The 56,604-nt window shown below is 65.4% G+C and carries 57 protein-coding genes and 1 pseudogene (2 of these 58 running past the window's edge); 33 read left to right on the forward strand and 25 right to left on the reverse strand.

Features of this window, described 5'->3' with window-relative positions; all coding sequences use genetic code 11:
• Nucleotides 1–70, reverse strand: partial view of a hypothetical protein gene (locus SKC41_RS26775; RefSeq protein WP_330980723.1) — the beginning only. Its footprint begins 110 nt before the window's first position; the window shows 70 of its 180 coding nt (coding positions 1–70); the start codon lies at nt 68–70; its stop codon lies beyond the left edge, outside the window.
• Nucleotides 71–745: 675 nt separating this feature from the next.
• On the opposite strand from SKC41_RS26775, the gene SKC41_RS26780 reads away from it, so the two are divergent.
• Complete coding sequence (locus SKC41_RS26780) at nt 746–1,255, forward strand: homocitrate synthase (RefSeq protein ID WP_330980851.1); 510 nt, start codon at nt 746–748, stop codon at nt 1,253–1,255.
• Nucleotides 1,256–1,272: 17 nt separating this feature from the next.
• On the opposite strand, the gene SKC41_RS26785 is transcribed toward SKC41_RS26780, so the two are convergent.
• Nucleotides 1,273–2,754 (reverse strand): cytochrome P450, encoded by a 1,482-nt coding sequence (locus tag SKC41_RS26785; protein WP_330980724.1) that lies wholly within the window; start codon nt 2,752–2,754, stop codon nt 1,273–1,275.
• Nucleotides 2,755–2,868: 114 nt separating this feature from the next.
• Here SKC41_RS26785 and SKC41_RS26790 point away from each other — a divergent pair, with 114 nt between their 5' ends.
• Together SKC41_RS26790 and SKC41_RS26795 are read left to right on the forward strand one after the other, a co-directional pair.
• The gene (locus SKC41_RS26790; protein ID WP_330980725.1) at nt 2,869–3,501 is read left to right on the forward strand and encodes a TetR/AcrR family transcriptional regulator; all 633 of its coding nucleotides are present in this window, start codon (nt 2,869–2,871) and stop codon (nt 3,499–3,501) included.
• A gap of 37 nt (nt 3,502–3,538) precedes the next feature.
• The gene (locus SKC41_RS26795; protein ID WP_330980726.1) at nt 3,539–4,444 is read left to right on the forward strand and encodes an SDR family oxidoreductase; all 906 of its coding nucleotides are present in this window, start codon (nt 3,539–3,541) and stop codon (nt 4,442–4,444) included.
• Here SKC41_RS26795 and SKC41_RS26800 read toward each other — a convergent pair.
• Nucleotides 4,406–5,449, reverse strand: coding sequence for a DNA polymerase IV (locus SKC41_RS26800; RefSeq protein WP_330980727.1), 1,044 nt, complete (start codon nt 5,447–5,449; stop codon nt 4,406–4,408). The genes SKC41_RS26795 and SKC41_RS26800 overlap by 39 nt on opposite strands.
• A 10-nt stretch (nt 5,450–5,459) precedes the next feature.
• A complete protein-coding gene (locus SKC41_RS26805; RefSeq protein ID WP_330980728.1) occupies nt 5,460–6,074 on the reverse strand; it encodes a TetR/AcrR family transcriptional regulator in 615 nt (204 codons plus the stop codon).
• 81 nt (nt 6,075–6,155) lie between these two features.
• On the opposite strand from SKC41_RS26805, the gene SKC41_RS26810 reads away from it, so the two are divergent.
• The 7 genes from SKC41_RS26810 to SKC41_RS26840 all read left to right on the forward strand — a co-directional run bounded on the left by SKC41_RS26810 (nt 6,156) and on the right by SKC41_RS26840 (nt 13,186).
• Entirely contained in the window at nt 6,156–6,722 is a 567-nt protein-coding gene (locus SKC41_RS26810; RefSeq protein ID WP_330980852.1) for an NAD(P)H-dependent oxidoreductase, read from the forward strand.
• A gap of 506 nt (nt 6,723–7,228) precedes the next feature.
• A complete protein-coding gene (locus SKC41_RS26815; RefSeq protein ID WP_330980729.1) occupies nt 7,229–7,468 on the forward strand; it encodes a redoxin NrdH in 240 nt (79 codons plus the stop codon).
• Nucleotides 7,469–7,532: 64 nt separating this feature from the next.
• Nucleotides 7,533–8,012: a class Ib ribonucleoside-diphosphate reductase assembly flavoprotein NrdI gene (nrdI, locus tag SKC41_RS26820; RefSeq protein WP_330980853.1), complete on the forward strand. Its 480-nt coding sequence runs from the start codon at nt 7,533–7,535 to the stop codon at nt 8,010–8,012.
• Nucleotides 7,982–10,147, forward strand: coding sequence for a class 1b ribonucleoside-diphosphate reductase subunit alpha (nrdE, locus tag SKC41_RS26825; protein WP_330980730.1), 2,166 nt, complete (start codon nt 7,982–7,984; stop codon nt 10,145–10,147). Before nrdI ends, nrdE begins: the two co-directional genes overlap by 31 nt.
• 63 nt (nt 10,148–10,210) lie before the next feature.
• On the forward strand, nt 10,211–10,948 hold the full coding sequence (locus SKC41_RS26830) for a TetR/AcrR family transcriptional regulator (protein ID WP_442931814.1): 738 nt from the start codon (nt 10,211–10,213) through the stop codon (nt 10,946–10,948).
• A gap of 156 nt (nt 10,949–11,104) precedes the next feature.
• Nucleotides 11,105–12,655 carry a flavin-containing monooxygenase gene (locus SKC41_RS26835; protein ID WP_330980732.1) on the forward strand — a complete coding sequence of 517 codons (1,551 nt, stop codon included), beginning with the start codon at nt 11,105–11,107 and terminating at the stop codon, nt 12,653–12,655.
• A 72-nt stretch (nt 12,656–12,727) separates the two neighbouring features.
• Nucleotides 12,728–13,186, forward strand: a complete 459-nt coding sequence (locus SKC41_RS26840) for a universal stress protein (protein ID WP_330980733.1) — start codon at nt 12,728–12,730, stop codon at nt 13,184–13,186.
• Between the two features lie 14 nt (nt 13,187–13,200).
• Here the strand turns inward: SKC41_RS26840 and SKC41_RS26845 are convergent, their stop codons facing one another.
• The gene (locus tag SKC41_RS26845) at nt 13,201–14,130 is read right to left on the reverse strand and encodes an SDR family NAD(P)-dependent oxidoreductase (protein ID WP_330980734.1); all 930 of its coding nucleotides are present in this window, start codon (nt 14,128–14,130) and stop codon (nt 13,201–13,203) included.
• 100 nt (nt 14,131–14,230) lie between these two features.
• On the opposite strand from SKC41_RS26845, the gene SKC41_RS26850 reads away from it, so the two are divergent.
• A complete protein-coding gene (locus tag SKC41_RS26850; RefSeq protein ID WP_330980735.1) occupies nt 14,231–14,803 on the forward strand; it encodes a TetR/AcrR family transcriptional regulator in 573 nt (190 codons plus the stop codon).
• 7 nt (nt 14,804–14,810) lie between these two features.
• Here the strand turns inward: SKC41_RS26850 and SKC41_RS26855 are convergent, their stop codons facing one another.
• Nucleotides 14,811–15,350 (reverse strand): TetR/AcrR family transcriptional regulator, encoded by a 540-nt coding sequence (locus SKC41_RS26855; RefSeq protein ID WP_330980736.1) that lies wholly within the window; start codon nt 15,348–15,350, stop codon nt 14,811–14,813.
• Nucleotides 15,334–15,780, reverse strand: a complete 447-nt coding sequence (locus tag SKC41_RS26860) for an SRPBCC family protein (RefSeq protein WP_330980737.1) — start codon at nt 15,778–15,780, stop codon at nt 15,334–15,336. Before SKC41_RS26860 ends, SKC41_RS26855 begins: the two co-directional genes overlap by 17 nt.
• A gap of 231 nt (nt 15,781–16,011) precedes the next feature.
• Here SKC41_RS26860 and SKC41_RS26865 point away from each other — a divergent pair, with 231 nt between their 5' ends.
• Complete coding sequence (locus SKC41_RS26865; RefSeq protein WP_330980738.1) at nt 16,012–16,608, forward strand: hypothetical protein; 597 nt, start codon at nt 16,012–16,014, stop codon at nt 16,606–16,608.
• 79 nt (nt 16,609–16,687) lie between these two features.
• Here the strand turns inward: SKC41_RS26865 and SKC41_RS26870 are convergent, their stop codons facing one another.
• Nucleotides 16,688–18,274, reverse strand: a complete 1,587-nt coding sequence (locus tag SKC41_RS26870) for a phytoene desaturase family protein (RefSeq protein ID WP_330980739.1) — start codon at nt 18,272–18,274, stop codon at nt 16,688–16,690.
• Between the two features lie 93 nt (nt 18,275–18,367).
• Here SKC41_RS26870 and SKC41_RS26875 point away from each other — a divergent pair, with 93 nt between their 5' ends.
• From SKC41_RS26875 to SKC41_RS26900, 6 genes are all read left to right on the forward strand, one after another.
• The gene (locus SKC41_RS26875; protein WP_330980740.1) at nt 18,368–18,970 is read left to right on the forward strand and encodes a TetR/AcrR family transcriptional regulator; all 603 of its coding nucleotides are present in this window, start codon (nt 18,368–18,370) and stop codon (nt 18,968–18,970) included.
• 162 nt (nt 18,971–19,132) lie between these two features.
• On the forward strand, nt 19,133–20,140 hold the full coding sequence (locus tag SKC41_RS26880) for a YncE family protein (protein ID WP_330980741.1): 1,008 nt from the start codon (nt 19,133–19,135) through the stop codon (nt 20,138–20,140).
• 197 nt (nt 20,141–20,337) lie between these two features.
• On the forward strand, nt 20,338–21,312 hold the full coding sequence (gene nrdF / locus SKC41_RS26885) for a class 1b ribonucleoside-diphosphate reductase subunit beta (RefSeq protein ID WP_330980742.1): 975 nt from the start codon (nt 20,338–20,340) through the stop codon (nt 21,310–21,312).
• 78 nt (nt 21,313–21,390) lie between these two features.
• A complete protein-coding gene (locus tag SKC41_RS26890; protein ID WP_330980743.1) occupies nt 21,391–21,879 on the forward strand; it encodes a hypothetical protein in 489 nt (162 codons plus the stop codon).
• 63 nt (nt 21,880–21,942) lie between these two features.
• Nucleotides 21,943–22,725, forward strand: coding sequence for a pentapeptide repeat-containing protein (locus SKC41_RS26895; protein ID WP_330980744.1), 783 nt, complete (start codon nt 21,943–21,945; stop codon nt 22,723–22,725).
• Nucleotides 22,726–23,057: 332 nt separating this feature from the next.
• On the forward strand, nt 23,058–23,474 hold the full coding sequence (locus SKC41_RS26900; protein ID WP_330980745.1) for a DUF3349 domain-containing protein: 417 nt from the start codon (nt 23,058–23,060) through the stop codon (nt 23,472–23,474).
• Here SKC41_RS26900 and SKC41_RS26905 read toward each other — a convergent pair.
• Both SKC41_RS26905 and SKC41_RS26910 read right to left on the reverse strand, forming a co-directional pair.
• Nucleotides 23,463–24,503, reverse strand: coding sequence for an NAD(P)-dependent alcohol dehydrogenase (locus SKC41_RS26905; RefSeq protein WP_330980746.1), 1,041 nt, complete (start codon nt 24,501–24,503; stop codon nt 23,463–23,465). The two genes, SKC41_RS26900 and SKC41_RS26905, sit on opposite strands and share 12 nt — an antisense overlap.
• Nucleotides 24,504–24,625: 122 nt before the next feature.
• Nucleotides 24,626–25,669, reverse strand: a complete 1,044-nt coding sequence (locus SKC41_RS26910; protein WP_330980854.1) for an iron-siderophore ABC transporter substrate-binding protein — start codon at nt 25,667–25,669, stop codon at nt 24,626–24,628.
• Nucleotides 25,670–25,929: 260 nt separating this feature from the next.
• On the opposite strand from SKC41_RS26910, the gene ctaD reads away from it, so the two are divergent.
• From ctaD to SKC41_RS26940, 6 genes and pseudogenes are all read left to right on the forward strand, one after another.
• Nucleotides 25,930–27,672: an aa3-type cytochrome oxidase subunit I gene (gene ctaD, locus SKC41_RS26915; RefSeq protein WP_330980747.1), complete on the forward strand. Its 1,743-nt coding sequence runs from the start codon at nt 25,930–25,932 to the stop codon at nt 27,670–27,672.
• Nucleotides 27,673–27,685: 13 nt separating this feature from the next.
• On the forward strand, nt 27,686–28,921 hold the full coding sequence (serB, locus tag SKC41_RS26920) for a phosphoserine phosphatase SerB (protein ID WP_330980748.1): 1,236 nt from the start codon (nt 27,686–27,688) through the stop codon (nt 28,919–28,921).
• Between the two features lie 58 nt (nt 28,922–28,979).
• A complete protein-coding gene (locus tag SKC41_RS26925; protein WP_330980749.1) occupies nt 28,980–29,858 on the forward strand; it encodes an ABC transporter ATP-binding protein in 879 nt (292 codons plus the stop codon).
• Nucleotides 29,855–30,682, forward strand: coding sequence for an NUDIX hydrolase (locus tag SKC41_RS26930; protein WP_330980750.1), 828 nt, complete (start codon nt 29,855–29,857; stop codon nt 30,680–30,682). Before SKC41_RS26925 ends, SKC41_RS26930 begins: the two co-directional genes overlap by 4 nt.
• Nucleotides 30,679–31,356, forward strand: a pseudogene (locus SKC41_RS26935) (enoyl-CoA hydratase); the annotation flags it as partial. The gene SKC41_RS26930 and the pseudogene SKC41_RS26935, both read left to right, overlap by 4 nt.
• Before the next feature lie 254 nt (nt 31,357–31,610).
• The gene (locus SKC41_RS26940; protein WP_330980751.1) at nt 31,611–32,858 is read left to right on the forward strand and encodes an HNH endonuclease signature motif containing protein; all 1,248 of its coding nucleotides are present in this window, start codon (nt 31,611–31,613) and stop codon (nt 32,856–32,858) included.
• Nucleotides 32,859–33,141: 283 nt separating this feature from the next.
• On the opposite strand, the gene SKC41_RS26945 is transcribed toward SKC41_RS26940, so the two are convergent.
• The 5 genes from SKC41_RS26945 to SKC41_RS26965 all read right to left on the reverse strand — a co-directional run bounded on the left by SKC41_RS26945 (nt 33,142) and on the right by SKC41_RS26965 (nt 36,666).
• Nucleotides 33,142–33,444, reverse strand: a complete 303-nt coding sequence (locus tag SKC41_RS26945; protein WP_330980752.1) for a colicin immunity domain-containing protein — start codon at nt 33,442–33,444, stop codon at nt 33,142–33,144.
• A 509-nt stretch (nt 33,445–33,953) separates the two neighbouring features.
• Nucleotides 33,954–34,517, reverse strand: coding sequence for a hypothetical protein (locus tag SKC41_RS26950; protein ID WP_330980753.1), 564 nt, complete (start codon nt 34,515–34,517; stop codon nt 33,954–33,956).
• Nucleotides 34,518–34,704: 187 nt separating this feature from the next.
• The gene (locus SKC41_RS26955) at nt 34,705–35,274 is read right to left on the reverse strand and encodes a hypothetical protein (protein WP_442931816.1); all 570 of its coding nucleotides are present in this window, start codon (nt 35,272–35,274) and stop codon (nt 34,705–34,707) included.
• Nucleotides 35,275–36,363: a hypothetical protein gene (locus tag SKC41_RS26960; RefSeq protein ID WP_330980754.1), complete on the reverse strand. Its 1,089-nt coding sequence runs from the start codon at nt 36,361–36,363 to the stop codon at nt 35,275–35,277.
• Nucleotides 36,364–36,366: 3 nt separating this feature from the next.
• On the reverse strand, nt 36,367–36,666 hold the full coding sequence (locus SKC41_RS26965) for a hypothetical protein (protein ID WP_330980755.1): 300 nt from the start codon (nt 36,664–36,666) through the stop codon (nt 36,367–36,369).
• 91 nt (nt 36,667–36,757) lie between these two features.
• On the opposite strand from SKC41_RS26965, the gene SKC41_RS26970 reads away from it, so the two are divergent.
• From SKC41_RS26970 to SKC41_RS26980, 3 genes are all read left to right on the forward strand, one after another.
• Nucleotides 36,758–37,720 (forward strand): class I SAM-dependent methyltransferase, encoded by a 963-nt coding sequence (locus SKC41_RS26970; RefSeq protein ID WP_330980756.1) that lies wholly within the window; start codon nt 36,758–36,760, stop codon nt 37,718–37,720.
• Complete coding sequence (locus tag SKC41_RS26975) at nt 37,678–38,904, forward strand: THUMP-like domain-containing protein (RefSeq protein WP_330980856.1); 1,227 nt, start codon at nt 37,678–37,680, stop codon at nt 38,902–38,904. The genes SKC41_RS26970 and SKC41_RS26975 overlap by 43 nt, the downstream gene beginning before the upstream one ends.
• A 72-nt stretch (nt 38,905–38,976) precedes the next feature.
• The gene (locus SKC41_RS26980) at nt 38,977–39,660 is read left to right on the forward strand and encodes an esterase (protein WP_330980757.1); all 684 of its coding nucleotides are present in this window, start codon (nt 38,977–38,979) and stop codon (nt 39,658–39,660) included.
• 23 nt (nt 39,661–39,683) lie between these two features.
• Here SKC41_RS26980 and SKC41_RS26985 read toward each other — a convergent pair whose 3' ends face one another.
• The gene (locus SKC41_RS26985; RefSeq protein WP_330980758.1) at nt 39,684–40,958 is read right to left on the reverse strand and encodes a PQQ-binding-like beta-propeller repeat protein; all 1,275 of its coding nucleotides are present in this window, start codon (nt 40,956–40,958) and stop codon (nt 39,684–39,686) included.
• 151 nt (nt 40,959–41,109) lie between these two features.
• On the opposite strand from SKC41_RS26985, the gene SKC41_RS26990 reads away from it, so the two are divergent.
• Together SKC41_RS26990 and SKC41_RS26995 are read left to right on the forward strand one after the other, a co-directional pair.
• Nucleotides 41,110–41,847, forward strand: a complete 738-nt coding sequence (locus SKC41_RS26990) for an acyltransferase (RefSeq protein ID WP_096290960.1) — start codon at nt 41,110–41,112, stop codon at nt 41,845–41,847.
• Nucleotides 41,848–41,894: 47 nt separating this feature from the next.
• The gene (locus SKC41_RS26995) at nt 41,895–42,203 is read left to right on the forward strand and encodes a hypothetical protein (RefSeq protein ID WP_330980759.1); all 309 of its coding nucleotides are present in this window, start codon (nt 41,895–41,897) and stop codon (nt 42,201–42,203) included.
• 3 nt (nt 42,204–42,206) lie between these two features.
• Here SKC41_RS26995 and SKC41_RS27000 read toward each other — a convergent pair whose 3' ends face one another.
• The 4 genes from SKC41_RS27000 to SKC41_RS27015 all read right to left on the reverse strand — a co-directional run bounded on the left by SKC41_RS27000 (nt 42,207) and on the right by SKC41_RS27015 (nt 46,827).
• The gene (locus tag SKC41_RS27000) at nt 42,207–42,761 is read right to left on the reverse strand and encodes a DUF4333 domain-containing protein (RefSeq protein WP_330980760.1); all 555 of its coding nucleotides are present in this window, start codon (nt 42,759–42,761) and stop codon (nt 42,207–42,209) included.
• Nucleotides 42,762–42,898: 137 nt separating this feature from the next.
• Nucleotides 42,899–44,230, reverse strand: a complete 1,332-nt coding sequence (locus tag SKC41_RS27005) for a cryptochrome/photolyase family protein (RefSeq protein ID WP_330980761.1) — start codon at nt 44,228–44,230, stop codon at nt 42,899–42,901.
• The gene (locus tag SKC41_RS27010) at nt 44,231–44,710 is read right to left on the reverse strand and encodes a TspO/MBR family protein (protein ID WP_330980762.1); all 480 of its coding nucleotides are present in this window, start codon (nt 44,708–44,710) and stop codon (nt 44,231–44,233) included.
• Nucleotides 44,707–46,827, reverse strand: coding sequence for an MMPL family transporter (locus SKC41_RS27015; RefSeq protein WP_442931817.1), 2,121 nt, complete (start codon nt 46,825–46,827; stop codon nt 44,707–44,709). The genes SKC41_RS27010 and SKC41_RS27015 overlap by 4 nt, the downstream gene beginning before the upstream one ends.
• 54 nt (nt 46,828–46,881) lie before the next feature.
• On the opposite strand from SKC41_RS27015, the gene SKC41_RS27020 reads away from it, so the two are divergent.
• Entirely contained in the window at nt 46,882–47,376 is a 495-nt protein-coding gene (locus tag SKC41_RS27020) for a MarR family winged helix-turn-helix transcriptional regulator (RefSeq protein WP_442931818.1), read from the forward strand.
• On the opposite strand, the gene SKC41_RS27025 is transcribed toward SKC41_RS27020, so the two are convergent.
• Complete coding sequence (locus SKC41_RS27025) at nt 47,362–49,458, reverse strand: MMPL family transporter (RefSeq protein ID WP_330980765.1); 2,097 nt, start codon at nt 49,456–49,458, stop codon at nt 47,362–47,364. The genes SKC41_RS27020 and SKC41_RS27025 overlap by 15 nt on opposite strands.
• Nucleotides 49,459–49,855: 397 nt before the next feature.
• On the opposite strand from SKC41_RS27025, the gene SKC41_RS27030 reads away from it, so the two are divergent.
• Genes SKC41_RS27030 through SKC41_RS27040 form a run of 3 tightly spaced genes read left to right on the forward strand, consistent with a single transcriptional unit; the run spans nt 49,856 to nt 52,813 of the window.
• Nucleotides 49,856–50,494 carry an SOUL family heme-binding protein gene (locus tag SKC41_RS27030; RefSeq protein WP_442931819.1) on the forward strand — a complete coding sequence of 213 codons (639 nt, stop codon included), beginning with the start codon at nt 49,856–49,858 and terminating at the stop codon, nt 50,492–50,494.
• Nucleotides 50,495–50,496: 2 nt separating this feature from the next.
• The gene (gene fni / locus SKC41_RS27035; RefSeq protein ID WP_330980767.1) at nt 50,497–51,540 is read left to right on the forward strand and encodes a type 2 isopentenyl-diphosphate Delta-isomerase; all 1,044 of its coding nucleotides are present in this window, start codon (nt 50,497–50,499) and stop codon (nt 51,538–51,540) included.
• 10 nt (nt 51,541–51,550) lie between these two features.
• The gene (locus tag SKC41_RS27040) at nt 51,551–52,813 is read left to right on the forward strand and encodes a nucleotide disphospho-sugar-binding domain-containing protein (RefSeq protein ID WP_330980768.1); all 1,263 of its coding nucleotides are present in this window, start codon (nt 51,551–51,553) and stop codon (nt 52,811–52,813) included.
• Here SKC41_RS27040 and SKC41_RS27045 read toward each other — a convergent pair.
• From SKC41_RS27045 to SKC41_RS27060, 4 genes are all read right to left on the reverse strand, one after another.
• Nucleotides 52,766–53,341, reverse strand: coding sequence for a MarR family winged helix-turn-helix transcriptional regulator (locus SKC41_RS27045; RefSeq protein WP_330980769.1), 576 nt, complete (start codon nt 53,339–53,341; stop codon nt 52,766–52,768). The two genes, SKC41_RS27040 and SKC41_RS27045, sit on opposite strands and share 48 nt — an antisense overlap.
• A 124-nt stretch (nt 53,342–53,465) precedes the next feature.
• Complete coding sequence (locus tag SKC41_RS27050) at nt 53,466–54,461, reverse strand: DUF5914 domain-containing protein (protein WP_330980770.1); 996 nt, start codon at nt 54,459–54,461, stop codon at nt 53,466–53,468.
• Nucleotides 54,458–55,984, reverse strand: a complete 1,527-nt coding sequence (locus SKC41_RS27055; protein ID WP_330980771.1) for a hydroxysqualene dehydroxylase — start codon at nt 55,982–55,984, stop codon at nt 54,458–54,460. Before SKC41_RS27055 ends, SKC41_RS27050 begins: the two co-directional genes overlap by 4 nt.
• On the reverse strand, nt 55,981–56,604 hold the 3' portion of the coding sequence (locus SKC41_RS27060; RefSeq protein WP_330980772.1) for a class I SAM-dependent methyltransferase. 96 nt of this gene lie beyond the right edge of the window; the window shows 624 of its 720 coding nt (coding positions 97–720); the start codon falls outside the window, past its right edge; the stop codon is at nt 55,981–55,983. The genes SKC41_RS27055 and SKC41_RS27060 overlap by 4 nt, the downstream gene beginning before the upstream one ends.

A 56,604-nucleotide genomic window follows, 5' to 3' on the forward strand; every position in this document is an offset into this window, starting at 1 on the left:
CGGTGGGTAGCGTGACCGCGACGAGCGCCGCCGCGAATGATGCCAGTATCTTCTTGGTCCGCGCATTCATCGGAGGCGCCTTTCGTCCAGGAGGCTGTTGCACTGGTGTGCAATATTAGCTGTGGCTCGAATGAACCGCGGACGAACAATAATTGAATGCTTCTACGGACGTTGCTTAACATCGGTCATATTTGTAGCGAATGCTCACTGCGCCAACGCATTTAGCGAGATTGCCGCGCCAGCGCGTCGCTGGAACGACGCCAAGCCCGGCAGGTGAATCGGCGGCTGACGCGAGTAGCCGACAAGGAGCGTTCGGGACCAGGTTCGCTGCCCGGTCGCCACCTGGTCGACGGAGATCGGCTGCGACGCAGGGCGATTCGGGTCGGTGCAGCACGGCAACGGCCATCGAGTCGACCATCACTGGATCTCGGCGATCCTGGCGGTGCTCGCAATCGCGGTGTCAGTACTCAAATTGCACTAGCGCGCGGATCGCGTCGAGGTGTGCTCTCGCGGGATGCCAATCGCCACCGTCCGCCGGCGCAGGGTAAAGGCATTTGCAGTATCGACCTGCGGCGTCTAATGTCGCGCTCGTGCGTCTTCTGAAGAGTGCCGTAGTAGCCAGCACCCGCAGCGGGGTCTGATCCAGACCGACCCCCCGCTGTGGGTCGGAAGCTACTACCGTCGGTCGCTCCTTTGACCAGAGAAGACCGACACCGTGATTCTTACCCAGCCTCTTTCCAGGCCGATCTCCCTTGCGGAGCGCACTCCCACCCGCGTTCCTGCCCGCCGGCAGGACGCCAGCGCGTGGTTCGGCGATCGCTTCGGGGTTGCCTTGCCGCGCGGCTTGCGCGAACAGGCCGGCGCGATGACGTGGGAAAACTTCGTGTCGACCTACGGTCAGACCGCGGGCCCGCTGCGGCTGGGGCAGTGGGTGTGCGCCGACACCGAGCGACCGACCGGGCGGCTCGGTCCGCAAGCCCGCAATTTCCGGGCGACGATCGCCGTCGGTGACTGCCTGCGCACTTCGACCGCAGCCGCCAGTGGGCCGATCGCCGCCCTGACCGCGATGCTGCACGAGCGCGGGATCGCCATCGAGACGTTGAAGTTTCACCAGATGTCTTCGAACGGATGCACCGCCACGTTCATCTGCGGCAGCGACGGCATCCGCGCCGAATGGGCCGTGGGCCTATCCGAGGATCCGACTCAGTCGGCGTTGCGCGCGCTGATCGCGTGCGCCAATCGGCTCATGGCCTGAGCACGGGGCGCGCGAGTCTACAGCGGGCGCAACACAATTGGCATGCCGTCCTTGGGCACCGGCATACCGCCGTAGTCCCACTCGCACTTGTATCCCGGGCGGGGCGGTTCCAACCGGTAACGGCGCAGCAGCCGGTGCAGGATCGTCTTGATCTCCAACTGCCCGAACGTCATTCCGATGCACTTGTGGGCGCCCCCGCCGAAGGGTGTGAACGCATAGCGGTGCCGTTTGTGCTCGTTGCGCGGCTCGGTGAACCGCTCCGGGTCGAATTTCAGTGGGTCCGTCCACAATTCGGGCAAGCGGTGAATCATTCCGGGATAGGCGATGACGTTGGTGCCCTTGGGGATGTAGTAGCCCAGCAGTTCGGTGTCGCGCACGGTTTGCCGCATGGCCCACTGCACCGGGGTCACCAGGCGGATCGACTCGTTCATCACCAAGTCGAGTGACTCCAGCTTCTCCAGCGACTCGATGTCGACCGGGCCGTCGCCAAGCCGGTCCGACTCCTCGCGGCAGCGCTGTTGCCACTCCGGGTGCTGGGCCAGGTTGTAGGCCATCGTCGTCACCGTCGACGTAGACGTGTCGTGTGCGGCCATCATCAGGAAGATCATGTGGTTGACGATGTCTTCGTCGGAGAACTTGTTGCCGTCCTCGTCTTCGGTGCGGCACAACACCGACAGCAGGTCGTCGCCCTGGGTGGCCCGCTGTTCCTTGACCCGCTCGCGGAAGTAGTTCTCCAGCAGCTCGCGCGCCTTGAGTCCGCGCCACCAGGTGAACGGCGGCACGGGGGTGCGGATGATCGCATTGCCCGCGCGGGTGGTGATGGCGAACGCGTTGTTCACCTTGGTCACCAGCTCGTGGTCGGTGCCCGGCTCGTGGCCCATGAACACCATCGACGCGATGTCGAGCGTGAGCTCCTTCATTGCCGGGTAGAGCAGGAAGCGGGCATCGTTGGCCACCCAGTCGTGGGCGATCGTCTGCGAGACGACCTTGTCCATCTGCTCGACGTAGCTGACCAGCCGGGAGCGGATGAAGGCCTCCTGCATGATGCGCCGGTGGAACATGTGCTCTTCGAAGTCGAGCAGCATCAGGCCACGGTTGAAGAATGGGCCGATTACCGGCACCCATCCCTGCTGCGAGTAGTCCTTGTTCCGGTTGGAGTAGATGACCTGGGCGGCGTCCGGGCCTAGGGCGGCGATGCCCGGCAGCACGGGTGAATCCCCGAAGACCACCGGCCCCTTGGTGTTGTAGAGATGCATCAGATAGTCGGGTCCGCCCCGCAGCATCTCGATGATGTGCCCGATCACGGGCAGACCCGCGTCGCCGACGGCAGCCTTGAGACCGCTGCCCGGCGGCGGGTCGGCCAGTTTCCGCTCGGGGAACTGGGTGTTCAGCAGCTTGCGCTCGACCATCCCCATGCCGGGGAAATTGTTGAACGACGGCGTGAACCGGCGTTTTGCCTGGTCGAGCAGGTAGTGCGGCGTGCTGATGGTGGCGGGCATGGACGCTCCTTTGCGGACCCGGTGCGGGTGACATCGGTCACTGCAAATAACCTTCGACAAAAAGTTGACGGCTGTCAAGTTTGCTTTTGAAGCGGTGTGGTGCAAGGTCAGGGGATGAGCAGCCATGCGGAGCCGGCCACGCGGCGACGCGGCGACAAGCACCGGCAGGCGATCATGCAAGCGGTGCGGGAACTGCTGCAGGAGCGGCCGTTTGCGGAGCTGTCGGTCAGCACCATCAGCCTGCGAGCCGGGGTGGGTCGATCCGGGTTCTACTTCTACTTCGACTCCAAGTACGCGGTGCTCGCGCAGATCGTCGCCGAGGCCACCCAGGAGCTCGAAGAACTCACCCAGTTTTTCGCTCCCCGGCGGCCCGACGAGTCGCCCGAGCAGTTTGCCAAGCGGATGGTAGGCAGTGCCGCGGCCGTGTACGCGCACAACGACCCGGTCATGGCGGCCTGCAACGCCGCCCGGTACACCGACGTAGAGATACGGGGCATCCTCGAGCAACAGTTCGAGGTGGTCGTGGGTGAGATCGTCGCGATCGTCGACGCCGAGATGAAGGCGGGGACCGCCAATCCGATCAGCGACGACATCCCGACACTGGTGCGCACCCTGACCGGTACGACCGCGCTGATGCTCACCGGTGACCCGGCCTTTATCGGCCGAGCCGACGACGACATCGACCGCCGCGTCCGGCTGCTCGAGCAGCTGTGGCTGAACTCGTTGTGGGGCGGCCGCCGCGGATAACCGCGGACCAGCCGTTACCGACGGTATCGTCACCAGCATGGCGCAGAGGGGATCCGCGCGGTATTTCGCCGGGAAGCGCAGTCTGATCACCGGCGCGGCCAGCGGTATCGGCCGGGCGACCGCGTTGCGGCTGGCTGCCCAGGGTGCCGAGTTGTTTCTGACCGATCGCGACGCCGACGGGCTGGCCCAGACGGTGGCCGACGCCCGCGCCCTGGGCGCGCAAGTGTCGGCGCATCGGGCGCTCGATATCTCCGACTACGACGAGGTGGCCGCGTTCGCCACCGATGTCCACGCCGCGCATCCGAGCATGGACGTCGTGATGAACATCGCCGGAGTATCGGCCTGGGGGACCGTCGACCGGCTGAGCCACGAACAGTGGACCAAGATGGTCGCGATCAATCTGATGGGTCCGATCCACGTCATCGAGACGTTCGTGCCGTCGATGGTGGCCGCCCGCCGCGGTGGGCACGTCGTCAATGTGTCGTCGGCGGCCGGGCTGGTCGCGCTGCCGTGGCACGCCGCCTACAGCGCCAGCAAGTACGGATTACGCGGCCTGTCGGAGGTATTGCGCTTCGACCTGGCCCGGCATCGCATCGGGGTCTCCGTCGTGGTGCCCGGGGCGGTGAAGACGCCGCTGGTCGACACGGTCGAGATTGCCGGCGTCGACCGCGAAGACCCCAAGGTGAGCCGCTGGATCGACCGCTTCAGCGGTCATGCGGTGTCGCCGGAAAGGGCCGCCGAAAAGATCTTGGCCGGAGTGTCGAAGAACAGGTACCTGATCTACACATCGCAGGACATCCGCGCGCTGTACGCGTTCAAACGACTGGCGTGGTGGCCCTATAGCGTGGCGATGCGCCAGGTGAACGTCATCTTCACCCGGGCGCTGCGGCCGGCCCCGGCGCAATTAGGCCGGCATCTCCAATTCGAGCCGGACCCCGAGTAGCCGGACCGGGCGGTCGAGTTCGAACAGATCCAGGACGCGCAGTGCCGCTGCGACGATGACGTCGGCATCGGTGGTGGGCGCCGGCAGCTTGCGAATTTTGGTGCGGGTGTAGAACGTCGCGGTGCGCACGGTGACCGCCACCCGCGTGACGATGCGCCCCGCCGCGACGATTTCTTCCAGCGCGCGTCTCGCCAATTCTGTTACCGCCGAGCTCATTTCGGAGCGGTCGGTGAGGTCGCGCGGGAACGTGACTACGTGGCTGCGTGAGCGCGGGACCCACGGCTGCGCGCTGACCTCGGTGTCGCCACCGCCCTTGGCGAGCAGCAGCAACCACAGCCCGGTACGCGGTCCGAAGGTGGACGTCAAGAGCTCGGCATCACAATGGGCCAGCGCACGTACCGTCGTGATGTCCAGCGCCGCAAGCCGTTTCGCCGTCTTGGGTCCCACGCTCCACAGTGCGTCGACCGGACGATCGGCCATTACGTCCATCCAGTTCGCGTCGGTGAGGGTGAAGACGCCGCCGGGTTTCCCGAAGCCGGTGGCCACCTTGGCTCGTTGTTTGTTGTCGCTGATGCCGACCGAACAGGACAACCCGGTTTCCGAAAGGACAATGGTGCGAATCTGTTCCGCGACTTCGGCGGGATCGGCCGCGGTGACTGACACGTAGGCCTCGTCCCAGCCCCACACCTCGACCGGGTGCCCCAGATCGCGCAGCAGCCCCATCACCTCCTCGGAGGCCTCGTCATAGGCGGCCGGGTCCGACGGCAAGAAGGTGGCGTCCGGGCAGCGCCGAGCCGCGGTGCGCAACGGCATGCCCGCATGTACCCCGAACTCGCGGGCTTGATACGAGGCGCAGGTGACGACCTTGCGTGGTTCGGTGGGATCGCCGCTGCCGCCGACGATGACGGGCAACCCGTCGAGTTCGGGATGGCGGCGCAGCTCGACCGAGGCCAGAAATTGGTCGAGATCGACATGCAGGACCCAGCGCGTCGTCGGCGAGGCCATGTCGGTCAGGTCACCGCCCACACAGCTTGCGCGCCAGGCTTTCCCAGGCATCGCCCAGGCTTTCAAGCGTGTGGCCGCCGTAATTCAGTTGGTGCTCAACGTAATCCACGTCGAGCAGGGCCAATAATGCATCGGTCTGCACATCGAGATCGCCGCTGGTGTCGGCCGTCTGCAACAGCACTCGCACGTGCGTGCGCTGTACCGCGGCGGCGCCGGCGTGGCGGGTCAGCGGATCGCCCTTCGCCGCCGACAGCAGGGCATGGTGGGTGTGCACGAAGCACAGGCGCTCGCGGCCGAACGCCACCAGTCGATCCATCGGCGCGGCGTCCGGACCCAGCGGCGGCGGCCCGAACAGGAAGGCCTGCTGGCTGGCGCGTTCGTCCTCGTCGAGCAGCACCATCATCAGGCCGGCCCGGCTGCCGAACCGGCGGAACAGCGTGCCCTTGCCGACGCCGGCGGCCGCCGCGACGTCGTCCATCGTGATCGCGGCCGCGCCGCGTTTGGCGACCAGGCGGCGTGCTGCCTGCAGTAACAGCTCGCGGTTGCGTGCCGCGTCACCCCGCTCCTGTGGCAGCTCGCGCGGAGCCGACACGGGCAACTCGCCCAACCGCCCGACACCGCTCACCACTGCACTTTAACGCGATGGAATAAAACGGACTATAGTCCGATTAAACCGTGGCAGGATGTAGACCATCAACCGGAGGGAATCGAAACAGTGGCTGAGATCAAAGTCTTGGCGTTGGTAGGTAGCTTGCGGGCGGCGTCGATAAACCGCCAGATCGCCGAGTTGGCGGTTGACGTGGCTCCGGACGATGTCACGGTGACCGTGTTCGAGGGGCTGGGCGATCTGCCGTTCTACAACGAGGAAATCGACGACGCGATGAACGCCGAGGCGGCCGCGCTGGCCCCGGTGGCCGCGTTGCGTGCCGCGGCCGCGGCTGCGGATGCGGCGCTGATCGTCACTCCGGAGTACAACGGCAGCTACCCGGCAGTCGTCAAGAACACGATCGACTGGCTGTCGCGCCCGTTCGGCGACGGCGCGCTGAAGGACAAGCCGCTGGCGGTGATCGGCGGCGCGTTCGGCCGCTATGGCGGCGTGTGGGCGCACGACGACACCCGCAAGTCATTCGGTATCGCCGGCGCGCGGGTAGTCGAGGCGATCAAACTGTCGGTGCCGTTCGCAACTTTGGAGGGCAAAGCGCCCGCCGAACACGCCGATCTGGTGGCCAATGTGCGCGACGCGGTCGGCAAGCTCGCGGCCGAAGTCGGCTGAATTTGGCGGTATCCACCAAGCCGTTCACCCGGTGACCAGCAGCGTTCGCGGAAGTTAATAGCTAAAGCCGCCAGCCTTGTGCTGGCGGCTTTGCTAGCGGCGGGTGGGCACCCCGGTGGCGCCCTCGTTGTCGGTGGGCGCTGCTATACCTCTACCCATGGGCGTCCAAGGCGGGGTTTGTGATCTGCGACACGCCGGAGCGTGTCCGTGCGGCAGGGCTTACGACCAGGGAATTTCAGAATTGTTATTCAGAACATCTTGTATCTACAGATCTTGTCAGCCACTAGGTGTAGTGTTTGGCGAGCCGGCAGATCCCAGGTTTACCACGCCAGCCCGGCACGGTGAACCTCTCGGAATCGGCTTGGTCAGGTCATCAGAGCTGACCGCCGCAGACGGGAATCTTGGGGCTTGACGGATCGCTGAACATATCGGCGATGCAGTGCCCCAAGTAGTTGCCAGTCCGTAGCAAATTTTCCGACCTTCGTCCCCGCAGAGGAGCGGCTTCAATGAGCATCACCGTGTACACCAAGCCGGCATGTGTGCAGTGCAGCGCCACCTACAAGGCTCTCGACAAGCAGGGCCTCGCGTACGACAAGGTCGATATCAGCCTGGATGCCGAGGCGCGCGACTATGTGATGGCATTGGGCTATCTGCAGGCCCCCGTGGTGGTGGCAGGAAACGACCACTGGTCGGGTTTCCGGCCGGACCGCATCAAGGCACTTGCCGGAGCCGCGCTCAGCGCCTGATGAAGTAATGAGCAAGTAAGGAGGTTGCGGTGCCATGGATAGCACGCAGCGCAACCTGGACTGGATGATTGACGACCCGCAGCGCCCGGCGGCGCCGGGCTTGCGATCGTCACTGGTCTATTTTTCGTCGGTGTCGGAGAACACCCACCGCTTCGTGCAGAAGCTGGGTGTTCCCGCCACGCGAATCCCGCTGCATGGCCGCATCGAGGTCGACGATCCGTACGTATTGATACTGCCCACGTACGGCGGCGGGAAGGCCACGCCTGACATCAACAACGGGGGCTATGTCCCTAAGCAGGTCATCGCCTTTTTGAACAACGAGCACAACAGGTCGTTGATCCGCGGCGTCATCGCCGCCGGCAACAACAACTTCGGTGCCGAATTCGCCTATGCGGGCAACGTGGTTTCCCGCAAATGCGGCGTGCCCTACCTCTACCGCTTCGAACTGATGGGTACCCCGGACGACGTGGAAGCCGTTCGCGCGGGCTTGGAAGAATTCTGGAAGGACCAGACGTGCCACCAACCGTCACTGCAGAGCCTGTAACCACCGGCGCCCACGCGTTGCCGGGGGAGACCGACTACCACGCGCTCAACGCGATGCTGAATCTGTACGACAAAGACGGCAAGATTCAGTTCGACAAGGACCACGAGGCCGCGCATCAGTACTTCCTGCAGCACGTCAACCAGAACACGGTCTTCTTCCACAATCAGGACGAGAAGCTCGACTACCTGATCAAGGAGAACTACTACGAGCGCGAGGTGCTCGACCAGTACAGCCGCAACTTCGTCAAGACGCTGCTGGACCGGGCTTACGCGAAGAAGTTCCGGTTCCCGACCTTCCTCGGGGCTTTCAAGTACTACACCTCGTACACGCTGAAGACGTTCGACGGCAAGCGCTACCTCGAGCGCTTCGAGGACCGGGTCGTGATGGTCGCGCTCACGCTGGCCGCAGGTGACCACGCGCTGGCCGAGAAGCTCGTCGACGAGATCATCGACGGCCGGTTCCAGCCGGCGACCCCGACGTTTTTGAACTCGGGTAAGAAGCAGCGCGGCGAGCCGGTGAGCTGCTTTTTGCTGCGCATCGAGGACAACATGGAGTCGATCGGGCGCTCGATCAACTCCGCGCTGCAGCTGTCCAAGCGCGGCGGGGGAGTTGCGTTGTTGCTGAGCAACATTCGCGAACATGGCGCACCGATCAAGAACATCGAGAATCAATCCTCGGGTGTCATCCCGATCATGAAGCTGCTCGAGGACTCGTTCTCCTACGCCAATCAGCTGGGTGCGCGCCAAGGTGCGGGCGCGGTGTACCTGCACGCGCACCACCCGGACATCTACCGGTTCCTGGACACCAAGCGCGAGAACGCCGACGAGAAGATCCGGATCAAGACGCTGAGCCTCGGTGTGGTGATTCCCGACATCACCTTCGAGCTGGCCAAGAAGAACGAGGACATGTACCTGTTCTCGCCGTACGACGTCGAGCGGGTTTACGGCGTGCCGTTCGCCGACATCTCGGTGACCGAGAAGTACTACGAAATGGTCGATGACGCGCGCATCCGCAAGACCAAGATCAAGGCGCGCGAGTTCTTCCAGACGCTGGCCGAGCTGCAGTTCGAGTCCGGCTACCCGTACATCATGTACGAGGACACGGTGAACCGGGCCAACCCCATCGAGGGCAAGATCACGCACTCGAACCTGTGCTCGGAGATTCTGCAGGTGTCCACGCCGTCGTTGTTCAACGAAGACTTGTCGTATGCCAAAGTGGGCAAGGACATTTCGTGCAACCTGGGTTCGCTGAACATCGCGAAGGCCATGGACTCACCGGACTTCGCCCAGACCATCGAGGTGGCGATCCGGGCGCTGACCGCGGTCAGCGATCAGACACACATCTGGTCGGTGCCCTCAATCGAGCAGGGCAACAACGAATCCCACGCGATCGGGCTGGGGCAGATGAATCTGCACGGCTACCTGGCTCGCGAGCGCATCCTGTACGGCTCCGAAGAAGGTATCGACTTCACCAACATGTACTTCTACACCGTGCTCTACCACGCGCTGCGGGCGTCGAATCGCATTGCGATCGAACGCGGTAGCAAGTTCGGTGGTTTCGAGCGCTCGAAGTACGCCTCGGGCGAGTTCTTCGACAAGTACACCGAGCAGGTGTGGGAGCCGGCCACTGCCCGGGTTCGGGAGCTCTTCGCCGAGGCGGGCATCCGCATTCCGACGCAAGAGGATTGGCAGCGGCTCAAGGAGTCTGTGCAACAGCACGGCATCTACAACCAGAACCTGCAGGCCGTGCCGCCGACGGGGTCGATCTCCTACATCAACCACTCGACCAGCTCGATCCACCCGGTCGCGAGCAAGATCGAGATCCGCAAGGAAGGCAAGATTGGTCGCGTCTACTACCCGGCGCCGTACCTGACCAACGACAACCTGGAGTACTACCAGGACGCGTACGAGATCGGCTACGAAAAGATCATCGACACCTACGCGGCGGCCACCCAGCACGTGGACCAGGGGTTGAGTCTGACGCTGTTCTTCAAGGACACCGCTACTACCCGCGACGTCAACAAGGCGCAGATTTACGCCTGGCGCAAGGGAATCAAGACGCTGTACTACATCCGGCTGCGGCAGATGGCCTTGGAGGGCACCGAGGTCGAGGGCTGCGTGTCCTGCATGCTGTAGACACCGCGAGGAGTCTGCCCAGGTCAGCGGCCGCAGGGCGGTATGGTGCTTGATGTGGTGAGAATGCCTCGACCCGCAAGACCCCACCCGAGCGTGAAGCCGGGGGCGAAGGTCGACGCGCGCAGCGAGCGTTGGCGTGAACACCGCAAAAAGGTGCGCGGCGAAATCGTCGAGGCGGCGTTTCGCGCGATCGACCGGCTGGGACCCGAGCTGAGCGTGCGGGAGATCGCCGAAGAGGCCGGCACCGCCAAGCCGAAGATCTACCGTCACTTCCACGACAAGTCCGACCTGTTCCAGGCGATCGGCGAGCGGCTGCGCGACATGTTGTGGGCGGCGATCTTCCCGTCGATCAACCTGGCCACCGACTCGGCCCGCGAGATCGTCCGGCGCAGCGTCGACGAGTACGTCAACCTGGTCGACAAGCATCCCAACGTGCTGCGCGTGTTCATTTCGGCGCGCTCCGGAGCGACCACCGAGTCGACGGTGCGCACCCTCAACGAGGGCCGGCAGATCACGCTGACCATGGCCGACATGTTCGACAACGAGCTCAAGGACTTCAAGCTCGACCACGCCGCGTTCGAACTGGCCGCACACGCGGCCTTCGGATCGGCCGCGTCGTCCACCGAGTGGTGGTTGGGCGAACCCGACAGCCCGCGACGCATGCCGCGCGATCAGTTCGTCGCCCATCTGACCACGATCATGATGGGGGTCATCGTCGGCACTGCCGAGGCGCTGGGCATCGCGGTCGACCCCGATCAGCCGGTGCACAGCGCCGTGCGACGTAACCCCGCGGCCAGCTGAGGACCAAAGTCCCGTTGACATCACCCGGGCATTCGTCAAGACTCTGCTCTATCCGATACCGTTGGTACCGGGTATCTACGTTGGCCGGCCCGGGGTAGACATGAGGTGCGGCGGCTAACGCACGAGCTGATACGCCAATAGAAGGACCGATTCACTGTGACCGATGCATTGACACAAGCCGAACCGACATCGGCCGCGCAGCCGGTGCATACCCGCGCGCTGATCATCGGAACCGGGTTCTCCGGCCTGGGCATGGGGATCAAGCTGCAGCAGCAGGGCGTGGACTTCGTGATCCTGGAGAAAGCCGATGACGTCGGCGGCACCTGGCGCGACAACAGCTACCCCGGGTGCGCCTGCGACATCCCGTCGCACCTGTACTCGTTCTCTTTCGAACCCAAGCCGGACTGGAAAAACCCGTTCTCCTACCAGCCCGAGATCTGGGACTACCTCAAGGGCGTCACCGAGAAGTACGGGTTGCGCCGCTACATCGAATTCAATTCGCTGGTCGATCGCGGACACTGGGACGACGACGAACACCGGTGGCACGTGTTCACCACCGACGGCCGCGAATACATCGCGCAGTTCCTGATCTCGGGCGCCGGCGCGCTGCACATCCCGTCGATCCCCGAGATCGAGGGTCGCGACGAATTCCGCGGTCCCGCTTTCCATTCCGCGGAGTGGGACCACAGCGTCGATCTCACCGGCAAGCGGGTGGCAATGATCGGGACCGGCGCCAGCGCAATCCAGATCGTCCCGGAGATCGTCGGACAGGTCGGCGAGCTTCAGCTCTACCAACGCACCCCGCCGTGGGTGGTCCCGCGGTCGAACCCGGATCTGCCGGTTGCCGTGCGCCGGGCCATGGAGAACGTCCCCGGGCTGCGCGCGCTGGTGCGGCTGGTCATCTACTGGGGGCAGGAGGCGCTGGCATTCGGCATGACGAAGCGGCCGAACGCGCTGAAATTCATTGAGGCGTACTGCAAATACAACATCCGTCGCTCGGTCAAGGATCGCGAGCTGCGCCGCAAGCTGATCCCGAACTACCGGATCGGCTGCAAGCGAATCCTGAACTCGTCGACGTACTACCGTGCGGTCGCCGACCCTAAGACCGAACTGATCACCGACGCCATCACCCGGATCACGCCCGATGGGATCGTGACAGCCGACGGCACCGAACGCCCGGTCGACGTAATCGTCTATGGCACCGGTTTTCACGTCACCGACTCCTACACCTATGTCCAGATCAAGGGACGCCACGGTGAGGACCTGGTCGACCGCTGGAACCGGGAGGGGATCGGCGCGCACCGGGGGATCACCGTCGCCGACATGCCCAACCTGTTCTTCCTGTTGGGTCCCAACACCGGACTGGGGCACAACTCGGTGGTGTTCATGATCGAGTCCCAGATTCGCTACGTCGCCGACGCGATCAAGAAGTGCGACAAATTCGGCGCCCAGGCGTTGGCACCGACCCGCGCGGCGCAGGACAAGTTCAACGACGAGCTGCAGGAGCAACTCAAGGGGTCGGTGTGGAACAGCGGCGGTTGCAGCAGCTGGTATCTCGACGAGCACGGTAAGAACACCGTGCTGTGGGGCGGCTACACCTGGCAGTACTGGCGTTCCACCCACTCGGTCAAGCCCGACGAATATCAGTTCTTCGGCGTGCGCAGCGGGTCACGCGCCGAGCGCTCCGGGGTCACCGCTCAGGGCTGAGCCCTGCCGCTTAGACATAACCGCAGTTCAGGACTCCCAAAAGGAGTCGTCAGGCTTTAGACTCGGAGGTTTATGAGCGCGTATCAGACCGTCGTGGTCGGCACCGATGGCTCGGACTCGTCGTTGCGTGCGGTGGACCGCGCGGCCGCGATCGCCGCGGAGGATGGTTCGAAATTGATCATTGCGACGGCACATCCCCCGATTCCCGAGGAACGCGGTCGCTACGCCATCCCGCCGGGGAGCGACCACGGTCAGGACTACCGGACGGTGGGCGAGGCCCCCTACTACGCGATCCTGCACAACGCCAGGGAGCGGGCGCACCGAGCCGGGGCCAAGAACGTGGAGGAGAAGTCGATCGTCGGTGCCCCCATCACCGCCCTGGTGCAGCTCGCCGAGGACGCCCGTGCCGACCTGCTGGTCGTCGGCAACGTCGGGCTCGCCAGCGTCGCCGGCCGACTGCTGGGATCGGTGCCGTCCGAAGTCTCCCGCAAAGCCAAGATGGACGTCCTGATCGTCCATACCTCCGACTAGGGCGTCGTTAGGCCTTAAGCGCCGACCGAAGTCGTTGCAGTGCTTGACTTTTCACTTTGCTGCGCATCCTTGGCAAAGGATCGTAGGTTCAAGCGCACGATCCGGTCCAGGACCCGGTCCGAGACGACGCGGCTGACCCGCAGCAAGATCGCGGCGTCACGCCCGATCGTGTAGCGAGTCCGCGGGCGAGAAGCGGTGGCCGCCTTGGCGATGACCTTTGCGGCATGTTCGGCCGAAACACCGTCCTCGCCGAACGATCGGGCCTGTGCCGTGACGGCTGCGGCGAGATCGCCATACCGGGCGAGTTGGGCGTCGGTCATGTTCGCCTTCAACCCTTCGGCGGTGGCGATTCCACGCACGGCCATTTCGGTCTTGACGGCGCCGGGTTCGACGACGACCACTTTGATGCCCAGCTCGGCGACCTCACGCCGCAGTGCATCACTGACCGCCTCGAGGGCGAACTTCGAACCGGCGTAAGCGCCGTAAGTCGGCAAGACCACCTTCCCGCCCACGGAACTGATGTTCACGACGGTTCCGGAGCTGAGCAGTAGAGCCGGCAACAGCGCCTGGGTCATCGCGATGTGGCCGAACAGATTCACCTCGAACTGATGGCGCCACTGCTCCAGCGGCAGGGCTTCTACCGGCGCGTTGATCGCAATGCCGGCATTGTTGATCAACGCCCTTAGTGGGCGATGCCGTGGATCGTGGGCGACCCGGTCGGCGATCGCGGCCACGTCGGACTCAACGGTGATGTCGAGGATGTGCGGCTCCAGGCTTTGCAGGCCCTCGGCTTTCAGCGCGTCGGCGTCGGCCTCGCGTCGCACGCCGGCGAGAACATGAAAACCCTTGCGGGCCAATTCTTTAGCGGTCGCCGCGCCCATGCCTGTCGAGGCGCCGGTCACGACGATCAGCTCGTCCTGATGTGCGGGGTTCGAGGAATTCATGGTGTTCTCCTTTACAGGATGAGCCTTGAGTTGACGCTGTCATCTCAAACTAGCAGTTAAGTTGACAATGTCAACTCAAACGTCGGCTTATGCTCAGCACGTGACGACACGAGCGGAGAGCGCGGCGGCCACCCGCCGTTCGCTGATTGAGGCGGCGGGGGTGCTGCTCGACCTCGGTGGCGTCGAGGCGGTGACGCTGCGCGAGGTGGGCGCTCGCAGTGGTGTGTCGCGCTCGGCCGCGTATCGCCACTTCGCCGACAAGGAATCTCTGCTGGCGGTGGTGGCCATGAACGCGTTGAGCGAATTGGGTGACGCGCTAGAGGCATTGGTCAACAGCGACGATTCGCCCGAGCAGTCGTTGCGTACCGGGTTGCTCTCGTTGATCGATATCGGGCGCATCCGTCCCCATCTGTATCGGCTGATGTTCACCCCGCCGGCGGGTGACCCGACCGAAGTGATGCGGGTGGCCCAACGCGCGCAGGATTTGTTTCTGGACATCGTGGGTCGCATCACCGGTCCGCAGCAGGCGAGCCGTTATGCAGCCTTGTTGTTGACCAGCGCCCACGGGATCACCGGTTTGGACCTGAGCGGTCACATGGATTTGGACAAGTGGCACACCAACGCCGAGGAGCTTGTCGACACGCTTATCTCGGTGTTGCCCAAAGCGAAGTAGCTTCGCCTCAGCGGCGCAACAGGATTGCGAAAGCGTTCGCGGCCGCAGCCACGCCGGCGTCGTCGTTAGTGGCCACCAGATCCAGTAGCAGGCCCCGGGTGACGGCCAGACCGAGCCTGGCCATTGCCGGATCGAATGCATCGCCGGCCACTGCCCCGACCGCGGTCAGCCAACCGTCGACGGCGCCGGGAATCATTCGGGCGAAGGGCCTTTCACCCTGGGCCGCGCGCGCGTAGCACTCGAAGAACAGGCGCTCCAGCCGGCGCAGCTCGGGCCGCTGCAGGTCGGCCCACATCGCGGTAAAGCCGGTGGCGGCGTCCGCCGGTAACTCGGGGAGCAGGCCCATCTGGCGTTGCTCGACCTCCTCGACGACCGCCAGCAGCAGGTCCTCTCGAGACCCGAAGTGGTGCAGCAACATTCGATGGCTGGTGCCGACGGCGCCGGCTATCTCGCGCAGGGAGCGGTCGCCGATGCCGCCGTCGGCGAACTCGTCGATCAGTGCGTCGAGGAGCTGCCGGCGCCGCGCAAGGTCAGGGGTGCGGACCATTGGCCCGGCTGAGCTGCTCCGAGCGGGCCTTGAGTCCTTGGGCTTCCAGTTCCAGAAAGCGCCTGGTCTTCTTGGCCATCAGCCGCCCGACGAGCGCGCCGAGGACGCCGCCCTGATCGAGTTGTTGGCGCACCAGGGTGCGGCCGCCCGATTGGCCGATGACATCGTGGCGGGCGCTGACCCGCACGCCGGGGGAGCGTTGCACCCACGTCCAGGATGACCCCGGGTCGAACTCGGTAACCTGCCAGACCAGCTTCTGCATGCCGGGCTGCTTGATCGCGAACCGTTTGCCGATGGCGAGGCCGGGTCCATCCAGCCCGACAAGCGATGTCACGGACGCGGTCCAGTCGGGCCAGTGCTCGACATCGGTGAAGACATCCCATACCAATTGCGGCGCGGCATCGATCTCAATGCTGTCTTCATTAAACATGTACCAAATGGTACATGGTGCGCGATGCCGTGCAAAGAGGCCGTTGCGTGGACGACGGTGGCGGCCGGATGTGCGCGAGCAATGCGGCCCCGGCGCCCCATCGAGCGTCGCGCATCCCACCTCGGCCGCGATCGTTGCGAATGAAGTAGCGAACTACGCTATGGCGTCTTCCAACCGCGAGATAAATCTTTTCGAGACAAGGGATTACACGTCACGAGAGGAGCAAGGACAATGTCAGACCTTATTGCGGCGGCTTCATTGCCGCAGGCACTGGTTGCTCGCCTGCGAGAGCTGGAGGAGCAGCCTGGCATGCGGGTGAATCGCATTCCGGTGTTGACCACAACAATTGGTGAGCGCGAAATTCTCGACACCGTGGGCGACGCGGTGCCGGGATTGGATTTTGCCTCCCTCACGACACTTGCCGTGCTGAGTCCGCGCCGGCCTGAGGTCGACGGAGTCGCGTGGCTCGATTTCGAGACCGTCACCTACTACACGGCCGGCGCCAACGCATTCGCCTCGGTCGGGACGTTCTCGGGCAACGCGGAGTTTCAGCCGTATCTGCGGCTCACGCTGGCGAAGGCGCCGACGGGGGCCGGGGTCCTGGTGACCTGTCGGGCGACAAGCATCGCTGTAGGACCGCACTACCCGGGGTATTACCGCGTAGAAGGGCCGGGCGTGGCGGCAAGTTTCGAGGACAACGCCCGACCCACCACGTTCACTTTCTTCGTTCCGGCCGGCGGTAATGGTCCTGTCGAGATCAAGATCTACACCGACCCCGACAGAATTCAGTTGTGGGCGTTCCACGACTGCACGATCGCCAAGATCTGACCGCGCGGCCAGGGCGCCGGCCATCGATCTCGGCGGGCAGGACCGGCGGGAGTGGCGGCGGGAGGGGCGGCGGGAGGGACTATGCCTTGACGCGCGCGTTGAGGTGCTCGAGCGCCGCCTCGGCGCCGTTCCACCCGGGGATGCCGGTGACTCCCGGGCCCGGGTGGGTGCACTGCCCGCACAGGTAGAGCCCGTCGACCGGGGTGGCGAACTTGTCAGCTCCCTCCACGACGCGGCCGGTCCACAGCTGGTTGGGCTGCAACAACCCATGCGAGTAGTCACCGGCGTGTGCGCTGAAGGTGCTGCCGAAGTAGCGGTTGGAGAACACCACGCGGTTGGTCACCGAGTCGGCGAACCCGGGTGCGAACTTGTCGAAGATCCCGACGCAGGTGTCGGCGTATTGCTCTTTCCAGCTTCGGTTTTCGTCGGCATCCAGCCCGGTGGGGAAGTAGGGCGTGAAAATCGTTGCGCTGTGCTTGCCTTCGGGCGCCAGCGACGAGTCGACCATGCTCGGTATGTACAGGTAGGTGGGAGGTGCGTCGGGCAGCACGCCCTTGCGGTACTGCTCCCATGCGTCGCTGATGTATTCCGGTGACGGCGCGTAAGCGACTGTCGGACACCAGTTCCCGTTGTCCTGCATGTAGGGCTGCAGGCGCTCGATCCATTGGGGCGCTTGATCGATGGTGAGATGGGCCTGGATGTATCCCAGGTTGAAGTTGATCTCCTTGATCTTGCGGATGTAGTCGGGCGGAAAGTTCTGCGCGCCGGCCAGATTCACGAAGGTGGTGTACGGGTCCAGCGACGACAGCACCACATCGGCGGAAATAGCTGTGCCATCACGTAATTGGACCCCGGTGGCGCGTCCGTTCTCGACCAGGATTTCCTTCACGTGCTGTTTCATCTGTACTTCGGCGCCCAGCGACTCCGCGCGCCGGCACAGTGCGGCGCTCAGTGCGCCGATGCCGCCGCGCGGCATGATGTATTCGACGTTGCCGCCGCCGATCAGGTAGTGGTACAGCGTCGACGCATTCGAGCCCGGGGTCCAGGGTCCGCCGTCGAACGCGTCGATCGACATCGCGGCCAGCGAGCCCTGGATGCAGCGGCCCTGGTCGGGCGCAAGGAAGCGCCGGACCGTGTCCATCGTGCTGCCGTACCACATTTGGGCGAAGTCATGCCGGTCCGCAGGCGTGGGCTGCGAGGCGATCACCTCGATGATGTCCAGCGGCGGACCGAACGCCGAGTCGACGAAGTAGGGCGCGAATCTTCCTATGTGCGCGAACAATCCGCCGAGCGCGGCCGCGACGTCGGCGCCGTGATCTTCGAGGAGATGGCGTCCCATCCGCTCCAGGTCGTTGTACATCACGAACGGGGTGTCCGCGGCCTGAGTGCCGTCGCCGAACGTGCACGTCGACGTCCACTGATCCATCAGTTCGAAGCCCCACTTCGTGAGCTCCAGCCGGTCGGTCATCTCCTGGCGCCAGATCAGCACGGCCCAGGCGCCGACGCTGTGCTTGTACCCGTCGAAGAGTTCGCGGGTCGCGGCCATGCCGCCGAGGAAGTGAGCGCGTTCGAGGACAAGCACCTTCGCGCCGTTCTTGGCCAGCACATTCGCGGCAACTAATCCGTTGTGACCTGCTCCGATGATGATCGCGTCATAGTCGGCCATGCTGACTCCTCCGGTGCTGATCCGTCGACTTCAGGCACAATGTCATATCTGACATACTTGCGTCAATGATGACATTTGGTGTCTGCTTAGACCGTGGAATCTCGTAGTCAGCGGACGCGTCAGGCGCTGGTGCAGGCCGCGATGAAGCGGTTTGTCGCCGACGGCGTGCACCAGACCAGCGTGTCCGACATCGTTGCCGACGTCGGGGTGACCGAGCGGACGTTCTATCGGCACTTCCCGTCGAAGCACGCGGTGATCTTCGCCGACTACGACATCGGCTTCGAGTGGTTCGCTCGCGCGCTGGCATTGCGGCCTCATGGTGAACCCATCACCGCGTCGGTGCGAAAAGCCGTGGACGCCTTCCCTTTTGACTTCGCGATGGTCCGCGAGGCCGCCACCATCAGGTCGCGCGACCTCGACCAGGACATCATCACGACGCACATCGGTCGGATGCGCGATCAGGTCGCCGGCGAGATCAGCCGATTCATCCACGCGCGATCAAAGCCCACCGCTGACGGGGCGATGATCGCCGACATCGCGGCACACAGCCTGGCGACGGCCGTGTTTGCCTCGCTGGAGGCGTGGATGAGCAAAGGTGGCGAGGACATCGACGAGTTGAGCCGCCTGACCGACATCGCGCTGAGCGCGCTGGAAGACGGGCTCACGCACACCCTGCGCGAAGCCGGATTGGATTAACCAACGAAATCGCTTCCCGCCCAACAGCCATCGCAACACCGTCGGATTGATGCGGTCCGCTCGGGGTATCCGAAAACCGTGCAGGTAATCCGCAAGCTCCCATCGCAGGCCGTTGTTTGCCTCGCGACTGCAGTGATGGCAGCCTGCGGCCACGATGCCGTCGTGGCGACGTCCGCCGGACCCACGACCACCGGCATGCTGCCGCCGGGGGTAGCGACCGAAGGCATCCGCCCGCCCGCGACTGGGCTACCGCCGGCGGCCGAACCGCTCAAGGGGCCACCCATTCCCCCCGACGGGCTCGTTGGGCGGACCATCCCGGTGGGGCACGAGCCCGAAGGTGTGGTCGTGGACGCGTCAACGCGAACCGTCGCGGTCGCGACGCGCGATCCCAATGAACTGGTGCTGATCGATGCGGACTCGGGCGACATCACCGGCCGGGTTTCGCTGCCGGGGACGGTCCGGCATCTGCAGCTCGCCGCGCCCGGCGGTCCGGTGCTGGTTCCGGTCGAGACCGCCAATGCACTGGTGCAAGTCGGCTTGCCGCAAGGGAAGCCATCGCCGCCCATCGTCACCGGCACCGCGCCTCATGATGCGGCCGCGGCGACCAACGGCACTGTCTTCGTCGCCAACGAACTCGGTGGCACGGTGGCGGTGTTGCGCCGTGGCCAGATCGTGAAGGTCTTCACCGACAGTGTGCAGCCGGCCGGCACGGCGGCAGCTGGGACCTCGGTGGGCGTGCTCGACGTGCGGAAGAACGACCTGACCGTGTACGACGCCGAGCGGTTGACCATTGTGGGATCCACGCCGGCCGGCGCGGGTCCGACTCATCTGGTCGTTGACCAGCACGGACGGATGATCGCGACCGATACCCGCGGCAACAAGGTGCGGGTGTTCACTGCGCTGCCCGCACCGCGTGAGGTAGCGAGCATTCCTCAGCCGGGCGGACCGTATGGCATTACCTACGACGCTGTGCGCGACCGGCTCTGGGTTGCCTCTTCGGGCACCAACGAAGTGATCGGCTACGACATGAACGGACCCACTCCCGTTGAGCGACAACGAATCCGGACGGTACGGGACCCCTACACCGTGGGTGTCGACCCGAAAAGCGGTCGTCTGTTTGTGGCCGGAGTTTCCGGTGGCGTACTGCAGGTCATCGACACCGCGCCTTAACCACGGCGGTGTGGGTTTGGAGGCACCACCCGGTCAGACGGCACAATGGACCTCGGAGGCGACGCGAGCACTCCAACGTGACCCGGGTCGCGACACGCAAACACAACTTCTTGTGTTCCGGCGGGATGTCCGACCCCAGGGGTAGTGTCTGGAGCCTGACGTCCCTCAGGAAAAACAGTGTGTGAAGTGGGGTTCTGGTGACCGAAAACATGAAGCTGATCGACCGTGCTTCGGCGATCAACTGGAACCGGGTGCAAGACGAGAAAGACGCCGAGGTCTGGGACCGGCTGACCGGAAACTTCTGGCTGCCCGAGAAAGTGCCGGTGTCCAATGACATCCCGTCGTGGGGGACGCTGACCGCCAACGAGAAACAGCTCACGATGCGCGTCTTCACCGGGCTGACGTTGCTGGACACCATCCAGGGCACCGTCGGTGCGGTCAGCCTGATTCCCGATTCGCTGACGCCGCACGAGCAGGCCGTCTACACCAACATCGCGTTCATGGAGTCGGTGCACGCCAAGAGCTACAGCTCGATCTTCTCCACGCTATGTTCCACGAGCGAGATCGACGACGCCTTCCGCTGGTCGGAGGAGAACCCCAATCTGCAGCGCAAGGCCGAGATCGTCATGCAGTACTACCGCGGCGACGAGCCACTCAAGCGCAAGGTGGCCTCCACGCTGCTGGAAAGCTTCCTCTTCTACTCGGGCTTCTACCTGCCCATGTACTGGTCGAGCCGGGCCAAGCTGACCAACACCGCCGACATGATCCGGCTGATCATCCGCGACGAGGCCGTGCACGGCTACTACATCGGCTACAAGTTCCAGCGCGGCCTGGCGATGGTCGACGAGACCAAGCGCGCCGAACTCAAGGACTACACCTACGAGTTGCTCTTCGAGCTCTACGACAACGAGGTGGAGTACACCCAGGACCTCTACGACGAGGTCGGGCTGACCGAGGACGTCAAGAAGTTCTTGCGCTACAACGCCAACAAGGCGCTGATGAACCTGGGCTACGAGGCGCTGTTCCCGCGCGACGAGACCGACGTGAACCCGGCGATCCTGTCGGCACTATCGCCGAACGCCGACGAGAACCACGACTTCTTCTCCGGCTCGGGCTCGTCGTACGTGATCGGCAAGGCCGTCAACACCGAAGACGAGGACTGGGACTTCTAAAGCCGCCTTCAACTCGGCTGCTCTGTACGGATTGCCGGAAACCGCAGGCTGATTCGTGTCTCGGGCAGGATGAGCAGGGTGGATAGTGAGAACTCCGTCGGCGCGGCCGACTTCCGACGCGCGTTGGCGCTGATTCAGCACGGCGAGCGCGGCGATGAAGCCGCCATGCGCGTCGTCGTCGACGATGAAGTCATCCCTGCCGATCGGCTCGCGCAGCTGATCCGCGCCACCGTGTCGATCTTCTGGCAGCTGGTGGCTCAGCTGTGCGAACCGAACGAAATCGCCGAGATCGGCCAGACCCTGACCCAGGCATCCGCGCTCGACGAGGTCGATCTCGATCGCGACAACCGGCTGGTGGCCCGGATGGCGATGGCACAGCACGGCGGTGAGCCGGGCGCCGAGGATGAGGTGCTGGGCGACGCGGCCGCGACGCCCGACGGTCTGGTCCGCCTCGCTCTCACCGCCGCCGGTGTCGTCTCCGCGATGCTGCCTCAATTGCGCACCGATGTCGGCCGGCAATTGCTCAACAACTTGGCGATGCAGGCTTTGCGCGAAGAGAACTGTTGATGCGCAACTAGCTGGATGCCCACATTTTGCGCAGTCGTAGGCGCTCATCGATAACCTGCGCCCATGGCACAGGCCGAGGTCGTACCGGATAGGCAAACGCAGGCGCTACCGCTCAATGGCGCATGCCGCGAATGCGGCCAGGCCCGGCGCAAACGACCCGATGTGGCGGGCCGCCCACGATCCCGGCGCGTCCCCGTGGCCGCGCAGCCGTCTTCGCCGAAGCCGAAGCAGAAAACTGCCCGAAAGTGGCACGAAATGCCTTGGTGGTTCAGCGAACTCATCATTCCGACCGTCGTCGCGCTGGTTACCGGCGCCATCGTGGCGGTGGGAACGATCAAAGGCCAAGCCCTGCTCGATGATGCTCGCGAGGACCGGGCATTGCGGCTGGAAAATCTCCGATTCGTCCGCGACCACTCTGCCGTCGACCCCCATCAGCCGCGCCCATTCGGCGGTCTTGATCTGCGCGGCCAACACCTGCGCGGGCTGCAATTGGCGAACGCCAACTTTGAGGACGCCAACCTTGAGGGAGCGATACTCAATAACTCGAATCTCTACCGCGCAAGTTTCAATTACGCCCGTCTGATCGACGCGTATCTCGTTGCTGCGGATCTATCGGAAACGGATGTGGAAGGCGCCAATTTGAGTGGCGCGGACCTGGACCACGCCAATCTTTCGGGCGCAATCTTCGATCAGACTGTGCTGTATCGGGCCAACCTGAAAACCGCCAATCTCAATGGCGCAGTGTTCAGGTGCGTCTACTACGACGCCTCCACGTCGTGGCCACCCGGGTTCGCCCCCGCGGCCCGTGACCAACGCTGTGCGGCACCTGGAAGGCTCCGCCGCTAGGAGGTTTCAGCTAATGCCGCAGACCCCAAGGCCGTCCGGGCAATTGATGGTGCACCCCGCGGTCGTGGAGGCGGCAAAGGCGAGGACCAAGGCGACGACAAGTTTGCTCGTGAGACGAGACATGACCACTCCGTTCTTCCGGGCTGGGCCCGGGCCGTTGTCGGCTCGCTCATCTTAATTCGCTGGAGCGGCAAAGAGCACTAATTGGCCGGATGGCTCGTCGGTAGCCGGCATGGGCGATTTCTAGCGCCAGATGTTCAGGTCGTGAACGGCATGTGAATTGTCGCCATGGTCGTAGGCCACGGCACCATCCGTACCCCGAGACTGATGGGGTGTCGGAACATCACTCTCACAAGCACGCGAATTTCCTCAAGTCAGTGATCCGCTGGCTGGACGTCGGCTACCCGCAAGGCGTTCCCGGCCCTGACCAGGTGGCGTTGTTCGCCCTGCTGCGGAGCACCCCCCTGACCCAGGAGCAACTCGAAGAGGTTGCTCACAACATCGCCGTGAAGGAATCGCAGCCCGGAGCTGACGGCGTCGTCAGCCGCGAGGAGATCGTCGAGTTCATCGAGAAGGCGACTCACACCGACCCCGGCCAAGAGGACATTCAGCGCGTGGCCTCGACGCTGGCCGCCGCCGGCTGGCCGCTGGCCGGGATCAGCGTGCACCCGGATGACGAGCATGGCAAAGCGGCCGAAGAGATCGCGTGTCGCCACGACGACGCGGCCCAGGGTGTCTCACAGGGTTGAGATGTCGATGACGAAGCGGTAGCGCACGTCGCTGGCGAGCACCCGCTCGTAGGCTTCGTTGACGTAATCCGCTTCGATGACCTCGATTTCGGGGGTCACATTGTGCTCGGCGCAGAAGTCGAGCATCTCCTGGGTTTCCGCGATGCCGCCGATGTTCGACCCGGACAGGCTGCGGCGCGCCAGCGCCAACGGGAACGCGCCGATCTCCATCGGGTGCTCGGGAATGCCCAATTCGACGAGCGTGCCGTCGACGTCGAGCAAGCCCACGTAGTCGTCGAGCTTCAGGTTCGCCGAGACGGTGTTGAGGATCAGGTCGAAGCTGCTGCGCAACTTCTTGAAGGTGTCGCGGTCGGAGGTGGCGTAGTAGTTCTTGGCGCCCAGCCGCAGTCCGTCCTCCATCTTCTTCAGCGACTGCGACAGCACGCTCACCTCCGCACCCATCGCCGCGCCCAGCTTGACCCCCATGTGGCCGAGGCCACCGAGGCCGATGATCGCCAGCCGCGTGCCCTGCCCGGCCTTCCAGTGGCGCAGCGGCGAGAACAGCGTGACGCCCGCGCACAGCAGCGGTGCGGCTTTGTCCAGCGGGAGCGAGTTCGGAATGCGCAGGACGAAGTTCTCGTCGACGACGATTGCCTGGCTGTACCCGCCGTAGGTCGGGGTGCCGTCCTTGTCGGTGGAGTTGTAGGTGAACGTCGCACCCCGCTTGCAGTACTGCTCCAGCCCGGCCTTGCAGCTGCTGCACTGGCCGCAGGAGTTCACCATGCAGCCCACGCCGACGTGGTCGCCCACCTTGTGCTTGGTCACCTCGGCGCCGATGGCGGTTACCACGCCGGCGATCTCGTGGCCGACGACGACCGGGTAGTTCGGCACACCCCACTCGGATTTGGCGGTGTGGATGTCGGAGTGGCAGATGCCGGCGAATTTGATGTCGATCGCCACGTCGTGCGGCCCCGGGTCGCGGCGGGTGATCGTAATCTTGGTCAACGGTTCCTTCGCCGAAGTGGCGGCATACGCGGAAACAGTGCTCATTGGCAATCCCTCTTTGATTCGGTTGCGTCCTAGAAAAGCTTAGCTAAGGTAAAGGTCTCAGGCCAATCGGACTGGCCAGATATCAGCTTTTGACGATGTGTGCGTGCGCCGACCGGGCGGCGCTAGTTGATCGCGGCGTTGACCAGGCGCAGGTCGTCCACGATGCCCCGGGCCGCGATCACGCCCTCGCCGGTCTGCCATACCTCGTCGTTGACGATGTAAACGCGGTTGTCGCGGTTCGCCGACAGCTTGCGCCACGGAGCGCTGTCCAGGAGTGTCGCGGCGCGGTCGGCGGCAGCACGGGTGGCGCACGACATGTAGATCACGTCGGCGTCCGCGGCCGAGAAATCCGCGCCCTTCGCCAGGTCGGCGTCGCTCGCACCGATCTCGATGTAGGGCTTGTCGGTGAACCGCTGGGAAGCCGGCCGGTCCACGCCGACCGCGCTGAGCACACTGGCCGGGAAGTTATTGGCGCCGTAGATCCGCAGGGTGTTGACGCTCAGTCGGACGACCGAAGCCTGGAAGTGGGCCGCGTCATGGGAGGCGCCGATCTGGTTAGCCCGCTGGGTGAAACCGCTGATCAAACCGTTGACGGCGCCGACGCGGGCCGTCGCGCCGCCGACAATGCGCAGGTTGTCCTGCCAGGCCGCGCCCGGTGCGGCGGTGAACACCGTCGGGGCGATCGCCGCCAGCTTCGGATATGTCCGCGGTGTCAGAGCTATCGAGCCCAGGATCAGATCGGGGTGCAGCGCGGCGATCGCTCGCAGGTCGGGATTGCTGCGGGTACCCACACCGGGCAATGCGTGCACGGCCTCGCCCAGATAGGACGGCTGACTCGATGAATCGTCCGGCAGGGCGGCGGCGACCACGCGCGATTGCAGGCCGAGTGCGCAGACGGCGTCGAGCTGATCGCCGGAGAGGACCACGATGCGCTGCGCCTCCGCGGGCACCTGGACCGAGTCCGGAGTGACCCCCGCGGCGTTGTGGGCCTGCCGGGTCGCCGGCCCGGGATCGGACGGTGCCGCGTCCTGCGCGCACGACTCGTCGGGCTTGCGGTCGTTGCCCAGCACTCCGGCCCCCGCGATTTGCGTGGTGGGGGTGACCAGCGACCGGGTCGACGACCCCTTGGAACCGGACTGCCCGGACCCGCAGCCGCTGCACGCCATGACCGCGGCTGCCGCGATAGCGGCGACGGGCACCAGGCGTCCCTTGACAGGTCCTTTGATGGGCCTCAGGGTGGGTCGCCTCCCGCCGGATTGCACGCGTTCGACGCTAACATCCGGCCAGCTGGGAACCGGTCTGCCGCCGCGGCCCGGCGCCCGCGAGGAACCAATTACGACAGTTTGTAGGACCAGCACTGCCAGCGGCTTGATCGGGAGCTAAGATTCGGGGGAACCCTGTCTGGGATGGATGTTTGGAGGAGCTGTTGACAGCCGAAGCGCCCCCGTTGGGAGAACTAGAGGCCGTTCGGCCGTATCCGGCCAGGACCGGTCCCAAAGGGACCCTGATCTATAAACTGATCACCACCACCGATCACAAGCTGATCGGCATCATGTACTGCGTCACCTGCTTCATCTTCTTCTTCATCGGCGGGCTGCTGGCGCTGTTGATGCGTGCCGAGTTGGCCGCGCCGGGCCTGCAGTTCTTGTCGAATGAGCAGTACAACCAGCTGTTCACCATGCACGGCACGATCATGCTGTTGTTCTATGCGACCCCGATCGTGTTCGGTTTCGCCAACCTGGTGCTGCCGCTGCAGATCGGCGCACCGGACGTCGCGTTCCCGCGTCTGAACGCCTTCTCGTTCTGGCTGTTCCTGTTCGGCGCCACGATCGCGATGGCCGGTTTCATCACGCCGGGCGGGGCCGCCGACTTCGGCTGGACCGCGTACACGCCGTTGACCGATGCGATCCACTCACCGGGCGCCGGCGGCGACCTGTGGATCATGGGTCTGGCGGTCGCGGGTCTGGGCACGATCCTCGGCGCGGTCAACATGATCACCACCGTGGTCTGCATGCGTGCACCCGGCATGACGATGTTCCGGATGCCGATCTTCACCTGGAACATCCTGGTCACCTCCATCCTGGTGCTGATCGCCTTCCCGCTGCTGACCGCGGCGCTGTTCGGACTGGCCGCCGACCGCCACCTGGGCGCCCACATCTACGACTCGGCCAACGGCGGAGTTCTGTTGTGGCAGCACCTGTTCTGGTTCTTCGGCCACCCCGAGGTGTACATCATCGCGCTGCCGTTCTTCGGCATCGTCTCGGAGATCTTCCCGGTCTTCGCGCGCAAGCCGATCTTCGGCTACACCACGCTGGTCTACGCGACGTTGTCGATCGCCGCGCTGTCGGTCGCGGTGTGGGCGCACCACATGTTCGCCACCGGAGCCGTTCTGCTGCCGTTCTTCTCGTTCATGACCTATCTGATCGCGGTGCCGACCGGGATCAAGTTCTTCAACTGGGTCGGCACAATGTGGAAGGGCCAGTTGACCTTTGAAACGCCGATGCTGTTCTCGGTCGGCTTCATGATCACCTTCCTGCTGGGTGGACTGACCGGCGTGCTGCTGGCCAGCCCGCCGCTGGACTTCCACGTCACCGACAGCTACTTCGTGGTCGCGCACTTCCACTACGTGCTGTTCGGCACCATCGTGTTCGCCACCTACGCCGGAATCTACTTCTGGTTCCCGAAGATGACCGGCCGGCTGCTCGACGAACGCCTGGGCAAATTGCACTTCTGGTTGACGTTCATCGGCTTCCACACCACCTTCCTGGTGCAGCACTGGCTGGGCGATCAGGGGATGCCGCGCCGCTACGCGGACTACCTGGCCACCGACGGCTTCCAGGGCCTCAACATCGTCTCGACGGTGGGGGCCTTCATCCTGGGCGCCTCGATGTTCCCGTTCGTGTGGAACGTGTTCAAGAGCTGGCGCTACGGCGAAGTGGTCACCGTCGACGACCCGTGGGGTTACGGCAACTCGCTGGAGTGGGCAACCAGTTGCCCGCCGCCGCGGCACAACTTCACCGAGCTGCCCCGAATCCGTTCGGAGCGACCGGCTTTCGAGTTGCACTACCCGCACATGGTGGAGCGGATGCGCGCCGAGTCGCACGTCGGTCGGGCTCATGGCAAAGAAGGCCACGACGTCACCCGGCTCGACGTCGACGTGCGCAGCTAATGGCCCATCTCGGGTGAACACGCCACCTAAGGTGTCGGTGCTGATCACCGTCACCGGAGTGGATCAACCGGGTGTGACGTCCGCGCTCTTTGACGCGCTCTCCGGGCACGGAATCGACCTGCTCAATGTCGAGCAGGTCGTCATCCGGGGCCGCTTGACGCTGGGGGTGCTGCTCTGCTGCCCCCCGGAAGTCGCCGAAAGCATCGTGCTGGGCGACGACGTCGAGGACGCCATCCACGCGGTCGGTCTCGACGTCACGATCGAGCGCAGCGAGGCCGTGCCGATCATCCGCGAACCGTCGACGCACACCATCTTCGTGCTGGGCCGGCCGATCACGGCCGGGGCGTTCGGGGCGGTGGCCCGCGAGGTCGCGGCGCTCGGTGTCAACATCGACCTGATCCGCGGCGTCTCCGACTACCCGGTGACCGGCCTGGAGCTGCGGGTGTCGGTGCCGCCGGGCGCCGACGGCCCGCTGCGGACCGCGCTGAACAAGGTGTCCTCCAACGAGGGCGTCGACGTCGCGGTCGAGGACTACAGCCTGGAGCGGCGGGCGAAACGGCTCATCGTGTTCGACGTCGACTCGACGCTGGTGCAGGGCGAGGTCATCGAGATGCTGGCCGCCAAGGCCGGCGCCGAGGGTCAGGTCGCCGCGATCACCGAGGCCGCGATGCGCGGTGAGTTGGACTTCGCCGAGTCGCTCCTGCAGCGGGTGGCCACCCTGGAGGGCCTGCCCGCCACCGTGATCGACGAGGTCGCCGACCAGCTTGAGCTGATGCCCGGCGCGCGCACCACCCTGCGCACATTGCGGCGGCTGGGCTATCACTGCGGCGTGGTCTCCGGCGGTTTCCGGCGCATCATCGAACCGCTGGCCGAGGAGCTGATGCTGGACTTCGTCGCCGCCAATGACCTCGAGATCGTCGACGGCAAGCTGACCGGCCGGGTGGTCGGCCAGATCATCGACCGGCCCGGAAAGGCCAAGGCGTTGAGGGACTTTGCTCAGCAGGCCGGGGTGCCGATGGCGCAGACCGTCGCCGTCGGGGATGGCGCCAACGACATCGACATGCTGTCCGCGGCCGGGCTGGGCGTGGCGTTCAACGCCAAGCCGGCGTTGCGGGCGGTCGCCGACGCGTCGTTGAGCAGCCCGTACCTGGACACCGTGCTGTTTCTGCTCGGCGTCACGCGCGGCGAGATCGAGGCCGCCGATGCCGTCGACGGCGAAGTGCGCCGCGTCGAGATTCCGCCCGAGTAGGTGCGCACTGGACCGACCCGGCAGCCATCACACTCTCGCGGTACGGCACGATGATCGGGTGCCCGAAACCGGTCCCGAAAGCTCCGAAACCGGCCCCGAAACCGGCACTGCCGAAGCCGACCCCGATCTGCTGATCGACTTCAGAAACGTCTCGCTGCGCCGCGGTGACCATGTCATGGTCGGGCCGTTGGATTGGGCCGTCGAACTCGACGAGCGCTGGGTGATCATCGGTCCCAACGGCGCGGGCAAGACGTCACTGTTGCGCATCGCCGCGGCCGCCGAGCACCCGTCGACCGGTATCGCCTTCGTGCTCGGCGAGCGGCTGGGCCGCGTCGATGTGTCGGAGTTGAAGGCCCGGATCGGGCTCAGCTCTTCGGCTTTGGCGCAGCGGATCCCCTCCGATGAGGTCGTGCGCGACTTGGTCATCTCGGCCGGCTACGCGGTACTGGGCCGCTGGCGCGAGCGTTACGAGGAAGTCGACCATCAGCGCGCCCTCGACATGCTGGAGAGCCTGGGCGCCGAGCACCTGGCCGACCGCACCTACGGGACGCTGTCCGAAGGGGAGCGCAAGCGGGTGCTGATCGCCCGCGCGCTGATGACCGATCCCGAGCTGCTGCTGCTCGACGAACCCGCCGCCGGCCTTGACCTGGGCGGCCGCGAGGAACTGGTATCCCGGCTGACGGACCTGGCCGCCGACCCCGACGCGCCCGCCCTGGTATTGGTCACTCACCACGTCGAGGAGGTTCCGCCGGGCTTCAGCCACTGCATGTTGCTGTCGGAGGGGCGGGTGGTGGCCGCGGGGCTGCTGGCCGATGTGTTGACCGCCGAGAACCTGTCGGCCGCCTTCGGTCAGTCGATCGCCTTGGACGTCATCGATGGGCGGTACTTCGCGCGGCGTGTTCGCGCCCGCGCGGCCCATCGGAGGAGGCTGGAATGAACACCACCCCCGAGCCGTTGCCGACCCGGCCGGCGGCCACCGTGATGCTGATCCGCGACGTGCCCGGCGGCGTGAAGACCTTTCTGATGCGCCGGCACTCGAAGATGGAGTTCGCCCCGGGGACGATGGTTTTCCCCGGCGGCGGGGTGGACGACCGCGACCGTCATGCCGATATCGCGTGGGCCGGCCCCGCGCCGGACTGGTGGGCACAGCGGTTTGGCATCGACACCGAGCTGGCCGCGGCGCTGGTGTGCGCGGCGGCCCGGGAGACCTTCGAGGAGTCCGGGGTGTTGTTCGCGGGCCCGGCCGGCCAATCGCTTTCGTCACCGGACGGAATCGTGCGCGACGCCTCGGTGTACGCCGATGCCCGCCGGGCTCTGGACGACCGAACGTTGTCGTTCGCGGACTTCCTGCGGACCGAAAACCTGGTGCTGCGCTCCGACCTGCTGCGGCCGTGGGCCAACTGGGTCACGCCGGAAGCCGAGCGCACCCGCCGCTACGACACCTACTTCTTCGTGGGCGCTCTGCCGGAGGGCCAGCGGGCCGACGGGGAGAACACCGAATCCGACAGTGCCGGCTGGTCGACGCCGCAAGCCGCGATCGACGACTTCGAAGCCGGGCGCTGCTTCTTGCTGCCGCCGACCTGGACCCAGCTGGACTCACTTGCCGGGCACACCGTCGCCGAAGTGTTGGCCGTCGAGCGCCAAATCGTCCCGGTGCAACCGCATTTGGAGATCCAGGGGGACAACTGGATCTTCGAGTTCTTCGATTCCGACCGCTACCACCAGGCCCGTGAAAAGGGCGGCATGGGGTGGCGGCATTGAGCGAGTTCGTCCACGTCGTGGTCAGTGACGGCTCGCAGGACGCCGGACTGGCCGTCCTGCTGGTGTCGCGGCCGCCGACCAACACGATGACCCGGCAGGTCTATCGGGAGATCGCGGCGGCGGCCGCCGAGGTAGGGGAGCGCGACGACGTCGCCGCGGTGATCCTGTTCGGTGGGCACGAGATCTTCTCCGCCGGGGATGACATGCCGGAGCTGGCGACGCTGAGCGCCGACGAGGCCGTCAGCGCGACCCAGGTGCGTTCCGACGCCGTCGACGCCGTCGCGGCCATCCCGAAGCCGACCGTCGCCGCGGTCACCGGCTACGCGCTGGGCGCGGGTCTGACGCTGGCGCTGGCCGCCGACTGGCGGATCAGCGGCGACAACGTGAAGTTCGGGGCGACGGAGATCCTGTCGGAACGGGTGCCCGGGGGATTGGACAGACTGACGCGGGCCGCCGGGGCGAGTCATGCCAAGGAGCTGGTGTTCAGCGGGCGCTTCGTTGACGCCGAGGAGGCCCTGGAGCTGGGCCTGGTCGACGAGCTGGTGGCGCCCGATGACGTGTACGACGCCGCCGCGAACTGGGCGCGGCGCTTCCTCGACGGCCCGCCCGACACCCTTGCCGCCGCCAAGGCCGGCATCAATGCCGTTTTCGGGGTCGGCACGGACCACCGAGTCTGAAGAGGCCGCCGATGAAGTTCGCCCCGCGTCACGCGACTCCTACCAGCTGGGGTGAAGACGACGATTTGACCCGTGGGGTCGCTCCCGCAATCACGTAGTTGGTCCTCGTCGAGGCCTCGCACCGAGGCATTCGACGTCGTCGGGGCCATTCGGGCGGCCGATCGGGTGGTGTTGCGTGAACATTCACGCTCCCTGTCCCGGTGCCGGGTCGAGGGCCAAAACTTGTCGTACTCGGCTGCGATGATGGCGTTATGTCTTCGATCGCGTCTTTGTCGCCGGCGGTGACTGCGCCCGATCGTCTTGGGGTGTTGTTCGACGAGTTGGCGCAGTTGGCCGGTCAGCGCAACGCGATCGATGGGCGCATCGTGGAGATCGTCGCCGAGATTGATCGGGAGGGGATGTGCGGGGCTACGGGGGCGCGGTCGATGTCGTCGTTGGTGGCCTGGAAGCTCGGGTTGTCGTCGGGCAACGCCCATCTGGTCACCACGGTGGCGGGTCGGCTCGAAGCGTTTCCGCGCTGCGCCCAAGGGATGCGGGAGGGGCGGCTGTCGCTGGATCAGGTCGGGGTCATCGCGGCCCGCGCCGCCGAGGGCTCTGATGAGCATTATGCGGAGCTGGCGCGTAGTGCCACGGTCAACCAGCTGCGCACCGCGGTCGCGCTCGAACCACGACCCGAACCCGATTCTCGGCCGCAACCGGAGCGCGCCATCACGAAGACATCCGGCGAGGGGTACAGCTGTTGGCGGATCACGCTTCCGCGCCCCGAGGCGGCGATGTTCGACGCGGCACTGGCGTCTCATCGCGACGCGCTGATCGCCGAGTGGAAACACGATCGCGGCACCAGCAAGGCGGCATCGGATATCGCCCCGCCGTTGCCGGGAACCGTCGAGGCGTTTATGCGCCTGGTCGAGTCGGGGTGGGACGCCGAGGCGGCGCGGCGGCCCCACGGTCAGCACACCATGGTGGTGGTGCATGTGGATGTCGAGCAGCGTGCTGGGGCGCTGCATCTGGGTCCGCTGCTGTCCGACGCCGAGCGCCGTTACCTGACGTGTGATGCCACGTGTGAGGTCTGGTTCGAACGTGACGGCGAGGTCATCGGCACCGGCCGCACGACGCGGCTGATCAGCCGGCGGCTTCGCCGCGCTCTGGAGCACCGCGACCGAACGTGCGCGGTGCCCGGCTGTGGAGCGACCCGCGGTCTGCACGCCCACCACCTGCGCCACTGGGAGGACGGCGGCCCCACCGAGTTGGCGAATCTGGTGCTGGTGTGTCCGTATCACCACCGGCTGCACCACCAAGGCGGCATCACCATCACCGGCCCCGCAGACGATCTCGTCATCACCGACAACTCCGGCCGAACGCTCAGCGCCGGATCCCTCGCACGCCCACCAACCCAACCCCCGCCCGACGTTCCACCATGCCCGGGACCCACCGGCGAACGCGCCCACTGGTGGTGGTATCAACCCTTCCAGCCCCGACCACCATCCACACCCAACTAGACGCCCACTGCTCTCAGGTCCCGATCGTCAATACGCCCGACGACGACTACAACGTCGCCGCGAACTGGGCGCGGCGCTGCTTGGACGGACTGCGCAAGGCGTTGGCCGCCGCGTCCAGCTTGAATCTCGGTGGATTGACGTGGCGCTGGACTGCATCATTGAGCGCGCCGTCGTTGACGCCATGACCGTCTCGGCCCTGGATCTGCTCGTTACCGTCTTGTGTGAACCCGTTGATTGCCCGGGCACTGAGCCCGTACGGAGAGTGTTCATCGAGCGAAACGAGTCAATGATCTGTACTTAAGTAGAGCATTTGGTAGACGTCGCGTGCGCAATCGCGTAGTTGCTCCTCGTCTAAGCCGCGCACGTGTTGGCGCAGGCCGGGATCTGCAACATAGTCGTCGACTGCGAAGAACAATTTCTCAAGAGTATTGAATTCAGGGCCGGGCACCTGATCTTTATCGTGTTTAAATAATTTGAGGTACGTAGGCTCGAATTCCTCGACTGAAATTTTCCGATTGGCGAATCTGAAAATCACGTCTCTGTATTTTTCAGTCATGCGCTGTACCGTTGCTTTGTCGGGCGACATCAATCTCCACCTCCCAATTTTCCGTCGTTTATCACATGCTGAAGTTGTTCGGGGCTGAGCTTAAGACCTGATACTAACGAGACGACTGGGAACCGTGACGGTCCACTCCGGCGGCAAACTCGTCAAGGTCCATGCTCCAGATAGGAAGTCCGATAGGCGAGTCGACGTGCGGCAACTCCCGTTTGTAGTGCCAATATCGGGCTGATTCAAGGTGTCCGTCTTTAGCGTTCGCCTTAAATTCGAATCCCGGCCATAACACGCTGCTGTACCTGAGCGAGATAGCTGACGGGTCCACGATCTTCGTCGCATCCCTGCCCTTGCACCTTGGGATTCACGTCCCACTCCCAGTAGGTAACGGTTCGGCGAACGAGACACCGTTCGAAGGTGCGCTAGGGCCGGTGATCTTCGCGGCTGCTTCTACGTCGTGGGCAACCAGCTGTGCGCGGCGTGTTGTTCGATGTCGGCGGCGTAGAGGCGATCCCGATGCCGCGGGGGTGGAGGCGGCGACTTCAATCCCAGTAAATTGAGGATGACAAGAAAAGACCCCAAATGAATCTCGCGCCGTAACGCTCTCCCCTCCAGGGAAATTCGTACTCCTCGTATCCGGGAAGATATTCATCGAACAGGGGCCACTTGCCGCGCAGGATCAGCGGTCCGAAGTGCTTCGCGAACTCGGCTGTGTCCACGCTCCATGTGGCTATCTCGGTTGGCGAAGCGACGCTGAGTGGATCATGACGCGTGTGCCAGTACCCCGCAGCCTCAAGCCCCCCGTCTTCGCCAGCGGTAGCTTTGAATTCGAATCCGGGCCACAACACGCTGCCGTATTTTAGCGGCGAAAACTCGGGGCTGACGATGCCCAGCAATTTCTTCATGTTCTCAAATCGGGAGGCCGGGGCGCTGAGAGCTTCGGACACTCGCTCGTATATGAGGTTCGCCTGCTCGATGGCGAGCTTGTGTTCGGCTAATTTAGCTTCTAACAGGGATTCCTTGCCCGCCATGGACATTCGCATCTTCATTGTCATCAGCAGGTAGACCTCGAAATCGATTACACCGGGCGCCGACGTTGCCTTCATTGCTGATCCATTCACCTGCCGATGTAGGGTAAAAATTGCTTGAGGTCACCGCGAAACACGGAGGCCGATCCGTCCGGTCCCATTCGTGGGCCAGCTTGAAACCGGCGCCGAGCGCCCGAGCCATGGCTGGCGCTATGTGATTCGGCGAAAGTGACAGCACTTAGATGAGCGCTGGCGGTCTTGTGGCTCAATCCCACGACATTGCCGAAAACATGAACAGCCCCCAACTAAACCCTGCGCCATAGCTATCTTCGCCCCATTGGAATTCGTATTCTTCGTAGGAGGGAAGAAGCTCGTCAAACACCGACCATTTGCGGCCATCTTTCATTGGGCCAAATCGCTCAGCGAACTCGTCAAGGTCCATGCCCCAGATAGGAAGTCCGATAGGCGAGTCGACGTGCGGCAACTCCCGTTTGTAGTGGCAATATCGGGCTGACTCAAGTTTTCCGTCTTCAGTAGCGTTCGCCTTAAATTCGAATCCCGGCCATAACACGCTGCTGTACCTGAGCGAGATAGCTGATGGGTCCACGCCGAGCAGGCTCTTCATATTTTGAAAATAGGTTGTTGCACCCCCAAGCTCGTTGGCTACGCGATCGTGGACACGTTGCGCGTCGCCGACGGATAGACCATGCTCGTTTAATTTCGCTTCGAGTTGAGTCTCCTTATGAGACATCTTGATCCTCAACTTCATCGTCATCAGCACGTACACCTCGAAGTCGGTTATGGCGGAAATTCGTAATTTATCCATTGCTTCCAATCAGCTGCCAAGATGGGGTAAAAATTGATGAAGGTCGCCCCTAAAAACCGTCACCGATCCGTCATTCTGTACTATCAATGCAATTCCTTGATCGATCCTAGCTGGTAAAATTACTTTCGTTCCGTTGGGCATATTCGCAATTCCTGCGGTGTCACCGAATGCGGTTCTTGCAGCGGTATTCGCCGCCTCCGCCGCCTGGATTTGACCTAGGTGTAAGCCCGTAACTCTGTCCGCCAATGTATCTAGCCTGGTTCCCTTGGGAAGTCCCGCAATCTCTTGCCCAATCTTCGTGGCTTGATCGGCGACACTCGGACCTGACGGGCCGCCCGGGCCCCCCTTGGGTGGCTCAGCGCCTCCGCTACCCCCTTTGCCGCCTGCGCCAGAGCCACCCTTTCCGACGGGACCGCCGCCGCCCTGCACCGTTCCCGTTTTCGGATCGAACTGCGTCGGCCCCGGGGAGACAGGCTCGAATGGCCCATGCGCGGGCTGGTCGGTGTAGGGGTCCCATTCGTGGTCCAGCTTGAAGCCGGCACCGAGCGCGCGGGCCACGGGCGACGCTGGCGGTTCGGCGGAAGCGACACCGTTCAGAGGTGCGCTGGCGGTGGTGATCTTGGCGGCGATCTCTGCGTCGTGGGCAACGAGCTGTGCGGCGCGTTGTTGGATGTCGGCGGCGTACAGCTGCGCCTGCGCCTGCGCTGCCACACTGGCTCGCGGCGGCGTTACCGAAAGATCCTCGCCGACAAGGTATCCGGCGCTGCTGGCTTCCTCGACCGCATCCAGCACGCTGCGCTTGGCGGAATCGAGTGTGTCGGCTCCGCGGCGCGCTATCGCGGCGGATTCGTGCAGCACGTCAGCCAGTCCTCGCACCTTCACCAGATCGGCGAAGGCTCTTTCCTGTGCGGCCTCGGCAGCGACGCCTTCCCACACCGTCCCGCCCGGGGACACCGAAGCGCGATGAATCGAACTGAAAGACGACTCCCAATGCTCGGCGGTGGCTGACCAGTCCGTGGCTGCACCTTCTAAATGAGCGACATCCCAGGCCTGGATCTCCGAGAGGGACGGGACTCCCGCGCCACCGACCCCCGCCACCGGTCACACCTGCGGTATCGAGGCAGCGATGGCGGCGGCTTGTTGCGCACCCGCAGTGTCGTTCGCGGCAAACTCGGTGCCCGTTATGGCCGATTTGACCGCGCTTGTTTGCGCTCGTTGGGTTAACACGGTGATGACTTCTCCCACGGCCGCATGGGCAGCACCGACGGCAGCCGATGTCGCCTGGATGGGTAGCCCAACTCTGGGCAGCGGAGTCGCCGCCACCAGCTCCGCTGCGACCGTCTCGCAGTGCGCCGCCAGCACCTGCAGCCCCTCATCACTGACCCGAAGAACGTCGGCCACATCGTCGATTTTAAGTCGAATCTGCCGATTGACACTTCACTTCGTGCCGGGGCGGATCGGGCCGGTGCCGCGGGCTATTAGGCTGCCCTGCATGACCGAAGTAACTCCGGCCGGCCATGTCACGGCCGATCAGGTCGAAGCCGCGCGGCACGACACCAAGCTCGCCCAGGTGCTCTACCACGACTGGGAAGCCGAGACCTACGACGAGAAATGGTCGATCTCTTATGACCAGCGCTGCGTGGACTACGCCCGCGGGCGGTTCGACGCTGCGGTGCCCGAGGAGGTGCTGCGCGAACTACCGTACGACCGCGCCCTCGAATTGGGCTGTGGCACTGGGTTTTTCCTGCTCAACCTGATCCAGGCCGGCGTCGCGCGGCGCGGGTCGGTGACCGATCTGTCGCCGGGCATGGTCAAGGTGGCCACCCGCAACGGCCAGTCGCTGGGTTTGGACATCGACGGCCGGGTCGCCGACGCCGAGGGCATCCCGTACGACGACAACACCTTCGACCTGGTGGTCGGGCACGCCGTGCTGCACCACATTCCCGATGTCGAGCTGTCGCTGCGTGAGGTGATCCGGGTGCTCAAGCCCGGCGGCCGGTTCGTCTTCGCCGGGGAGCCGACCAACGTCGGCGAGGTCTACGCGCGTTCGCTGTCCACGCTGACCTGGCGAGTGGCCACCAACGTCACCAAGCTGCCCGGCCTGAGCGGCTGGCGGCGCCCCCAGGTCGAGCTCGACGAGTCCTCGCGGGTCGCGGCGCTGGAAGCCATCGTCGACCTGCACACCTTCACACCCGAGGACCTCGAGCGGATGGCGACCAACGCCGGCGCGGTAGAAGTCGGGACCGCCAGCGAGGAGTTCACCGCCGCGATGTTCGGCTGGCCGGTACGCACCTTTGAGGCATCGGTGCCGCCGGGACGCCTGGGCTGGACCTGGGCGAAATTCGCCTTCAACGGCTGGAAGACGCTGAGCTGGGTCGACGCCAACGTCTGGCGGCACCTGGCGCCGAAGGGCTGGTTCTACAACGTGATGGTCACCGGGGTCAAACCCTCCTGAGTGCGGGTCTGCGCTTCACCACCGACGACGTCGGTTACCTGCGCTCGGATGCGGGTGTCGCGGCGCTGGCCGTGGTCGCCGAATTCGCGTTGACGGACGCCACCCGCATCGCCGACATCGCCGCGGCGCGGGCGCGGTACGGCGACCGGGCGCCGGTGCTGGTGGAGACGACGCTGCTGCGCCGCCGTGCAGCCGACAAGCTCGGCCAGCTGGGTGACGTGGCGAACTGGCTCTTCACCGACGAAGCGTTGCAGCAAGCCACCGCGGCACCGGTCGCCCAGCACAGGGCCAGGCGATTGCGCGTGTCGGGCGCCGTCATCCACGATGCGACCTGTTCGATCGGCACCGAAGTGGCCGCGCTGCGCGACGCGGGCGCTCACGCGGTGGGCAGCGACATCGACCCGGTACGGCTGGCGATGGCCGCCCACAACGTCGGCGCCGGTCTGTGTCGTGCCGACGCGCTACACCCGGTGACCCGCGACGCGGTCGTCGTCATCGACCCGGCCCGCCGCAGCGGCGGGCAGCGCCGGTTCAACCCGGCCGACTACCAACCGGGCCTGGGCGAGTTGATCGACTGCTACCGGGGTCGCGAGCTCGTCGTAAAATGTGCTCCTGGAATCGATTTCGATCAACTGCACCGTCTCGGTTTTAACGGCGAAATCGAGGTGACGTCGTATCGCGGCTCGGTGCGCGAAGCGTGCCTGTGGTCGGGCGGGCTGGCCGAGCCGGGGGTTCTCCGACGGGCCAGCGTCCTGGATCGCGACGAGCAGCTCACCGACGCCGAGTCCGACGACTGCGGAGTGCGGCCGGCCGGGCAGTGGATCGTCGACCCGGATGGCGCCGTGGTGCGGGCCGGGCTGGTACGCCACTACGGCGCGCGGCACGGGCTGTGGCAACTCGACCCCGATATCGCCTACCTGTCCGGTGACAGTCTGCCGCCGAATGTGCGCGGCTTCGAGGTGCTCGAGCAGTTGGAGTTCGACGAGCGCCGGCTGCGCCATGTCCTGTCGGCGCACGATTGCGGGGTGCTGGAGATCCTGGTTCGTGGCGTGCAGGTCGACCCCGACGCATTGCGGCGACGGCTGCGCCCGCGCGGCAGCCAATCCCTGTCGGTGCTCATCACCCGCCTGGGCCCCGGGGCCGCCGCCCGGGCGACGGCGTATGTCTGCCGCGCGTCGCGGTAGCGCCCTGTACGCTGTCGGCGGTCACTTTCCGGGGGACCTCGCCATTTGAAGTCGACGAGGACAATTCGAGTTATGCGCTATCTGATCGCGGCCGCGGTGCTGATCACCACAGTTCTGCTGGGCTGGCCGGCCGCCGCCGACCCGCCGTCGTGTGCCAGTGTGGGCGGTACCGTCGGGGACGGGCAGATGTGTCACATCCACTCGACCAGCCCGACGTACACGCTGAACATGACGTTTCCGGCCGACTACCCGGACCCGCAGCCGCTGATCGACTACATCACGCAGAACCGGGATGGGTTCCTGTCCGTCGCGCAGACGTCCGGGCCGCGCGACCAGCCCTACCAACTCGAGACGACCACCGAGCAACACTTCGCAGGTCAGCCGCCGCACAACACCCGCAGCGTGGTGCTCAAGTTCTTCCAGGACGTCGGCGGATCGCACACGTCCACCTGGTACAAGGCGTTCAACTACAACGTCGGGACCAAGCAGCCCATCACCTTCGACAACCTGTTCGCCCCCAACACGTCGGCGCTGGAAACCATCTTCCCGCTGGTCAAGGCCGACCTGGAACGGCAGAACGCGCTGGGTGCGGCCATCTTGCCGTCGTCGGGCCGCGACCCGTCTCACTACCAGAACTTCGCCATCACCGACGACCAGCTGATCTTCTACTTCGCGCCGGGGGAGATGCTGCCCGCGTTCGCGGGCGCCTGCCAAGCCCAGGTGCCGCGCAGCGCGATCCCGCCGCTGGCCGTTTAGCGGGAACGGGTTCAGGCAGGGCTTCAGGCAGGGGCGAAGCCGTAAACCTGACCGTCGCTGGTGGCGGCTACCACCCGGCGGTCGGTGCCGATCGCGATTCCGACCGGGTAGCCGGTGGCCGCGGGGAGCGGATAGCTGTTGACCGTGTGGCCGTTGCCCGGATCGAACACCAGCAGCGACATGCCGGGAGCATCGTCGTGCGGGGGGCCGCTCACTACCGCGTAGCCGACGCCGGACCCGGCCAGGCCCGCGGACGACAACGGGGTGACGTCGTCGCGGCGCCAAACCTGATCGCCGTGATCGCCGGCGTCCTTGAAGGCCACCAGCTTGGTGTCCGGTCCACCGCCGGAGACGATCAGGCCCTGCGGAGTGACCGCGGGCGGCGTCTGGGCCAGGAAGCCCAGCGGCGCCGACCACTTCGGTTTCCCGTCGGCAGCGGACAGGGCCCACAACCGTTGGTCGCGGCCATTGACGTAGACGGTTGAGCCGTTGGCCGACAGCACCGGGCTGGCGATCACACCGGCGGCGACGGCGTCGGTGGTCCACTCCCGGGTCAGCAGGGGAGTCTGGCCGCGGTGGTACTTGAGCCCGACCAGCCCAGCCGCCGCAGCGCCCGGCTGCCAGACACCGAGCACCGCCATCCCGCTGGCCGCCGAGAAGGCGGGGGCGGCCGCGACCGGGCAGCCCTGCCGCGCCGGAGCACAGTCGGCGAGCCCGCGCGTCGCGTCCGTCGGGTCAATCCCGTCGACCAGGTCCAGCGGACTGCCGACCACCATGCCGCGGTGTGCGTCGAACACCAGGACCTGCCCCAGGTGTGTGCTGACCAGCAGTTGGCCATCGGTGAGAAACCTTGGGGTGGTAGGCATTCCGATCACCGGCTGGCGCCACCGCGTCCACTGCGTCACCGGGAAGGACAGGAAAGCTCCCGGTTGGCCGACATAGAGATTGTCGAAGCCGTCGAACAGGGGACCGCCGATACCGCCGCCCTGGAACAGCCGCACGCACCAGCGTTGCCGGCCGTTGTCGTTGTTCTCCCATTCCATCAGCGAACATCCCGCCGGCGTCTGCGCGTTCAGGGCGAGGTAGTTGCTCGAGCCCAGTGCGGGTCCGGCGCCCAGGCTGCCCTTGACCGATCGCGTCCATTGCAGGGACAGCTTGTCGGCGCCGCCGGTCGTCGTGTAGCTGCTGTTGGCCGCGTCGGCGTACTGCGCCGACCAGCCCGGTGCGGGCGCGGCTTCAACCCACGAGTCGGTATTGCCGCAACCGCCGAGCCCGATCGCGAGTACAGCTGCCAGCACTACGGACGAGCAACGCCGAAGCCCACTGACGGGTTGTCGGACAAGCACCTCGATTTTTCAAATCCTTTCCGCACGCGGGTCGCTCGGTACAGGTGAGGGTAACCCGTGGCGGTTCGCACGCTGACGATTGACCGCGTTAGGCTTTCCGGCTGTGACGAGCATGTGGGGAGCCCCGGTACACCGTCGCTGGCGGGGCCACCGGCTGCGAGACCCACGTCAGGCCAAGTTCTTGACGATGGCCTCGCTGAAGTGGGTGTTGCGCAACCGCGCCTACACGCCGTGGTACCTGGTGCGCTACTGGCGGCTGCTGAAATTCAAGCTGGCCAATCCGCACATCATCACCCGGGGCATGGTGTTCATCGGTAAGGGCGTCGAGATCCATGCGACACCCGAGTTGGCGCAGCTGGAGATCGGCCGCTGGGTGCACATCGGCGACAAGAACACGATCCGCGCGCACGAGGGCTCGCTGCGCTTCGGCGACAAGGTCGTGCTGGGCCGCGACAACGTGATCAACTGCTACCTCGACATCGAGCTCGGCGATTCGGTGCTGATGGCCGACTGGTGCTACGTCTGCGATTTCGACCACCGGATGGACGACATCAACCTGCCGATCAAGGACCAGGGCATCATCAAGTCCCCGGTGCGGATCGGCCCGGACACCTGGGTCGGGGTCAAGGTGACGGTTCTGCGTGGCACCTCGATCGGGCGGGGCTGCGTGCTCGGTTCGCACGCGGTGGTGCGCGGCGTCGTTCCCGACTATTCGATCGCGGTCGGTGCGCCGGCCAAGGTGGTCAAGAACCGGCAGCTGTCCTGGGAGAGTTCCGCCGCGCAGCGGGCCGAATTGGCCGCCGCTCTCGCCGATATCGAGCGCAAGAAGGCCGCACACTGACCTCGCCGGGGCAATACGGTCCCGCGCCGACGCGTCCCGGCTGGGACGTGGCGCTGTCCATCGTGCTGATGGTCGTCGCGGTCGTGGGCTGGGGGGCCGCCGCCGGCATGGAATTCATGTTCCTGGCCTTCACCGATTACTGCCCGCCCGAACACTGCAGCGCCGACCGGGCCGCCACCTCGGTCCTGCTGTCGGTCTCGGTGGCGGCCGCGCTCACCCTCGTCGGGTGTATCTGGACGGTCATCCGGCTGGTGCGCCGACGGTCGGGCTGGCCCTTTGCCGTCGCGACGCTGGCCATATCCGCGCTCGCCGAATTGCTGGGCGTGGTGGGGTACTTCGCCGCGGTCGGCTACTGACCCTTAAGGCGAGGACGGCTGGTCGTCGACGACGAAGTGATAGTCGACGGTACCGGCGTCGACGCCCGTGACGGACACGTTCACTCCGTAGTTCTGGCCGCCCGTGACGAGGCGGCACCGCAGCGTCGCGCCCTGCACGCCCTTGAGGTTGTCCGGGCAGGTCACCGAATCGGGCTTCGTCCCGACCTGCTGGGTGATGTTGTCGCTGATCGCTTTCTCGACCTGGTTTTTGTCGACGGTCTCCACCATGTCGAACTTGACGTTGCTGCCCTCGACGCTGGTCACCGTGACGTTGACGCCATAGGTGACATCCTTGACCTTCATCGAGCAGTTCAGCTGTGCACCGACCTTCGCGGGCAGGTCACCCGGGCAGTCGACCGAATCCGGCTTGTTGCCCTGCGCATCGGTCAACTTCTGGGTGATCTGGCTCGCGACGTCCTTCTTGTCCACCGCGTGCGGCCCCGAGGAGCCGATCGAGCACGAACAGGCGCCGGCGCTGGCCATCAGCCCCGCGGCAGCACCTGAAATCAGCAACGTTCGAACGATCGAGTGGGCCATATCGCCTCCCTGGCGCTTTGACTTGACGACTGTGAATCGGCTGATGATTACATGCCGAATAGGTATGGGAAGGTGATTTCGGCAAAAGATCGTTTCGGTGTGCCGTAGGGTGCGGGTGCCCGATGACAACGGGGTGGCTAGGAACCGATGCTCTGATAGCGGCGCAGCGCCTCGGCCCGTTCGACGCCATGGTCGACGATCGGTTCCGGATACCCTTGTGGCCGTTCGCCTTTGCGTAAATGGGAGTCGTCTGCGGCGGCTAACTCAGGGATCCAGCGCTTAACGTAATCGCCTGCCGGATCGAACTTTTCACCCTGGGTGGTCGGGTTGAACACCCGGAAGTACGGCGCGGCGTCGGTACCGCACCCCGCGCACCACTGCCAGCCGTGCTGGTTGTTGGCCATATCGCCGTCGGTGAGTTGATCCAGGAACCATTCGGCGCCCCACTGCCACGGCAGATGCAGGTCCTTGACCAGAAACGATGCGACGATCATCCGCACCCGGTTGTGCATGAAGCCTGTCTCGCGAAGTTGCCGCATACCGGCATCGACGATCGGAAACCCGGTTTCACCGGCCTTCCACGCTTCGAGCCGACGCTTGGCCTCCGGGCCCGTATCGGTCTGGATGCCGTCGAAGTCGCTGTTCCAATTGCGCCAGGCGCTGGACGGCCAGAAGTGCAGTACGCCGGCGTAGAAGTCACGAAAGGCCAACTCCCGCAAGTATGCCTGCGCTCCTGCGGCACGCAGGTTCATCGCCGCGACCATGGTGCGGGGGTGAATGGTGCCGAACTTCAGATGCGCCGACATCCGGCTGGTGCCCGGCAGGTCCGGCCGGTTCCGGTCCTCGGCGTAGCGCTGCAGTCCGTCGTCGGCGAACTGCTCCCATTGCGAAAGTGCCGCTTTCTCACCGGTTTCCAGACCCAGGTCGACGCCGGGGTCGGGGATCTTGCACTGCTTGACCACGTGGGCCGGGTCGAGCCAGCGGGCCGAATCGGCGCTCGACTGTGCGGGCTTGCGCCAGCCTTCCGCTCGCCACTTCCGCAGAAACGGGGTGAACACCTTGTAGGGTTCGCCGTCGTCCTTGGTGATGCGGCCGGGCGACACCAGATACGGTGATCCGGTCGCGACCAGGGGAACCGAACCCAGTGCCGCGCGGACCTTTTCGTCACGGCGTTTTCCGTACGGCGCGAAATCCTCCGAAATGTGCACCGCCGTCGCGTCAATCGTCTTGGCAATGCGGGGAATCTGCTCTTCGGCGCGTCCTCGGGTCACCAGTAGCCGGCCATCCAGGTCGTCGCGCAGTTGCCGCAGCGAGTCACCCAAAAACTGCAGCCGGCGCTGGCCAGACGATTTCTCCAGCTGCGGGTCGAGCACGAAGCAGGCGAGCACGTCCTCGGATTCGGCCGCGGCGAGCAGCGCCGGATGATCGCCTAATCGCAGATCGCGGCGAAACCACAGAAGCGCAGGCATTTACCGGTTGAGTCGCCAGATGTGGGTGGACAGCACAGTGGCGAACGCACACCACAGCGGGTAGGGGGCCAGGGCCGCGCCGGCGCGGGGGTCGGCCGCGGCGGCCCGGCGGGCGAGGTCGGCGCTACTGGCCGTCAGCGCGGCCGCACCGAGCACGGCCGCCCCAAGCTTGTGAAAGCGGAAGAAGAGCCAACTCCATCCGGCGTTGAGCACCAGGTTGACGGTGAGGGCGACAACGTAGCCGCGCGCTTTGTCGTGCTGACCCGCCGCGCGGAATTTGTCCACTGCCACCGCGGACGTCGTCGCGATGTCGGCGTAGAGGCCGGTCCAGACGATGGGGAAGGCGGCGCCGGGTGGCTGGTAGGCGGGTTTGCGCAACCGCGTGTACCACGCGGGCACGCGTCGCGGGCTGGCGATGCTTCCGGTGCCTGCGGCCACGGCCACCGCGAGCGTCGTCGCGGCGAGAGTCGAGAGCTTCACAGCCTGCTCCGTTCTTGTTGTATCGGATTATATTGCGGCTCAACGTCTTCAGGGTCGACCGGGTTGGCCGGCCACCAGATGCGATCGCCGATCAGGGCGAACAGCGCGGGGATGACAAGGGTGCGCACCACGAAGGTGTCGAGCAGGATTCCCAGGCCGACGATGATCCCGAGCTGGGTCATCACGATCAGCGGCAAGACGCCCAGCACGCAGAACACCGCCGCCAGAACGATTCCCGCACTGGTGATCACGCCGCCGGTCGCCGACACCGCGCGGATCATGCCGTCGCGTGCCCCGTGCCGCGCCGCCTCTTCGCGGGCGCGGGTGACCAGGAAGATGGTGTAGTCCACGCCGAGCGCGGCCAGGAACAGGAACGCGAACAACGGAGTGCTGTTGTCCAGTGCCGGAAATCCGAAGACGTGCAGGCTCGTCCAGCCGCCGAGACCGAGCGCGGCCAGGGCGCCGAGGATCGTCGCGGACAGCAGGTTGGGCGGCGCGAGTGCCGAGCGAAGCAGCACGAACAAGACGATGAGTATGACGGCGAGGATCGCCGGGATCAGCGTCAGCCGGTCGTGCACGGCGGCGTCGCGGACGTCGAGGGCTTGGGCGTCGGGTCCGCCGACCAGGGCGCCGGGGGAGGCGGATTTCGTCGAATTACGCAGTGCGGCAATGGTGGTGAATGCCTGGTCCGACGAGGGCGCGGCGCTGGTCACCACCGACCATTTCGTCAGGCCGGTGGTCGACTGACCCGCATCGGCCACCGAGACCACACCGGGCGTGGCGACGATCGCCGCGCGCACCTGCGGCGCCTGGGCGCTCGGCGCGGCGACCAGGGTGGGGTTTGCCATCCCGGCCGGAAAGTGCGCGGCCACCACGTCGTAGCCCGACACCGAATCCGCCTGCACCCGGAACTGCTCGGTCTGCGACAAGCCGATTCGAGTCCCCAGCAGGCCGCAGGCCAGTGCCGCCAGCACCGCGATCGAGACCGTGGCGACGACGGCGGGACGACGGGCCACCTCGATGGCGACGCGGCGCCACAGTCCGGAATCGAGGGTGGCGGCGCCGTCGGGCTCGGGCACCAGCGGCCAGAACAGTCGCCGGCCGCACAACGCGAGCAGCGGCGGCAGCACCACCAAGACGGACATCGCGGCGATCACCAGGCCGCAGGCCGCCAGCGCCCCCAAACTGCGGGTGCTGGGCGTCGACGCGAAGAGCAGGGTGAGCAGCGCCAGCACCACGGTGGCATTGCTGGCGACGATCGCCGGTCCGGCCCGGCGCACCGCGAGTTGCAACGCGTCGCGGTGGTCGGCGTGGCTCCGAACTTCTTGCCGGTAGCGGGAAATCAGCAGCAACGCGTAGTTGGTGCCGGCTCCGAACACCAGCACGCTGGTGATCCCGGAGGTCGCACCGTCGAAGCTCAGTCCGGTCAGCGACGCCACCGCCGTACCCAACGCCGCCGCGACGCGGTCGGCGAACCCGATCACCAGCAGTGGTGCCAGCCAAAGCACCGGCGAGCGGTACGTGGCGATCAGCAGCAGCGCCACCACCGATGCGGTGACCGCCAGCAGGGTGACATTGGCGTTGGTGAACGCGTTGGCGATGTCGGCACCGAAGGCCGGGCCGCCGGTGACGTGTGCCCGCAGATCCGCGGGCAGGCCGGCGTCGGCGGCGGCGCGCAGCGCGGCGACTCCCTCGTTGAGCACCATGCCGGACAGGTCGGCACGGATAGGCACCACGCCGATGGCCGCCTTGCCGTCCGCCGACACCATCGGCGGCTGCATGTTGGCTGTCGCGAACGGTGCGACGACGCGCTGCATCCGGTCTCGGGCCGCCTGGGTCGCGGTCACCTCGGCGGAGTCCAGGCGCGCGCCGTCGGCGCGGTTGACGACCAGCAGCAGCGGTACCTGATCGCCCCCGGGAAATTGGCGGGCCACGGAGTCGAGTTTCGCGGAGTCCGAGTCACTGGGCAACGACAGCGGCGCCTGCCCGCCCGACGCGTTTGCGCCGATCAGCACGATGAAGCCGACACCCAGCAGCACCGTGGCCAACCCGATCCGCCACGAGCCCCGGCCGGTCACAAGAGCAGCCAGACGGTCGCACGACACGATCCCAAGCATTTCACTCGCTTAACCATTAATCAAGTTAACAAGATGCGGTATGCTGCCAATCTGATGAACCCGAATCGGGGCTCCGACGAACGTGTGCGGCTTGAAGCGCTGATCGCGGCCGACGCACGTACCCTCAGCGCCGAATCCGACCAGATGGGTCGTGTGTTCGCGGCGGTACATGGGTTGTACCCCAGTGACTTTGGCGCCTTGTTGCATATCCTGGTCGCCGAGAGTTCCGGTGCACCGCTGACATCGGGTGAGTTGGGCCAAAAGATGGGCTTGTCCGCGGCGGCCATAACCTACCTCGTCGAGCGCATGATCAATTCCGGCCACATCACCCGCGATTCCGACGCCCACGACCGGCGTAAGGTCATCCTGCGTTACTCCGATCCCGGTCTGGCGACCGCCGGCTCCTTCTTCAGCCCGTTGGGCATGCACACTCGTGCGGCGCTCGACGACTTACCCGACGCGGACTTGGCTGCGGCGCATCGGGTCTTCGTCGCACTTGTCGCCGCGATGCGCCACTTCCAGGCTGAGTTGAGCTCACCGGAGCCGTAGCTGCGTCGCATGGTCTCCAAAGGTTCGATGGTGCCATCTTGCCAGCGACGCGGGCGCCCACCAGTTCAGGCCGCCAAGCACATGCATGAAGGCCGGCACCAGCAGCATGCGGACCACAGTCGCATCCATCAAGACGGCGATGGTCAGGCCTAAACCGAACATCCGCATGAACGACACCCCGGCCGAGATCAGTGCCGCGAATGAGATCGACATCAGCAGCGCCGCCGCGGTGATTATCCTGCCCGTGCGGGCGAGGCCCCGCGCAATGCTTTCATCGTTGTCCGCCCGCGTCCGTGGTGAGTAGAGCCAGTATTCGCGGACCCGGGCAAGCAGAAAGACCTCGTAATCCATCGACAATCCGAAGGCGATGCAAAACATCAGCACCGGGACGTTCACCGGCAGCGTGCCGGTTGACGTGGTTCCTGCCGCGCCCAGGTGACCGTCCTGAAAGATCCACACCAGGGCACCGAACGTCGCGGTCAGTGACAGCATATTGAGCAACACCGCCTTGAGCGGAAGTATCACGCTGCCGGTAAGCAGGAATAGCAGCACCATCGTGACGACGGCGATGAAAGCGAACACGTACGGCAACCGGGAGGTGATGCCGTTGATGCAATCGCGATTCGTTTGTGCCAGGCCGCCGATCTGGACTGCTCGGTGCTGCGGCGGTACGACCGCGTGCAAGCGGGCCAATTGCGTCTCCGACGCGGGTGTGAAAAGCGGTGCCGTGCTTTCAACGGTCAGGTAGGCGCTGCCCGGCGCCATCCCGGCCGGGGCCGAGGGCGGGCCGTGGGACTCACCGGCGACGAAGGTGGCGGTAGGCGAGGACACCGCCGAGACATCGGTGACACGGGACAGCCGCATGGCGTAGTTGTCCAGGTCCGTCGTTGTCAGACCGGCGGATTCGGGAAGGACAACCTTGACTCGGGTCTCAGAATTCGTGCCGAATTCGCTGCGCACTCGCTCGTTGACGACGCGGGCCGACGCCGATGACGGCAGTACCCGATCGTCGGGATAGCCCCATCTGACACCGAGGAATGGCGCCCCCAGCACTAGCAGGAATGCCGTGAGCGCCATGCCGACCGGGATCGCGTGACGGATAACCAGTTTCGCCGTCCGATACCAGAAGCTCTGTTCGACGGTCCGTTGTGCTGGAGGGGGGCTTCGGATGAGCCGACGGCCTAATTGCCAGACGTTCAGCGCGTCGAGCCGGTCGCCGATCAGCGCGATCGCTGCCGGCGCCACCAACACCGCTGCCACAGCGGCGAACCCGACCACTGCCGTCCCGGCGTACGCGAAGGACTTGAGGAAGTACATCGGAAACAGTGCCGTCGCGGCCAGTGCCAGTGCCACCGTGATCGCCGAAAACAACACGGTCCGGCCGGCCGTGGTAACGGTTTTCACCAACGCCTCGTCGCGGCCCTTCCCATCGGCCCGCTCGTCGCGGTAGCGACTGATGATCAGCAACGTATAGTCAATGGCCAGGGCGAACGCCAATGCCACCGTCACGTTGAGGGCGAAGATCGACACGTTGGTGACCAACGCGATCGCACGCAACACCGCGAGTGAACCCGCGACAGCCAGTGCGCCCACGGCCAAAGGTAGTGCCGCGCCCAGTAAACCGCCGAACACCCAGACCAGCGCGACGAAACTCAGCGGTATCGCGATGACCTCCATTCGCAGCAGATCTTTTGCGGTCTGCTGATTGATCTGTTCAAACACCAGCGCCGATCCGCCCGCCCGCACGGACACCCCTTGGCGGTCGCGCGCGTAGAGGTCTGCCAATGCCCGGGCATGCTTGGGCGCGCTGTTCTCATCACCGTTGAGTGCGACGATGATCATCGCGGTGTTTCCGTCGGCACTGAGAAGACCCGGCGCAGGTCGCGTGTCCCATGGGGATGCCACCCCAGACACGAAAGGAGACTTCGCAAGCTGCGCGACGATGTCGGTACCCACAGCTCGCGCGGGTCCGTTACTGGCGCCGCCGGGCGAATTCACCAGCAGAATCAGTTCCAGCTCACCCTGATTGAACTTTGAGGCCAGTATTGCGGCAGCGCGGGCGGATTCGGACGTTGGATCCATGAATCCCCCGGCCGACAGGCTGCTGGCAGCGGATAGGCCGAATACGCTGGACGCAATCAAAACAATCAGCGCAGTGATAATCACGTGTTTTGGGTAATGCACACAGAGTCTGGCCGCTTGTGCCAAGGGGCCGCACCCGGAATTGATCCGCGGTGGCGGCTGGCGGGCGGCCGCGCGATCGATGCCCAATCGCGTTCTCCGGCAACGCTTAACCGTTTTCTTGCGTGGACGGTCGGCGGATCCCACGGCGAGTGCGACCTCCAACCGTTGGTTCCCGCGGCTTCGGGGCCGACGATCGTTTCCGAGAATACCTTAAGTATCTGAAACATTCAAGGATTTAACTAAATCGAGGTTTTCGGTTAGGCTGGTTCCCACATCGCTAAGAAATGAGGTGCCTGTGTTCGGATCGATTACAAGCGTGATCGGACAGGTCCTCGACGCGGCGGGTGCGGTTTTCGGTTACCGTCACGGCACCGAGGAACCCGACCACAGCGCCGAGAAACTGACGCCCGACGTGGAGATCCGTCGCTATGGTGCACGGATCGCCGCGGAGACCACGGTGACCGCCGACGAAGAGACCGCCCGAAACGCGGGCTTCCGGCGTCTTGCCCGCTACATATTCGGCGCCAACCGCGACCGTCAGCAGATCGCCATGACGGCACCGGTGGCGCAGCACGCCGGCAAGGGCGAGAAGATAGCCATGACGGCGCCGGTTGCCCAAGAGCGCGCCGGCGACGGGCAATGGGTGATCCGATTCTTCATGCCTTCCGATAGGACATTGGAGTCGTTGCCGGTGCCCGACGACGCGGAAGTCAGGCTGGTCAGCGTGCCGCCCGAGACGATCGCGGTCCGTCGCTTCTCCGGCAGCCGCAGTGCCCGTGCTGTCGCGGCGCAGACCGCTGAGCTATTCAATACGTTGCGCGACAACGGATTCAAGGCCATCGATGCGCCGGAGGCGTGGTTTTACGATCCCCCATGGACAGTTCCGCCGCTGCGCCGCAACGAGATTGCGGTGCCGGTGGAGCTGGCTGGATAACTATGACGGCCGAGCGCGCTGATTTGACCACCCGCAAGCGCCGGCACATTGACGTTTGTCTGGACGGTGACGTCGGGTACCGGGGAATGACAACAGGGTTGGAACGCTACACGTTGCCGTACAACGCCTTGACCCAGACCAACCTCGGCGACATCGACTTGTCCACCGAATTTCTGGGGGTGCGGCTGCGGGCGCCCGTGTTGGTGGGCGCAATGACCGGCGGCGCGCAGTTGTCGGGAACCATCAACCGAAATCTGGCCGCGGCCGCCCAGAAACTCGGCATCGGAATGATGCTGGGGTCACAGCGGATCATGCTTGAAAGCGCGTTGGGCGAGCGAGCCGCTGCAAGCTTTAGCGTGCGTGACGTGGCGCCCGACGTGCTGCTGTTCGGCAACATCGGGCTATCGCAGTTCACCGACGATGCGATAGCCGACATCGCGCAAGCGCTTGACCGAGTGGGGGCGAATGTGCTTGCTGTGCATACCAATCCGCTGCAAGAGGCGCTGCAGTGCAACGGGGACACCGATTTCGCCGGAACTCTGGACCGACTGCATGACCTCACCGACAAGCTGGGTTACCCGGTGCTGTTGAAGGAGGTCGGCCACGGGATCGGCGCCAAAGCTGTCGCCGAACTGCTACGGCTGACTGGTGAGGCGCCGGTGGCGGCCATCGATGTGGCCGGCGCGGGCGGCACATCGTGGGCGCGCGTGGAGCAATTGGTCCGCTACGGCGAACTGCGCCACCCGGACTTGGCCGACTGGGGAATACCTACCGCGCAAGCCATTTTGGAAGTGCGGGCGGCGCTGCCCCACATCCCATTAGTCGCTTCCGGAGGAATCCGTACCGGCATGGACGCGGCCAAAGCGCTGGCGTTAGGTGCCGACGTGGTGGCGGTCGCCCGACCTCTGTTACGGGCGGCCATCGATTCGGCGGATGCGGCAACCGCTTGGTTGCAAGGATTCATTGACGAACTGCGCATCTGTCTGCATGTCTGCGGCACGACCGATCTGCGAGCCCTGCACGACGCGGGCGCGGCTCGCCTGTAGGGGCGGGCCGATGGCAGTAATCCTCGCCTACGGGTCGCCGGCGCTGGGCCACCTGTATCCGCTCGGCGCGCTGTTGCGGGAACTGGCCGCGCGCAAACACCAGATCCATCTGCGCACCATGGCTTCCGAGGTTGCCACCATGCGCAGTCTCGGCATCCGCACCGAGGCCGTCGACCCGCGGATCGAGGCCATTGCCGGGCAGGATTGGCTGGCACGCAATGCGTTAGGGGTTCTCAGAACTACGGTCGACGTGTTATGCCGGCGCGCGGTGATCGAAGTCGGCGACCTGCGGCGCGCGATAGCAGCGGCCAAGCCCGACATGCTGATCGTGGATGCCAACTGCTGGGGGGCCATGTCGATCGCCGAGGCCAGTAATCTTCCCTGGCTGGTGTTTTCGCCGTTCACGCCGTACTTGAGGTCTCGTGCCGCGCCGCCGTTCGGTCCCGGCCTGCGGCCGCTGCCCGGCCTTGCCGGAACAGTCCGCGATGCTTCGATGCGCCCGTTCGTGAGCCATCTCTTCGATCGCCGGATAGTGCCGCGGCTCAACGCTCTTCGTGCGGATGTCGGTGTTCCGGCGGTCGCGTCGGTGGACGCGTTGATGCGCCGCGCACCGCTGCTGTTGTCGGTCGGCGGTGAGCCGTTCGAATATCCGCACCCGGATTGGGACGACTCGGTGCACTTCATCGGGGCCTGTGAGTTCGAGCCGACGCCCGTGACCCCGCCCGACTGGATGCGCGACATCGAAAGCCCCATCGTGCTGGTCACCACATCCTCGATCGCCCAGGCGGACGCCGGTTTGGGCCGTATCGCCTTGCAGGCGTTGGCCGGAGAGCCCGTCCATGTGGTGGCGACATTTCCGGCGGGCGTGCCCCGCGGGCTGACGCCGACACCTAATGCCACCGTGTGCCGATTCGTGAATCATGGTGCGGTGCTTGATCGTGCGGTCTGTGCCATCACCCACGGTGGGATGGGCGCCACCGTAAAGGCGCTCAACCGCGGCGTCCCGGTTTGCGCGGTGCCGTTCGCGCGCGATCAGGCCGAGGTTGCGCGTCGCGTGCAGGTCGCCCGCTGTGGCACCCGTCTGCCGGCTCGAAGGCTTACCCCCTCCCGGCTGCGCGCGTCGGTACTCAAGACCACGGCCATGGCTGACGGGGCGCGGCGGGTGGCGGCCGGTTTCGCCGCAACCGGCGGGGTAGCGCGCGGTGCGGACCTGATCGAGCAGCGGCTACTGCCGCGTGTTCTGGCGCCGCGCCTGCTGCCGCCGGGCTGCTGAGGCGCCGCGCCCGACGCCCGCCGGCAATGGGCTGGGCTGCTTGGCGAGCTCGTCCTCGAACGTTGCCATCGCGTCGATCATCGCCAGGAACACCCGGTGCGCCGCATCGAGGTCCTCGTCGCTGAGATCGGTCATCGCCGCGCTGAGATGAGCGCCCAAGGGCCTGAAGAAGGCGTGCGCCATCGTCATACCGCTGTCTTCGTAGCGCAGCAGCCACTTTCGTCGGTCATCGGGATCGGGCTCACGGCGGATGTGCCCCGCCTCGATCATCCGGTCGACCAGATAGGTGATCGCCGCCGGCGAGACATCCATGCGCTGCCGCAACTGGGCCAAAGTCAACGGTTTGCCAGCGGTTTCGCTGACCATGATATGCAGCAGGGCGTGGAAGTCGCTGCTCGTGACGTCGTTCAACCGCGCAAAGTATCGGCCGACCCGATCGGAGCGGGCCGTGATCGCTCGAACGTCGGCCGACAGCTGCCGTTCCAGCTCAGCACGGTCCGGCGGTGAGCCGTTGCGGCGCTTGGTCACCTACCTGCATCCTTCATGAGACACCAGCGTATCCGCGCGCTCGGCAAAAGACCTACTTAGACCCCGCCGCGCCGCGGTGCTGTCTGCCTGCCCGATGCCTGCCCGATGCCGCCGTAACGCTGCGTCAGCCACCCGCGCGGAGTCGATACCGGCGTTCGGCGTAGGCCAGATCGTCACGCCACAGCCGGTTGGCGGCATAGCGCATCAGCGGTGCGATCACCGGGGCGGCCCGGAGCGCATTTTTGAATCCCGGTCGCGCTGAAAACGCGATGACGGCTTCGACCACGGCGACACGCGGCCGCCCGTCCGGCCCAGGAGTCGTTGGTGTGGCGTGGGTTTCGACGACGCTTCCGGTTCCCTCCCCCTCGATGATGCGCATCACGACGGTGCGCGCATCGGGGGTCGTGAATTCCGCGATTACTGGCACTCCCAGGCGGCTCAGCCGGAATGTGACCGCGACCAGGAAGCGGTCGTCATCCTCGGTCGGCGTGGTCAGCACTTCGAGCCGGGTGAACGAGTAGGGGTGAAACCATGCGCCGTGCCACGGGTCGAGCCGGTTGGCGATGATGTCAGACGTTTCGCAATTGCCCACCAATCGGGTGACCGCCGTGACGGCATCGCCTTCGGGCCGGGGCCCGAGCACCGGCGCATCCAGGGGAACTTCTTTGCCGACTGAGTCGAGGCGTACCCATGCCAACACCCCGTCGTCGTAACAGGGGAACGGCCTGAAGGGCCATTCACATGTGTCGCCATCGAAAGCCAGTCCGTGCCATCGGCAGTACAGCACCCCGCGGCGCACGACTCCGGTCGCCAGGTCTGCACCCAAATGTGGGCAGGCTGCCGGGGCAACTCGCAGCCCGCGGTGCTTATCGCGCCAGGAGACCAGATCGACGCCGGCGACGCACGTCCCGAACGGGCGGTCCGTGCGCACGTCGCTGCTCGCGGCGAATACATACCAATTTCCGGTCGGTCGCCGTTGGGACCGATCCAGTGCGGCGTTGATGATGCGCGGCTGCGCCTCGCGGTAGGTCGGGCGCTGTTGGGTCCAGGGGACGCGCGGGATTGGGCCAACAGGCCAGTCTTTCGGCCAGCGGCGGTGCAACGGATCGCCCAGGCTCATTGCCGTTGCCGCCCTTGCCGCTCGGCCAGCGACCGCAGCAGTGCGGATCGCCCACGGATGGGAACGGTGACCAACTCGTGCCCGGCGATACCCCACAACCTCAGCAAGTGGTTAGCGGCCGACCAGCCGGTGGTGGCCGCTCGTTCCATCAGCGCAACCGGCAGGTCGATGCGGATTCCGTCGCCAGCGAGCACCAGTCCGTGCTGCGGAGTTGCCACCGTCGGTCGCCGCGCATACATGCCAGGGGCGAACAGCGGGCAGTCGCTTCGACGCAGCACGCGCTCGTGAGTCACACCCGCGGTGCCGGTCTCAGGGTAGAGCTGATGCAACTGTTCGATCGAAACTTCGCGGCTTGTCTCCGAACTGGTTGCGTAAGAATGCAATTCGATAACAGATCCGTGATGCTGCCGAGCCCAGGCGGCAGCCTCACGTTCGTAACGTTCGAGCACACTGATGTTGTCGAGGGGCTCATGCCCGGCCGTGCCGAGGAAGGCGGGCCGATTGGAGTCCACGGGCCGGTCCAGCCACATCCGATGAACCACAAACGAGGGCGCGGTGCGCAGCCGTCGTATCCGGTCGCGCCACGGATCGTCACCCAAACCGGGGGAGCCCGCCACCACCTGCTGCAGACCGCCGACGTCGAGCGCCAGCACGACGCCGTCGCCGTGCAGCACTTCGCCCGAATCGGTATGTACGTGAAAGGCCTTGGTGGCGGGGTCCGTTGCGATACGACTTACGCAGGTGCCGAGGTGCACCCGGACACCGTGGTCGCTCAAGTACTGCCGCAACGGATTCCACAGGCTCACATCGAAGTTCGCGGTGGCGACGTCGAAGATCAGGCCCTCGCTGGAGCCGAGGAAATAGATGTGAAACATCGTCGCCAGTTCCGCTGCGGACAGTTGTGCCGGCTCGGCGAAGAAGCTGCGCGAAAACACTTCGAACGCAAGGTGGCGCGCCGAGTCGGGGAAATTAAGGCCTTTCAGAAAGGTTTCGGCATCCATGTGGTCGAGCCGTTGATAGATGTCCGGCACGGATACCGCCGCGAGCGGCGCGGCGGCCCGGGCATCGATGCGGGCGAGATCGGCAAGCCGGAATGTCGGGCTGCGCAGGGCGAATGCCAATGCGTTCCACGGTGGGGTGCGGGGCAATCCGCGGAAGCTGTCGCGCCGGCCGGCACCGTCGATCAGGGGGTAGTCCGCGACCGGCGCGAGCATCCGCAGCTGCGGATCGACTCGGCGCAGCAGGGCCCGCAGGTTGTAGTACTGACGAAAGAAGGCGTGAAAGCCCCGATTCATCGCCAGCTCGGCGCCGCCCTCGCGTTCGGTCCAGCCGCCGACCCGGCCGCCGAGGTAATCCTCACGTTCCACCAGGTCCACGGCGATACCGCGTTCGGCGAGTCCGGTCGCGGCGCTCAGGCCGGCGATCCCGCCCCCGATGACGACGGCGCGGGGCCGCGACGACAGCGCGTCGGCTACGGGCAGACCGGGTGGAGCCGGGTGAACGTGGCGGCGGCGGTCGATCATTGCGGTGCTTCCCCTAAAAAGGTGTGGACGATGTTGCGTTCCCAGCCGGACATGGTTTCTGCGCGCACCGCGGTGAAACCGGCGTCTTGCATCCGGCGCCGAAACCGCGCTGCCCCGTCGAAGGTGAGGGCGCTACGCCACAGATGCCGGTACAGCGTGCTGTCACGAGTCCGCCACCAGCCGGCCGGGATGATGATGCTCCAGCACACCGCGTGCCAGATCAGGGTCGCGGCGCGGGAGTCCCGTACGGAGTACTCGTGTACCGCGAGGGTGCCACCGGGTCGAAGCAGCTCGCGGAAATTGCGCAGCTGCCCCTCCGGGTCCGTGAGGTTGCGCAGCAGGTAGGCGGCCAGGATGGCGTCGAACGGTCCCGTGACGCCGTGCTCGTCCAGCTCCTCGACGCGCGCGTGCACGAACCGGACCGACGGCGGCCACGGTTTTGCCCTTGCGGCCTCGAGCATTCCGCGCGCGGCGTCGACGGCGATGATCTCGGCGTGGGGAGCCACCGCCAACAACGCGGCTGTCGACGCACCGGTGCCGCAACCGGCGTCGAGCAACCGCAAACCCCGGCCACCCCCGGGCAGACGCATGCGGTGCGCCGATCGCCCGAGGTTTGTGTG

This window comes from Mycobacterium sp. 050128 (assembly GCF_036409155.1).
Classification (GTDB): Bacteria; Actinomycetota; Actinomycetes; order Mycobacteriales; family Mycobacteriaceae; genus Mycobacterium.

Bases quoted from the DNA above. Each gene is read 5' to 3' on its own strand.
- SKC41_RS26830 (WP_442931814.1), top strand. From the start codon at position 10,211: ATGCCTCGACCCGCAAGACCCCACCCGAGCGTGAAGCCGGGGGCGAAG.
- SKC41_RS27020 (WP_442931818.1), top strand. From the start codon at position 46,882: ATGAACCCGAATCGGGGCTCCGACGAACGTGTGCGGCTTGAAGCGCTG.
- SKC41_RS26845 (WP_330980734.1), bottom strand. From the start codon at position 14,130: ATGAATTCCTCGAACCCCGCACATCAGGACGAGCTGATCGTCGTGACC.
- fni (WP_330980767.1), top strand. From the start codon at position 50,497: ATGACGGCCGAGCGCGCTGATTTGACCACCCGCAAGCGCCGGCACATT.
- SKC41_RS26930 (WP_330980750.1), top strand. From the start codon at position 29,855: ATGAACACCACCCCCGAGCCGTTGCCGACCCGGCCGGCGGCCACCGTG.
- SKC41_RS26790 (WP_330980725.1), top strand. From the start codon at position 2,869: ATGAGCAGCCATGCGGAGCCGGCCACGCGGCGACGCGGCGACAAGCAC.
- SKC41_RS26800 (WP_330980727.1), bottom strand. From the start codon at position 5,449: ATGGCCTCGCCGACGACGCGCTGGGTCCTGCATGTCGATCTCGACCAA.
- SKC41_RS26980 (WP_330980757.1), top strand. From the start codon at position 38,977: ATGCGCTATCTGATCGCGGCCGCGGTGCTGATCACCACAGTTCTGCTG.
- SKC41_RS27000 (WP_330980760.1), bottom strand. From the start codon at position 42,761: ATGGCCCACTCGATCGTTCGAACGTTGCTGATTTCAGGTGCTGCCGCG.
- SKC41_RS26945 (WP_330980752.1), bottom strand. From the start codon at position 33,444: ATGTCGCCCGACAAAGCAACGGTACAGCGCATGACTGAAAAATACAGA.
- SKC41_RS27015 (WP_442931817.1), bottom strand. From the start codon at position 46,827: ATGCTTGGGATCGTGTCGTGCGACCGTCTGGCTGCTCTTGTGACCGGC.
- SKC41_RS26865 (WP_330980738.1), top strand. From the start codon at position 16,012: ATGTCAGACCTTATTGCGGCGGCTTCATTGCCGCAGGCACTGGTTGCT.
- SKC41_RS27050 (WP_330980770.1), bottom strand. From the start codon at position 54,461: ATGAGCCTGGGCGATCCGTTGCACCGCCGCTGGCCGAAAGACTGGCCT.
- SKC41_RS27025 (WP_330980765.1), bottom strand. From the start codon at position 49,458: ATGGATCCAACGTCCGAATCCGCCCGCGCTGCCGCAATACTGGCCTCA.
- SKC41_RS27005 (WP_330980761.1), bottom strand. From the start codon at position 44,230: ATGCCTGCGCTTCTGTGGTTTCGCCGCGATCTGCGATTAGGCGATCAT.
- SKC41_RS26910 (WP_330980854.1), bottom strand. From the start codon at position 25,669: ATGGCGTGCAGCGGCTGCGGGTCCGGGCAGTCCGGTTCCAAGGGGTCG.
- SKC41_RS26815 (WP_330980729.1), top strand. From the start codon at position 7,229: ATGAGCATCACCGTGTACACCAAGCCGGCATGTGTGCAGTGCAGCGCC.
- SKC41_RS26970 (WP_330980756.1), top strand. From the start codon at position 36,758: ATGACCGAAGTAACTCCGGCCGGCCATGTCACGGCCGATCAGGTCGAA.
- SKC41_RS27040 (WP_330980768.1), top strand. From the start codon at position 51,551: ATGGCAGTAATCCTCGCCTACGGGTCGCCGGCGCTGGGCCACCTGTAT.
- SKC41_RS26905 (WP_330980746.1), bottom strand. From the start codon at position 24,503: ATGAGCACTGTTTCCGCGTATGCCGCCACTTCGGCGAAGGAACCGTTG.
- nrdI (WP_330980853.1), top strand. From the start codon at position 7,533: ATGATTGACGACCCGCAGCGCCCGGCGGCGCCGGGCTTGCGATCGTCA.
- SKC41_RS26940 (WP_330980751.1), top strand. From the start codon at position 31,611: ATGTCTTCGATCGCGTCTTTGTCGCCGGCGGTGACTGCGCCCGATCGT.
- SKC41_RS26795 (WP_330980726.1), top strand. From the start codon at position 3,539: ATGGCGCAGAGGGGATCCGCGCGGTATTTCGCCGGGAAGCGCAGTCTG.
- SKC41_RS26785 (WP_330980724.1), bottom strand. From the start codon at position 2,754: ATGCCCGCCACCATCAGCACGCCGCACTACCTGCTCGACCAGGCAAAA.
- SKC41_RS26860 (WP_330980737.1), bottom strand. From the start codon at position 15,780: ATGTTTAATGAAGACAGCATTGAGATCGATGCCGCGCCGCAATTGGTA.
- SKC41_RS26840 (WP_330980733.1), top strand. From the start codon at position 12,728: ATGAGCGCGTATCAGACCGTCGTGGTCGGCACCGATGGCTCGGACTCG.
- SKC41_RS26950 (WP_330980753.1), bottom strand. From the start codon at position 34,517: ATGAAGGCAACGTCGGCGCCCGGTGTAATCGATTTCGAGGTCTACCTG.
- SKC41_RS26855 (WP_330980736.1), bottom strand. From the start codon at position 15,350: ATGGTCCGCACCCCTGACCTTGCGCGGCGCCGGCAGCTCCTCGACGCA.
- SKC41_RS26870 (WP_330980739.1), bottom strand. From the start codon at position 18,274: ATGGCCGACTATGACGCGATCATCATCGGAGCAGGTCACAACGGATTA.
- SKC41_RS26895 (WP_330980744.1), top strand. From the start codon at position 21,943: ATGGCACAGGCCGAGGTCGTACCGGATAGGCAAACGCAGGCGCTACCG.
- SKC41_RS27055 (WP_330980771.1), bottom strand. From the start codon at position 55,984: ATGATCGACCGCCGCCGCCACGTTCACCCGGCTCCACCCGGTCTGCCC.